This is a genomic window from Aliiroseovarius salicola (genome assembly GCF_027891095.1).
GTDB classification, from domain to species: domain Bacteria; phylum Pseudomonadota; class Alphaproteobacteria; order Rhodobacterales; family Rhodobacteraceae; genus Aliiroseovarius; species Aliiroseovarius salicola.
Genome location: NZ_JAQIIO010000003.1, coordinates 340499 through 398169 on the forward strand (window position 1 = coordinate 340499; position 57671 = coordinate 398169).

The 57671-nt window shown below is 56.5% G+C and carries 51 protein-coding genes (1 of these 51 cut by a window edge); 23 read left to right on the forward strand and 28 right to left on the reverse strand.

Annotated features, from left to right (window positions below; translation table 11 throughout):
* The first annotated feature begins 5 nt into the window (after positions 1–5).
* The 5 genes from pal to O2N63_RS07870 all read left to right on the forward strand — a co-directional run bounded on the left by pal (position 6) and on the right by O2N63_RS07870 (position 5717).
* On the forward strand, positions 6–512 hold the full coding sequence (gene pal, locus O2N63_RS07850) for a peptidoglycan-associated lipoprotein Pal (RefSeq protein WP_271053697.1): 507 nt from the start codon (positions 6–8) through the stop codon (positions 510–512).
* Between the two features lie 176 nt (positions 513–688).
* Positions 689–1516: a tol-pal system protein YbgF gene (gene ybgF / locus O2N63_RS07855; RefSeq protein ID WP_271053698.1), complete on the forward strand. Its 828-nt coding sequence runs from the start codon at positions 689–691 to the stop codon at positions 1514–1516.
* Positions 1516–2754, forward strand: a complete 1239-nt coding sequence (tilS, locus tag O2N63_RS07860) for a tRNA lysidine(34) synthetase TilS (RefSeq protein WP_271053699.1) — start codon at positions 1516–1518, stop codon at positions 2752–2754. The genes ybgF and tilS overlap by 1 nt, the downstream gene beginning before the upstream one ends.
* A gap of 76 nt (positions 2755–2830) precedes the next feature.
* Positions 2831–4747 (forward strand): ATP-dependent zinc metalloprotease FtsH, encoded by a 1917-nt coding sequence (gene ftsH, locus O2N63_RS07865; protein WP_271053700.1) that lies wholly within the window; start codon positions 2831–2833, stop codon positions 4745–4747.
* A gap of 157 nt (positions 4748–4904) precedes the next feature.
* A complete protein-coding gene (locus O2N63_RS07870; protein ID WP_271053701.1) occupies positions 4905–5717 on the forward strand; it encodes a class I SAM-dependent methyltransferase in 813 nt (270 codons plus the stop codon).
* Between the two features lie 151 nt (positions 5718–5868).
* Here O2N63_RS07870 and O2N63_RS07875 read toward each other — a convergent pair whose 3' ends face one another.
* Positions 5869–6903 carry a fatty acid desaturase gene (locus O2N63_RS07875; protein ID WP_271053702.1) on the reverse strand — a complete coding sequence of 345 codons (1035 nt, stop codon included), beginning with the start codon at positions 6901–6903 and terminating at the stop codon, positions 5869–5871.
* A gap of 424 nt (positions 6904–7327) precedes the next feature.
* Here O2N63_RS07875 and O2N63_RS07880 point away from each other — a divergent pair, with 424 nt between their 5' ends.
* From O2N63_RS07880 to O2N63_RS07895, 4 genes are all read left to right on the forward strand, one after another.
* Positions 7328–9004, forward strand: coding sequence for a formate--tetrahydrofolate ligase (locus O2N63_RS07880; RefSeq protein ID WP_271053703.1), 1677 nt, complete (start codon positions 7328–7330; stop codon positions 9002–9004).
* 91 nt (positions 9005–9095) lie between these two features.
* Complete coding sequence (locus O2N63_RS07885; RefSeq protein WP_271053704.1) at positions 9096–9977, forward strand: bifunctional 5,10-methylenetetrahydrofolate dehydrogenase/5,10-methenyltetrahydrofolate cyclohydrolase; 882 nt, start codon at positions 9096–9098, stop codon at positions 9975–9977.
* Between the two features lie 22 nt (positions 9978–9999).
* A complete protein-coding gene (folD, locus tag O2N63_RS07890) occupies positions 10000–10902 on the forward strand; it encodes a bifunctional methylenetetrahydrofolate dehydrogenase/methenyltetrahydrofolate cyclohydrolase FolD (RefSeq protein ID WP_271053705.1) in 903 nt (300 codons plus the stop codon).
* A 174-nt stretch (positions 10903–11076) separates the two neighbouring features.
* On the forward strand, positions 11077–11979 hold the full coding sequence (locus tag O2N63_RS07895; RefSeq protein ID WP_271053706.1) for a DUF1835 domain-containing protein: 903 nt from the start codon (positions 11077–11079) through the stop codon (positions 11977–11979).
* Positions 11980–12026: 47 nt separating this feature from the next.
* Here the strand turns inward: O2N63_RS07895 and O2N63_RS07900 are convergent, their stop codons facing one another.
* The 6 genes from O2N63_RS07900 to O2N63_RS07925 all read right to left on the reverse strand — a co-directional run bounded on the left by O2N63_RS07900 (position 12027) and on the right by O2N63_RS07925 (position 19199).
* Positions 12027–12830: a crotonase/enoyl-CoA hydratase family protein gene (locus tag O2N63_RS07900; RefSeq protein ID WP_271053707.1), complete on the reverse strand. Its 804-nt coding sequence runs from the start codon at positions 12828–12830 to the stop codon at positions 12027–12029.
* Between the two features lie 68 nt (positions 12831–12898).
* Positions 12899–13333 carry a PaaI family thioesterase gene (locus O2N63_RS07905; RefSeq protein ID WP_271053708.1) on the reverse strand — a complete coding sequence of 145 codons (435 nt, stop codon included), beginning with the start codon at positions 13331–13333 and terminating at the stop codon, positions 12899–12901.
* Positions 13334–13398: 65 nt separating this feature from the next.
* Complete coding sequence (gene pdeM, locus O2N63_RS07910) at positions 13399–14076, reverse strand: ligase-associated DNA damage response endonuclease PdeM (protein WP_408629797.1); 678 nt, start codon at positions 14074–14076, stop codon at positions 13399–13401.
* 23 nt (positions 14077–14099) lie between these two features.
* A complete protein-coding gene (locus O2N63_RS07915; protein WP_271053710.1) occupies positions 14100–16517 on the reverse strand; it encodes a ligase-associated DNA damage response DEXH box helicase in 2418 nt (805 codons plus the stop codon).
* Positions 16518–16784: 267 nt separating this feature from the next.
* On the reverse strand, positions 16785–17102 hold the full coding sequence (locus tag O2N63_RS07920) for a hypothetical protein (RefSeq protein WP_271053711.1): 318 nt from the start codon (positions 17100–17102) through the stop codon (positions 16785–16787).
* A 783-nt stretch (positions 17103–17885) separates the two neighbouring features.
* Positions 17886–19199 carry a P-loop NTPase family protein gene (locus O2N63_RS07925; RefSeq protein WP_271053712.1) on the reverse strand — a complete coding sequence of 438 codons (1314 nt, stop codon included), beginning with the start codon at positions 19197–19199 and terminating at the stop codon, positions 17886–17888.
* Positions 19200–19324: 125 nt separating this feature from the next.
* On the opposite strand from O2N63_RS07925, the gene O2N63_RS07930 reads away from it, so the two are divergent.
* Positions 19325–20968: a hypothetical protein gene (locus O2N63_RS07930; RefSeq protein WP_271053713.1), complete on the forward strand. Its 1644-nt coding sequence runs from the start codon at positions 19325–19327 to the stop codon at positions 20966–20968.
* A 58-nt stretch (positions 20969–21026) separates the two neighbouring features.
* Here the strand turns inward: O2N63_RS07930 and O2N63_RS07935 are convergent, their stop codons facing one another.
* From O2N63_RS07935 to O2N63_RS07995, 13 genes are all read right to left on the reverse strand, one after another.
* Complete coding sequence (locus O2N63_RS07935) at positions 21027–21536, reverse strand: A24 family peptidase (RefSeq protein WP_271053714.1); 510 nt, start codon at positions 21534–21536, stop codon at positions 21027–21029.
* Positions 21529–22392 carry a tetratricopeptide repeat protein gene (locus tag O2N63_RS07940; RefSeq protein ID WP_271053715.1) on the reverse strand — a complete coding sequence of 288 codons (864 nt, stop codon included), beginning with the start codon at positions 22390–22392 and terminating at the stop codon, positions 21529–21531. Before O2N63_RS07940 ends, O2N63_RS07935 begins: the two co-directional genes overlap by 8 nt.
* Positions 22393–22443: 51 nt before the next feature.
* Positions 22444–22998, reverse strand: a complete 555-nt coding sequence (locus O2N63_RS07945; RefSeq protein ID WP_271053716.1) for a tetratricopeptide repeat protein — start codon at positions 22996–22998, stop codon at positions 22444–22446.
* 79 nt (positions 22999–23077) lie between these two features.
* Complete coding sequence (locus O2N63_RS07950) at positions 23078–24058, reverse strand: type II secretion system F family protein (protein ID WP_271053717.1); 981 nt, start codon at positions 24056–24058, stop codon at positions 23078–23080.
* Between the two features lie 4 nt (positions 24059–24062).
* Positions 24063–25031: a type II secretion system F family protein gene (locus tag O2N63_RS07955; protein ID WP_271053718.1), complete on the reverse strand. Its 969-nt coding sequence runs from the start codon at positions 25029–25031 to the stop codon at positions 24063–24065.
* 11 nt (positions 25032–25042) lie between these two features.
* Positions 25043–26518, reverse strand: coding sequence for a CpaF family protein (locus O2N63_RS07960; protein WP_271053719.1), 1476 nt, complete (start codon positions 26516–26518; stop codon positions 25043–25045).
* 13 nt (positions 26519–26531) lie between these two features.
* Positions 26532–27773 carry an AAA family ATPase gene (locus tag O2N63_RS07965; RefSeq protein WP_271053720.1) on the reverse strand — a complete coding sequence of 414 codons (1242 nt, stop codon included), beginning with the start codon at positions 27771–27773 and terminating at the stop codon, positions 26532–26534.
* A gap of 368 nt (positions 27774–28141) precedes the next feature.
* Positions 28142–28804, reverse strand: coding sequence for an OmpA family protein (locus tag O2N63_RS07970; RefSeq protein ID WP_271053721.1), 663 nt, complete (start codon positions 28802–28804; stop codon positions 28142–28144).
* Positions 28805–28808: 4 nt separating this feature from the next.
* Positions 28809–30221 carry a type II and III secretion system protein family protein gene (locus tag O2N63_RS07975; protein ID WP_271053722.1) on the reverse strand — a complete coding sequence of 471 codons (1413 nt, stop codon included), beginning with the start codon at positions 30219–30221 and terminating at the stop codon, positions 28809–28811.
* Positions 30222–30473: 252 nt separating this feature from the next.
* Complete coding sequence (gene cpaB / locus O2N63_RS07980; RefSeq protein ID WP_271053723.1) at positions 30474–31322, reverse strand: Flp pilus assembly protein CpaB; 849 nt, start codon at positions 31320–31322, stop codon at positions 30474–30476.
* Positions 31323–31536: 214 nt separating this feature from the next.
* Positions 31537–31728, reverse strand: a complete 192-nt coding sequence (locus O2N63_RS07985; protein ID WP_271053724.1) for a hypothetical protein — start codon at positions 31726–31728, stop codon at positions 31537–31539.
* Positions 31729–31778: 50 nt separating this feature from the next.
* Positions 31779–31970, reverse strand: coding sequence for a hypothetical protein (locus tag O2N63_RS07990; RefSeq protein ID WP_271053724.1), 192 nt, complete (start codon positions 31968–31970; stop codon positions 31779–31781).
* Positions 31971–32020: 50 nt separating this feature from the next.
* Positions 32021–32212 carry a hypothetical protein gene (locus O2N63_RS07995; protein ID WP_271053724.1) on the reverse strand — a complete coding sequence of 64 codons (192 nt, stop codon included), beginning with the start codon at positions 32210–32212 and terminating at the stop codon, positions 32021–32023.
* Positions 32213–32626: 414 nt separating this feature from the next.
* On the opposite strand from O2N63_RS07995, the gene O2N63_RS08000 reads away from it, so the two are divergent.
* The gene (locus tag O2N63_RS08000; protein ID WP_271053725.1) at positions 32627–33475 is read left to right on the forward strand and encodes a lytic transglycosylase domain-containing protein; all 849 of its coding nucleotides are present in this window, start codon (positions 32627–32629) and stop codon (positions 33473–33475) included.
* Between the two features lies 1 nt (position 33476).
* Positions 33477–34910: a UbiA family prenyltransferase gene (locus O2N63_RS08005; protein ID WP_271053726.1), complete on the forward strand. Its 1434-nt coding sequence runs from the start codon at positions 33477–33479 to the stop codon at positions 34908–34910.
* 176 nt (positions 34911–35086) lie between these two features.
* On the opposite strand, the gene O2N63_RS08010 is transcribed toward O2N63_RS08005, so the two are convergent.
* Genes O2N63_RS08010 through O2N63_RS08020 form a run of 3 tightly spaced genes read right to left on the reverse strand, consistent with a single transcriptional unit; the run spans position 35087 to position 38162 of the window.
* A complete protein-coding gene (locus tag O2N63_RS08010) occupies positions 35087–35857 on the reverse strand; it encodes an SDR family NAD(P)-dependent oxidoreductase (RefSeq protein WP_271053727.1) in 771 nt (256 codons plus the stop codon).
* Positions 35854–37164 (reverse strand): FAD-binding protein, encoded by a 1311-nt coding sequence (locus tag O2N63_RS08015; protein ID WP_271053728.1) that lies wholly within the window; start codon positions 37162–37164, stop codon positions 35854–35856. Before O2N63_RS08015 ends, O2N63_RS08010 begins: the two co-directional genes overlap by 4 nt.
* Positions 37161–38162 (reverse strand): lysylphosphatidylglycerol synthase transmembrane domain-containing protein, encoded by a 1002-nt coding sequence (locus O2N63_RS08020; protein ID WP_271053729.1) that lies wholly within the window; start codon positions 38160–38162, stop codon positions 37161–37163. Before O2N63_RS08020 ends, O2N63_RS08015 begins: the two co-directional genes overlap by 4 nt.
* 125 nt (positions 38163–38287) lie before the next feature.
* On the opposite strand from O2N63_RS08020, the gene O2N63_RS08025 reads away from it, so the two are divergent.
* Positions 38288–39349 (forward strand): phospholipase D-like domain-containing protein, encoded by a 1062-nt coding sequence (locus O2N63_RS08025; RefSeq protein WP_271053730.1) that lies wholly within the window; start codon positions 38288–38290, stop codon positions 39347–39349.
* Positions 39350–39405: 56 nt separating this feature from the next.
* Here O2N63_RS08025 and O2N63_RS08030 read toward each other — a convergent pair whose 3' ends face one another.
* From O2N63_RS08030 to O2N63_RS08040, 3 genes are all read right to left on the reverse strand, one after another.
* Positions 39406–39702 carry an antibiotic biosynthesis monooxygenase family protein gene (locus O2N63_RS08030; protein ID WP_271053731.1) on the reverse strand — a complete coding sequence of 99 codons (297 nt, stop codon included), beginning with the start codon at positions 39700–39702 and terminating at the stop codon, positions 39406–39408.
* 153 nt (positions 39703–39855) lie between these two features.
* Positions 39856–40485 carry a 3-oxoacid CoA-transferase subunit B gene (locus O2N63_RS08035; RefSeq protein ID WP_271053732.1) on the reverse strand — a complete coding sequence of 210 codons (630 nt, stop codon included), beginning with the start codon at positions 40483–40485 and terminating at the stop codon, positions 39856–39858.
* 3 nt (positions 40486–40488) lie between these two features.
* Positions 40489–41202 (reverse strand): CoA transferase subunit A, encoded by a 714-nt coding sequence (locus O2N63_RS08040; RefSeq protein WP_271053733.1) that lies wholly within the window; start codon positions 41200–41202, stop codon positions 40489–40491.
* 186 nt (positions 41203–41388) lie between these two features.
* Between O2N63_RS08040 and O2N63_RS08045 the strand changes: the two genes are divergently transcribed.
* Positions 41389–43272 (forward strand): SLC13 family permease, encoded by a 1884-nt coding sequence (locus tag O2N63_RS08045; RefSeq protein ID WP_271053734.1) that lies wholly within the window; start codon positions 41389–41391, stop codon positions 43270–43272.
* Positions 43273–43331: 59 nt separating this feature from the next.
* On the opposite strand, the gene topA is transcribed toward O2N63_RS08045, so the two are convergent.
* Positions 43332–45896, reverse strand: coding sequence for a type I DNA topoisomerase (topA, locus tag O2N63_RS08050; RefSeq protein WP_271053735.1), 2565 nt, complete (start codon positions 45894–45896; stop codon positions 43332–43334).
* A gap of 221 nt (positions 45897–46117) precedes the next feature.
* Here topA and O2N63_RS08055 point away from each other — a divergent pair, with 221 nt between their 5' ends.
* Positions 46118–48520 (forward strand): ATP-dependent helicase, encoded by a 2403-nt coding sequence (locus O2N63_RS08055; RefSeq protein WP_271053736.1) that lies wholly within the window; start codon positions 46118–46120, stop codon positions 48518–48520.
* A 90-nt stretch (positions 48521–48610) separates the two neighbouring features.
* Positions 48611–49318 carry a DUF4386 domain-containing protein gene (locus tag O2N63_RS08060; protein ID WP_271053737.1) on the forward strand — a complete coding sequence of 236 codons (708 nt, stop codon included), beginning with the start codon at positions 48611–48613 and terminating at the stop codon, positions 49316–49318.
* 424 nt (positions 49319–49742) lie between these two features.
* Here O2N63_RS08060 and O2N63_RS08065 read toward each other — a convergent pair whose 3' ends face one another.
* Positions 49743–49958 (reverse strand): DUF1127 domain-containing protein, encoded by a 216-nt coding sequence (locus O2N63_RS08065; protein ID WP_271053738.1) that lies wholly within the window; start codon positions 49956–49958, stop codon positions 49743–49745.
* A gap of 333 nt (positions 49959–50291) precedes the next feature.
* On the opposite strand from O2N63_RS08065, the gene O2N63_RS08070 reads away from it, so the two are divergent.
* From O2N63_RS08070 to O2N63_RS08100, 7 genes are all read left to right on the forward strand, one after another.
* Positions 50292–51365 (forward strand): Mrp/NBP35 family ATP-binding protein, encoded by a 1074-nt coding sequence (locus O2N63_RS08070; protein WP_271053739.1) that lies wholly within the window; start codon positions 50292–50294, stop codon positions 51363–51365.
* Positions 51366–52073: 708 nt separating this feature from the next.
* Positions 52074–52589: a division/cell wall cluster transcriptional repressor MraZ gene (mraZ, locus tag O2N63_RS08075; protein ID WP_271053740.1), complete on the forward strand. Its 516-nt coding sequence runs from the start codon at positions 52074–52076 to the stop codon at positions 52587–52589.
* 1 nt (position 52590) lies between these two features.
* Entirely contained in the window at positions 52591–53595 is a 1005-nt protein-coding gene (gene rsmH / locus O2N63_RS08080) for a 16S rRNA (cytosine(1402)-N(4))-methyltransferase RsmH (RefSeq protein ID WP_271053741.1), read from the forward strand.
* Between the two features lie 2 nt (positions 53596–53597).
* Positions 53598–53951, forward strand: coding sequence for a cell division protein FtsL (gene ftsL / locus O2N63_RS08085; RefSeq protein WP_271053742.1), 354 nt, complete (start codon positions 53598–53600; stop codon positions 53949–53951).
* The gene (locus O2N63_RS08090; protein ID WP_271053743.1) at positions 53948–55744 is read left to right on the forward strand and encodes a peptidoglycan D,D-transpeptidase FtsI family protein; all 1797 of its coding nucleotides are present in this window, start codon (positions 53948–53950) and stop codon (positions 55742–55744) included. Before ftsL ends, O2N63_RS08090 begins: the two co-directional genes overlap by 4 nt.
* 51 nt (positions 55745–55795) lie before the next feature.
* The gene (locus tag O2N63_RS08095; RefSeq protein ID WP_271053744.1) at positions 55796–57286 is read left to right on the forward strand and encodes a UDP-N-acetylmuramoyl-L-alanyl-D-glutamate--2,6-diaminopimelate ligase; all 1491 of its coding nucleotides are present in this window, start codon (positions 55796–55798) and stop codon (positions 57284–57286) included.
* On the forward strand, positions 57283–57671 hold the 5' end (the start) of the coding sequence (locus O2N63_RS08100; RefSeq protein WP_271053745.1) for a UDP-N-acetylmuramoyl-tripeptide--D-alanyl-D-alanine ligase. It continues 1030 nt past the right edge of the window; the window shows 389 of its 1419 coding nt (coding positions 1–389); its start codon is at positions 57283–57285; its stop codon lies off the right edge, out of view. The genes O2N63_RS08095 and O2N63_RS08100 overlap by 4 nt, the downstream gene beginning before the upstream one ends.

The following is a 57671-nucleotide window of genomic DNA, read 5'->3' on the forward strand; positions in this document are numbered from 1 at the left end:
AATCCATGAAACCATTTGCACTTACAGCAGTTTTAGTTGGCGTATTGGCCGTGGCCGGCTGTTCGAAAAGCCCGGGCGCTCTGGATGCAGGTTTTGGCGCGGGGGCGGGCGGCATAGTTCCCGGCAGCGCCTCTGACCCGAGTTCACCGGCCTACTTCCAGCAGACGATCGGTGATCGCGTTCTGTTTGCCGTGGACCAATCCACGGTGAGCCCGGAAGGCGTTGACGTGTTGAACAAACAGGCGGTTTGGCTGATGGAAAACCCAGCCTTCACCGCAGTGGTCGAGGGCCATGCGGATGAGCAGGGCACACGGGAATACAACCTTGCGCTGGGTGCGCGTCGTGCATCGGCCGTGCAGAATTTTCTCATTGAACGTGGTGTTGCCCCGAACCGTTTGAAAACGGTGAGCTATGGCAAGGAACGGCCGCTGGAGATCTGTTCGGACGAGATCTGTTATGCCAAGAACCGCCGCGCGGTCACTGTTCTTGCGGCTGGTGGTTTGACGAGCTAAGGCGTGTAAATGAGCGCATGGGTCAGAGAATGACTTGATTTTCTCTGACCAGGGCGTTGTTTTCCTAGAAAACTAGAAAACTAGAAAACTAGAAAACTAGAAAACTAGAAAACTAGAAAACTAGAAAACTAGAAAACTAGAAAACTAGAAAACTAGTATTCTGAAAGGTGGTTCGGATGCGTGTTGGATTATTGGCGGCAGCCTTTTTGATGGGCACTTCTTTGGTGGCTCCAGCCCTGGCTCAGGATCGGGCGCAGTCGCTTGCGGATGTGCGCCAGGAACTTACGCTCCTTTATGTTGAGATCCAGTCCCTGAAAACCGAATTGTCGACCACAGGGGCGCCCATGGGAGGGACCGCTTCAGGCACGGCGTCGCAACGCATTGATGTGATCGAAGGCGAAATGGCGCGGCTCACCGATAAGATCGAGCAGCTGGAATTTCGCATCGATCAGATCGTGAAAGATGGCACCAACCGGATCGCTAATCTGGAATTCCGCTTGGTGGAACTGGAAGGTGGCGACATCTCGCAGCTTGGGGAAACCACAACATTGGGTGGGGATCTGCCGGACACTCCGATTACGGTTGCCCCGCAGCCGACGCCAGATGCCGGAGGGCAGTTGGCGGTGGGCGAGCAGTCCGATTTCGATGCGGCCTCTGCTGCGCTTGAAGCCGGGGACTTTGCCGAAGCGGCACAGATGTTTGCCACATTTCTTGAGACCTATCCCGCAGGTCCTCTGGCAGCTCAGGCACAGTTTCAACGCGGTGAGGCACTCACCGGGGCAGGGGACGTAAGGAATGCTGCCCGCGCCTATCTCAACGCCTTTTCCGGTGCCCCCGATGGGGTCAATGCACCGGATGCGCTGCTGCGTCTTGGCCAATCCCTTGGGGCGTTAGGTCAGACCTCCGAGGCATGCGTCACGCTTTCGGAAGTGGGCAAGCGGTTCCCGGGCAGCCCTGCCGTTGCGGACGCAGATGCGGAGTGGGCGACCCTCGGGTGCAACTGATGCCTGTTTCGATTGACAGTTTCATGAATACGCGAGGCGGGCCGGATGGCCCGTTTTTGCATATTGGCGTGGCGGTGTCGGGAGGAAGCGACAGCACCGCGCTTCTGATCCTGTGCCGCGATTGGGCTTTGGCAGAGAATATTCAACTTACTGCTTTCACCGTGGATCATGGATTGCGCCCAGAGGCGGCAGGTGAAGCCCGGCAGGTGGAGGCCCTGTGTCAGACACTCGGAGTTTCGCATCTGACCCTGCAATGGACCGGGTGGAACGGGCAGGGAAATGTGCAGGACGCAGCCCGTCAGGCGCGTTACCGGTTGCTGGCTGAGGCGGCCAAAACGGCCCGATGTGATGCGGTGGCATTAGGGCACACAAAGGATGATCAGGCCGAAACCTTTCTGATGCGACTTGCGCGGGGGTCCGGTGTGGATGGGTTATCTGCGATGCGCGATGACTGGCAGGCAGAGGGCATGCGCTGGCTCCGTCCCCTTTTGAACACCCGACGTGAAGAGCTGCGGTCGCTATTACGCGAACGGGGTGTGAGCTGGAGTGAGGACCCCTCAAATGCTGACCCGCGTTTCGAGCGGGTGAAGATGAGGCAGGCCATGCAGGATCTGGGCGCGCTGGGATTGGATGTGAACCGGTTGGCAGGTACCGCCGACGCCATGTCCACGGCGCGGGACGCGCTGGCGCATCTCGCCCATGAGGCCGCGCAAAAGATCTGCCGGGTTGAGGCCGGGGATGTCGTGATTGATCCGGCCCCTTTCTGGTCTTTGCCCATTGAGACACGCGATCGAATTGTGGCCGAGGCCATTCGTTTTGTCTCGTCCACCCCTTATCGACCGCGACTGTCCAGTTTGCGCGGAGCAATCGCTGGTGCCAGATCCGGTCAGAAATCCACCTTACAGGGCTGCCTGATCCACCCGCATCACACAGGCCTGCGCATCACGCGTGAACATGCAGCGGTGTCCGGTTTGACGTCCCAACCGGGAGAGGTCTGGGACCATCGGTGGGTGCTGGAAACCAATGATGCGGGAGAGATTCGCGCATTGGGAGAAGGGATTTCCCAGATCAAGGATTGGCGCAGTTGCAAAATTCCGCGCCCCACATTGATGTCCAGCCCCGCCTTATGGTCGATAACCCACGTGATTGCGGCTCCTTTGGTGCAGGAAAGCAAGAATTGTGGGATTGTAAGCGCTCCGAGCTTGACGGATTTCCTCTCATCATTTTTATCGCATTGAACATGGCGACTTCATCCCTATTTTAAGGTAAGACGCCACTCAGACCCTGCGTCAAAGCATTCAAAGGAGATCCCTCTTGGGCAACGCGCGAAATTTCGCTTTTTGGATTGTGCTGTTTCTGCTGATCCTGACCTTGTTCAATCTGTTCTCGAACGGGCAGAGCTCGATGGCTTCGTCCACAGTGAGCTATTCTGAATTTGTAGCCGCCCTTGAAGGCGATCAGGTACAGTCCGCCACGATGGATGGTGAAGAGCTGACCTATCAGGCCTCGGACGGCAAACTTTACACCACCGTGTTGCCCGCCGATGCGGAAGTGACAAACCAGCTTCTGGCCAAAGGCGTCGAGGTCAAGGCCGAGCCGCAACAACAGTCGGGCTTCATGAGCCTGATCTCATTGCTCCTGCCGGTGCTGCTGCTGATTGGCTTTTGGTTCTTCATGATGAACCGGATGCAGGGCGGCGGCAAAGGCGGTGCCATGGGCTTTGGTAAATCCAAAGCCAAGATGCTGACCGAGCGCGAAGGCCGTGTGACCTTTGACGATGTGGCTGGCATTGACGAAGCCAAGGAAGAGCTGGAAGAGATCGTGGAATTCCTGCGCAACCCGCAGAAGTTTTCGCGTCTTGGCGGCACCATTCCGAAAGGCGCGCTGCTGGTGGGCCCTCCGGGCACCGGTAAGACGCTTCTGGCCCGCGCCATTGCTGGCGAAGCCGGTGTGCCCTTCTTCACCATTTCCGGGTCTGACTTCGTGGAAATGTTCGTGGGTGTCGGTGCATCCCGTGTCCGCGACATGTTCGAACAGGCCAAGAAAAACGCGCCCTGCATCGTGTTCATCGACGAGATTGACGCCGTGGGCCGTTCGCGTGGCGCCGGTTATGGCGGTGGCAACGATGAACGTGAACAGACCCTCAACCAGCTCTTGGTCGAGATGGACGGGTTTGAAGCCAACGAAGGTGTGATCATTCTGGCGGCGACCAACCGTCGTGACGTTCTGGACCCTGCGCTGCTGCGTCCGGGCCGCTTCGACCGTCAGGTCACCGTGCCGAACCCGGACATCAAGGGCCGCGAGAAGATCCTTGGCGTACATGCCCGCAAAGTGCCGCTGGGCCCGGATGCTGACATGCGCATCATTGCACGCGGTACCCCCGGGTTCTCGGGGGCCGATCTGGCCAACTTGGTGAACGAGGCCGCCCTGATGGCCGCTCGCATAGGTCGCCGCTTCGTCACCATGGAAGATTTCGAGAATGCGAAAGACAAGGTGATGATGGGAGCCGAGCGCCGTTCGATGGTGCTGACGGATGACCAGAAGGAAAAGACCGCCTATCACGAAGCAGGACACGCCGTGGTGGGGCTCAAACTTCCCCAGTGCGATCCGGTCTACAAGGCAACAATTATCCCACGCGGTGGCGCGTTGGGTATGGTTGTGTCCCTGCCTGAGATCGATCGTCTGAACTGGCACAAATCGGAATGCGAAGAGAAGCTCGCCATGACCATGGCCGGGAAAGCGGCTGAGATCATCAAATATGGTGAAGAGAATGTCTCGAACGGCCCCGCTGGCGATATTCAGCAGGCGTCGGGCCTTGCGCGCGCCATGGTGATGCGCTGGGGCATGTCCGACAAAGTGGGCAACATCGACTATGCTGAAGCGGCCGAGGGATACTCGGGCAATACTGCTGGCTTTTCGGTGTCCGCAAACACCAAGGAGCTGATCGAGGATGAAGTGAAGCGCTTTATCCAGGACGGTTACGACACTGCGTTCAAGCTCTTGACCGAGCATAAGGACGAGTGGGAACGTCTGGCAGAAGGCCTGTTGGAATACGAGACCCTGACCGGTGCTGAAATCCAGCGCGTGATGGACGGCCAGCCGCCGCACAAAGGCGAGGATGAAGACGACACGCCGGAAGATGGCGCAGCTTCAGTCACGGCGATCCCGAAGACCAAGCCACGGGTGAAACCTACCGGGGATGAAGGTCTGGAGCCTGAACCTACAGCGTAAACCGCCGGAAATACAAACCGCCCCGAAGGAAACTTCGGGGCGGATTTCGTTTGACCCGAAGGGCTGCCGCTAAATTCGCAATCCCCCCTTGTTCGATTTCTCAGTTCAATTCTGCTAAAATATACAAGTTGGATATAACTAACTTGGGGGAAAGGATATGAGCGAGCAAGCTGCACAATTCGTGGGTGATATTCCTCATCACTACGAAAATGGCCTCGGCCCCAATATCTTTCATGATTACGCTGATCTGATTGCGGATTGTTGCAAGGGCAAAGACCTGTCCGATGTGGTGGAGCTGGCTGCGGGCACCGGTATTCTGAGCCGCCGTCTGCGCGATGTACTGCCGCCGGATGCGCGGCTTGTCGTGACAGATCTGAATACACCTATGCTTGATCTTGCGCAGCAGAAATTCGACCCGTCCGAAACTGTGGAATTTCTGGAAGCGGATGCGATGGATCTCCCTTTTTCCGACAGCGCATTTGATTTGGTGATGTGCCAGTTCGGAGTGATGTTCTTTCCGGACAAGGTTGCTTCTTATCGCGAAGCTGCCCGGGTGCTGCGGCCTGATGGCTGCTACATTTTCAATTCCTGGGGGGCGCTAGATGATAATCCTTTTGCCCGGATGGGGCATGAGGTGTTGGGTTCATTTTTTCCGGATGACCCGCCGGGCTTTTATATGGTGCCATTCCACTATCACGATCCACAAGAGGTGATAGCCGATCTCACGGCAGGGGGGTGGCAGGATGTCGAATATGAAACCATTGAACTGAACAAGACCATTGTTGACCCGCGGGCCTTTGCGACGGCGATGGTTTTCGGCAACCCTTCGGCGGACGCGATCCGGGAGCGGGGTGGCGTCAAACCTGAGGACGTTGCGGAAACCATGTTCGAGGCGCTGAACACACGGTTTGGTCCAGCCCCAATGACAATGCCGCTTTCCGCAACAACCTATTGCTGTCGTATGTCTTGAATGAAGTTTCAGAGGTTGTGCGTGTTAGGGCTTAGGGAGCGCGTGAACACTGCACCTATAATTTAAGGTTGGGAGGGGCAGAGCGCCATTCAGGAGCAGGTGATACTGCCGTGAGGCCCGGCTCTGCGAAGGACCGGGACTTGAGCAAGGCTTACAGCGCGCGGGCCTGAGCGAAGGACAGAAGACGTTTGCTGTCTTCGTCCCACAGATGCAGACGGGCGTTGGCAAAGCTTTCGCGGATCGTCATCGTGTGGGTCGCGTCCGTCAGCTCTGCGTGATCGCGCAGCACTTCGGTCAGACGGTAAAACGGGATCCGGCTGTATAGGTGGTGCACATGGTGGATGCCGATATTGGCGCTGAACCATTGCAGCACTTTCGGCAGGCGATAGTAGGAAGAGCCATGAAGCGCCGCTTCATGCAGGTTCCAGTCATCATGTGCGTCCCACTGGGTGGTTTCAAACTGATGCTGGACGTAAAACAGCCAGACTCCAGCGGTTGCAGCAACCAGAGTGCAGGGCAGGAAAATCAGCAAAAGCGGCATCAACCCACCAAACCAGTAGATCGCAAAGAGAGCGGCGATGATGGCCAGATTGGTCAGCATTGCACTGATCCAGTATCGGGTGCTGTTCATCAGTCCCAGGGGTATGCGGTTTTGCAGATAAAAGAGATAGCTCGGCCCGAAACCAAAAAGGGTAATCGGATGGCGGTACAGGCGGTAATGCAACTGGCCCCAACGCGACAGGGATTGGTACTCGGCCACCGTCAGCGTGTGAATGTCACCCATGCCCCGCTTGTCCAGATTGCCGGCGGTTGAATGGTGCACCGAATGGGTGCGGCGCCAGACGTCATAGGGGGTCAGGGTCAGAACGCCGAGCACCCGGCCCACCCAGTCGCTCACATGGCGGTTTTTGAAAAACGCCCCATGTCCGCAATCGTGCTGGATGGCAAAGAGGCGAAGCAGGAAGGCTGCATTGACCAGCGAAATCGCAAAAGCCAGAATATAGCTGATCGATATGACCCACCACGCCAGTGCCCAAAGGGCCAGAAAGGGCAGGGCGCTTACCGCCAGTTCGAAGCTGCTGCGCATACTGCTCGGATCGCGATATTTTGCCAGTGTCGAGACCCATTCACGGGCCGAACGTGTGCTGGAGTGATCTTGGGTCGGTGCGGATTCTGCTGCTGCCATAGGTCTGCCATATCTAGGGATCGTGCAAATCGGATAGACTATCCGCAGCACTAAGCAAGAAAATTGCGATGTAACGGGTGAAAAAAATATCAGCGACCCCTGAAACACAACCGGACGTGGTTGTTTCAAGAGCTGTTTTGACTGTCGTCGCACCATGACATTTGGGTTCGATCGGGTTCCGGGCGGATTGCTAAGGTTTCGACAGCGGGTGAATCACCTGATTGCCGTCCGAAACTTCGCTTGTGCAGCAAATGAATTGCTGCACAAGCGAAGGAAATAAACCGCCATTTCGGAATACAACCGCATCCCATTTCGACGAATTCGGCGGGGATTATGTCGGATTCCATCCTATATGAAAATCTCGTCCCAGATATTGAAGGTGCAGACAAAAAGGTCGCACCCCAGATATTCAAGGGAACCAGCCATGAGCTACAAAACCGACATCGAAATTGCCCGCGAGGCAAAAAAACGCCCGATCAGAGAAATCGGCGAGAAGATTGGCATCGCTTACGAGCACCTGATGCCTTACGGCCACGACAAGGCAAAGGTCAGCCAGGAATTCATCAACTCGGTGAAAGACCGCGAAGACGGCAAGCTGATCTTGGTGACTGCGATCAACCCGACCCCGGCGGGTGAAGGTAAGACCACCACCACTGTAGGTCTGGGCGACGGCCTGAACCGCATCGGCAAGAACGCGATGATCTGTATCCGCGAAGCCTCGCTCGGGCCGAACTTCGGCATGAAGGGTGGTGCTGCTGGTGGCGGTTACGCCCAGGTTGTTCCGATGGAAGAGATGAACCTGCACTTCACCGGTGACTTCCACGCCATCACTTCGGCTCACTCGCTTCTGTCTGCGATGATCGACAACCACATCTATTGGGGCAACTCGCTGGATATCGACGAACGTCGCGTGGCTTGGCGTCGTGTGGTCGACATGAACGACCGCGCCCTGCGTGACATCGTTGTGTCGCTGGGTGGCGTATCGAACGGCTTCCCGCGTCAGGGCGGCTTTGACATCACCGTGGCCTCGGAAGTCATGGCGATCCTGTGTCTGGCCAACGATCTGGAAGACCTGCAGAAGCGTCTGGGCGACATCATCGTGGCTTACACCCGCGAGCGCACCCCGATCTACTGCCGTGACATCGGTGCTGATGGTGCGATGACCGTTCTGCTCAAGGACGCGATGCAGCCGAACCTGGTGCAGACGCTGGAAAACAACCCGGCCTTCGTACATGGCGGCCCGTTCGCCAACATCGCCCACGGTTGTAACTCGGTGATCGCCACCAAGACCGCGCTGAAGTTGACCGACTATGTCGTGACCGAAGCCGGCTTTGGTGCTGACCTTGGTGCCGAAAAGTTCATGAACATCAAGTGCCGCAAGGCAGGCCTGGCCCCGTCGGTTGTGGTTCTGGTTGCCACCGTGCGTGCGATGAAGATGAACGGCGGCGTGGCCAAGGCTGATCTCGGTGCCGAAAACGTCGAAGCCGTTCAGAACGGGTGCGCCAACCTTGGCCGTCACATCGAGAACCTCAAGTCGTTCGGTGTTCCTGTTGTGGTTGCCATCAACCACTTCGTCACCGACACCGATGCCGAAGTTCAGGCCGTGAAGGATTACGTTGAGGGCCACGGTTCCGAAGCGATCCTGTCGCGTCACTGGGAACTGGGTTCGGAAGGTTCGGAAGAGCTGGCCAAACGCGTTGCAGAAATTGCCGATGCAGATGTTGCCGCTTTCGCTCCGATCTACCCGGATGACATGTCGCTCTTTGACAAGATCGACACCGTTGCCAAGCGCATCTACCGCGCGGACGAAGTTCTGGCTGACGCCAAGGTGCGCAAGCAGCTGAAAGATTGGGAAGATGCCGGTTATGGCAACCTGCCGGTCTGCATGGCGAAAACCCAGTACAGCTTCTCGACCGACCCGAACCTGCGTGGCGCGCCCACCGGCCACTCGGTTCCGATCCGCGAAGTGCGCCTGTCGGCAGGTGCTGGTTTCATCGTGGTTGTCTGCGGTGACATCATGACCATGCCGGGCTTGCCACGCAATCCTGCGGCGATGACCATCGGTCTGAACGCCGAAGGCGAAATCGAAGGTCTCTTCTAAGAGACTTGACCAAGGGGGGCGACAGCCCCCCTTACGCTTTCTAAAGACTGTCTGAGCGATTCGTACGCCTTCAGACAAAGGACCAAAATACATGAGCGCAACAATCATCGACGGCAAGGCAATTGCCGCAAACATCCGCGAAGACGTGGCCCAGCAGGCCGCCAAGCTGGCCGAGAAGGGCTGGCAACCGAAACTGGTGTCGCTCTCGGTGGGCGACGTGGCTGCCGCAGAACTTTATGTGCGCAACCAGCAGCGCACCGCCGAAAGCGCAGGCGTCGAGTTTGAGGCCCGCAACTACCCAGCTGAGACTTCGCTCGAACAGCTGACAGGGATCATTCAGGGCCTGAACGCTGACCCGCGTGTGAACGGCATCATCATCCAGCGCCCGCTGCCTGACCACATCCCGGTCAAGACCTTCCAGAAGCTGGTGCACCCGCTGAAAGACGTCGAGGGCATGCATCCGGCCTCAATCGGTAATATCGTTTATAACGATCTGGCACTTGGCCCCTGTACTGCCGTGGCCGCCGTGGAAATCCTGAAAACCCTGCCGATTGATATCGAAGGTTTGAATGTGACCGTGATCGGCCACTCGGAAATCGTCGGCAAGCCGATCGCCTTCCTTTTGATGGGGCTGGGCGCCACCGTGACCGTCTGCCACCACATGACCCGCTCGGTTGCCATGCACTCGCGCGCCGCAGATGCTGTGTTTGTGGCCGTAGGCAAGCCGGGTCTTGTGACCGGCGAGATGCTGAAGCCGGGTTGCGCGGTGATCGATATCGGTATCAACCGGGTCGATGGAAAAACCGTTGGCGATGCGGATTACGACAGCTGCAAGGATGTGGCTGGCTGGATCACCCCTGTGCCGGGTGGCGTTGGGCCAGTGACCGTTGCCATGCTCATGTCCAACGCGGTACATGCCACCGAAATGCAAATGAACCACTATCGGGACGCCTTCGCGCGCACCGATTTCTGAGACTGACTAAGGGAGAGCAGGAATGACCGCTCAGATCATCGACGGCAAGGCCTTTGCGGCTGGCGTTCGTGAAAAAGTCGCCGCCCATGTGGCGCGCCTGAAAGAAGAAAATGACATCACCCCAGGTCTGGCGGTGGTGCTGGTGGGCGAAGATCCCGCATCTCAGGTCTACGTGCGCTCGAAAGGCAAGCAGACCGTTGAATGCGGCATGAACTCCTATGAGCACAAGCTCGACGTGGACACCTCGGAAGAGGATCTGCTGGCGCTGATCGCCAAGTTGAACAACGACCCTGCCGTACATGGGATCCTGGTGCAGCTGCCGCTGCCGGGTCACCTGAACGAAGATCTGGTGATCAACTCGATCGACCCGGCCAAGGACGTGGACGGGTTCCACATCTCGAATGTGGGCCTTCTGGGCACTGGTCAGAAGTCGATGGTGCCCTGCACCCCGCTGGGCTGCCTGATGATGCTGCGCGACCACCACGGGTCGCTGTCCGGTCTGAACGCGGTTGTGATCGGCCGTTCGAACATCGTGGGCAAGCCGATGGCACAGCTTTTGCTGGGTGACAGCTGTACCGTGACCATCGCGCATTCGCGCACCAAGGACCTGCCCGAGGTTGTCCGGCGCGCAGACATCGTTGTTGCCGCCGTAGGCCGCCCGGAAATGGTGCCCGGTGACTGGATCCGCGAAGGCGCGACCGTAATCGATGTGGGCATCAACCGCATCCCGGCACCTGAAAAAGGCGAAGGCAAAATGAAGCTGGTTGGCGACGTGGATTTCGAAAGCGCCTCCAAAGTGGCCGGTGCCATCACGCCGGTTCCCGGTGGTGTTGGCCCAATGACCATCGCCTGCCTGCTGGCCAACACCCTGACCGCCTGCTGCCGCGCAAATGGACTGGCTGAGCCGGAAGGTCTGACAGCTTAAGCTCAGGGCATAAGAGAATTGAGGCGGCGTCAGGGGAGCTTGGCGCCGTTTAGTTTTGGGGAGAGGCTGGCCTTCCAGCCAATACAGATCGCAAGGTAAATGAATGCAATTTCAACAGATTGAGACTCCTGCTATGTTGCAGCAATAACCAACTAAAAAATCATCAGAGGAACCATGAAGAACGTTATCCTGACTAAATCCCCCAGCGCAGGAGGAGCAGTTCGTCAACTCTTTCGAAAAATTAGACCAGATTGGCAAACGCGTGTGTTCGCAACCACTGATGATTATTCACATGGACCTTTGCCAACACATGGGGCGAGCTGTGACTTTTTTTTGGAACGGCAAGCGTTCTGGAAATCACTTGAATCGTACAATATGGATGCCGTTTATCAGTTTGACCTAAGTGATGAGTACACCGCTTTAGTCAAAGAAATTCAAATTGCGGAACACGCTAAAATATGGTTCACGAACACTGTGCAAGAGGTATTCTATGTAGTGGTGCTTTTGCACTTGCTGAGACTTGGTGGAATTGAGACCTCTGATGTCTTGATAAGAGATCTGTCGGGGTCGCAGGTGAGATGGGGCCTTGGCTCCGTACGGGCCGAAGAGCTCGAGGCCATGTATAAATCTAGCGAAGCTGTGCCGATTGATACGAAGCTTTTCAGTGACGCATGGAATGCGATCTCGCATGGAACTGGGGAAGCCATCAGCAGGTTCATAGGAGAACTTGACGCTTCCACACCCATGGCCAAAGCGCTTTCCGCATACCTTCTTCGGTTCCCGGAATTCAATAGTGGGCTAGGATCAATCGAGCGTGCTTTGCTTGGGTCTGGCACCACTGAAATGAAAAAGTCTGCCTTTACCGTTGGGACCGCTATGACTTTGGGTGGGTCAGAGAGTGATGTGATTGGTGACTGGATTCTATTTAGTAGGCTGGTCGAGCTGTCTAACGTGACCGTAGATCCTTGGTTCGAGATCGAAGGCGATCCTCACCATATGAGAAGTTGTTCAGCGCAAATAACCGAAAGCGGCAAGGAAGCACGCGTCCGGTATTCCGTGCAGGTTCTTGGGTTGTGACGAGCATTGCTCATCGTGACTGGTGATTGTTTGGCAACAAACGTCCCTCAATCCCTAAACTTCGCTGCCCGTTTCTGCATCCCGGCCATCACCGCTTCCATTTGATTGGGTTGTCCGATCAGTCCTTCTTGTGCTTTGCTTTCGGCCAGAAGTGTGTCGAGCCAGCTTGTGGTTTCAGTGTCAGAAATCAATTTCTTGGCGGTGCGCACCGCGTCAGGTGATTGGGCGCCTATTGTGCCCGCCAGTTCCTGCGCGCGCGCCAGTGGGTCTTCACTGATCTCGGTCACAAACCCGTAGCGCTCGGCGGCGTCGGTTTCAAAAATCTCCGCTGTATAGGTCAGCTTGCGGATGACATCTCCACGGGCAAGGCGGCGCATCAGGACCAGACCGCCCATGTCTGGCACCAGCCCCCAGCGGCCTTCCATGATCGAAAACCGTGTGCTCGGTGCTGCAATGCGGAGGTCTGCGCCGAGCATCAGTTGGAATCCGCCACCAAGGGCATGGCCCTGCACGGCGGCAATAACCGGCTGTGGAAGCTCTGCCCAGACCATCGCTACCGCCTGAAAGAGGTTCGACACGCCGTGAGAGCGTTCCATGATCCCGCCGCCCTGCATGGCGACCTGCGCGATCTTGGGCATAGCCGCGAGATCCAGCCCCGCGCAGAAGGCATCGCCTTCCCCTGCCAGAACCACGGCGCGAATGTCTTTGCGCTCTGCCAGAGCCTCTCCGGCGGCCACAATGGCCTGTATCATCTCCAGATCCAGCGCATTGCGCTTGTCCGGGCGTGACAGGGTGACGGTGGCGACCTGATTGTCTTCGGTAATGGTGACGCGTTGGGTGGTCTGTGTCATGTGGGGTCCTGCCTGTTTTCGGAAAGGGCTGTGCGGAGTGTCCTGCAGTTTTGCATTCAGTGAAAGGATCACGTTGCGGTAGGCTTGGGCTTCACCGGAACCATCGTGCCCAATAAAACGGCGATCAGACGGTTTTCCCCAGCGTCTTTGGCGAATACCTTAGCCTCGACTGTGATCAATCGACGCCCTGCGCGCAGAACAGTTCCTTCGGCAATCAACCGATACCCTTTGGCGGGTGAGACGAGGCTGATCTTGATTTCGGCTGTCAAAACCTCATGGCCCGGTTCCATCACGCTCATGGCGGCATAGCCCGCAGCAGTATCGCCAAGGCCGAATGTCAGGGCGGCATGGCCAAAGCCATGCTGCTGCTGGTTTCCGTCCAGGATGGGGGCAGAGATACGGCAGGTGCCCGGGGTCAAATCGTCAAGTGAAGCACCAAATGTTGTCATCATGCTCTGATGATCGAAACTCTCTCGGATCTGGTTTTCCTGTTCCGGCGTCATGCGAATTGGCCTCCTGTTTTGCGAAGGCTAACACGAAGGGCAATTGCCCAAAGCGGGACGTGGCGTCATTCGCCAATCGCCCCACGCTGCATCGGTACAGGGTGGGGCGGGACACCCAGCAAAACAGCGAGGGCATTGGGCTGCATCAGATCCGACAAGACCGGGTCATCACTGCGCAGCCCGCCGGTATAGGTGCCATAAGCGGGCAGGATGATCCGGTGCCGATCCACCAGCATACAGGGGCGGGAAAACCCGCGCCCTTTCACGGAAAGTCGCGTTTTGGGATGGTAATGGCCTGAAACCTCGAAGGAACTCTGAGGGTCAGCAATGTGGCGAAACTGGATGGTGTCGATCAGACAGTCAGCTAGATGGGTCCCGCCAAACTCTACCGGACCCGGATCGTGATTGCCCTCAATCCAGATCCAGCGCCGCCCGGCCATAAGCCGCGACAGCCATTGCCGCATCTCGCCATCAAGCTGGTTTGCGGCGGTGAGATCGTCGAAACTGTCCCCCAGACACAGGACACTACGCGCCTTGGTCCGGGCGATGTCGGCCTCAAGGCGCATCAGCGTGTCACGCGTATCATAGGGTGGGAGCAGATGCCCACCGCGGCGGGCCTGACGTTCAGATTTGCCCAGATGAAGGTCAGAGACGCACAGCAGGTCCTGATCCGGCCACCATAACGCCCCGGAGGGCAACAGGGTGAGATCATGATCTGCAAAGCGAAACGCATAACAGTTCAGGGTAGGGGGGGGAGAAGAAACGCTCATTGGACCAGCCCTGCCTCTGCAAGAAGGCGTTGGGTTTCAGCGCGCAGCAATGCCTCTTGCCCGGCCCCCTCAACCGGCACGCGCCCCACTTCGAGAAACAAAGGGGCCGCAAAAGGGGTCACACGATCGGTGCTGCAATGGTCTATCTTGCCACGGCTTTGTGCCAGCATCTCTTCGATCCGCCCAAAATCAATCAATCCGCGCATCGCCTCTTCTTTGGTCAGGGTCAAAAGAAGGTGATCCGGGTCATATTTGCGCAGGGTGTCATAAAGAATGTCGGTGGAAAAGGTGGCCTGTCGCCCGGTTTTGCGCTGCCCGGGATGGTTGCGCGTGATCAACCCCGCGATGGTTGCCGCGTTCTTGAAACTCCGCTTCATCAAAGCGTTGTCTGCCAGCCAACTGTCCAGTCCCTCGCGCAGCAGTCCAAGGTCAAGCAGGCTTGCCGGATCGGATACCGGTTCAAGAGACCAGATCAGTGTGGCGTAGTCGGTGGCAACAAATCCCAGCGGACCTGCACCAAGATCCTCCATTTGCCGTGTCGCCAACAGCCCCAATGTCTGCTGAGCATTCTTTCCGGCAAACCCGTAAATACAGGTGTGTGCCCGACCGTCATGAGGGAAGCTTTCAATCAGAATTCGACCGGGGCGTGGCAATTGGCTCATCTCATTTTGCAAAGAGATCCAATCTCTTGTGTGGGCTGGAAGCGTGGAATGGTCGCCATTATGCAAGAGCGACAGAATGCGCTGGGATAGTTGCAGTGAGGTGGCAAATTTGGTGCCGGAAAATACCGCCAGACGGGGTTTGCGCCCGCGATCCCGGCTGACCTGAACAACCATTTCACGCAGGGTTTCAAACCGAACGATCTGCCCGCCCATCAGGAAAGTATCGCCGGGCACAAGAGAGGAGGCGAAGCTTTCCTCCACCTCTCCCAATGGTTTTCCTCCGCGTCCCCGCATCCGGACTTTTAATGTGTCGGTGTCGATGATCGTGCCCAGGTTCATGCGGATGAGCTGGGTCAGACGCGGATCACGCAGGTGCCAGCGCCCGTCTGAATTCTGCTTCAGCCTCTGCCAGCGATCATAGCCTTTCAGCGCATAGCCTCCGGTCGCCACAAAATCGAGGCATGCATCGAACTCTGCCCGGGTGAGCATTGCATAGGCACCCGCACTGGTCACTTCGGCAAACAGTCTGTCAGCATCAAACGGGGCAGAGCAGGCCGTGATCAGGATGTGCTGGCACAACACGTCGCGCGGGCCGGGGCCGCGCGGTTCACCATCCAGATCGTGATCCAATACGGCTTGGATGGCGGCCTGGCATTCAATGACTTCCCAGCGATTCGCGGGTAAAATCAAAGCCTTGGACGGGGTGTTATACTGATGCCCTGCGCGTCCGATCCGCTGCACGAGGCGTTTGACATTTTTTGGCGCCCCCACCTGAATGACCAGATCCACATCCCCCCAATCCAAACCAAGATCCAGCGATCCGGTGCAGACCACGGCACGCAAGTTCCCCGCCACCATTGCGGCCTCGACCTTTTCACGCTGGGCGCGGTCAAGGGAACCGTGGTGAATGCCAATGGGCAGCGCGTCAATGTTGGTAAGCCACAGATCATGGAAAAAGATCTCAGCCTGAGCGCGGGTGTTGTGGAAAATCAGCGTGGTTTTATGAGCTTTCACCGCCTCCAGAACCTCGGGGATCGCATAGCGCCCGCCGCCGCCCGACCAAGGGGGTGGTGTGTCAGTGGTAAGCATTTTGATCTGCGGGTCGGGTCCGGGATCTGCCGCCAAAATCTCACAGGTTGCAGGATGCGGGGCCAGATAGCGCGCGAGAGCTGGCGGATCATCTACCGTGGCGGACAGCCCAACACGGGTCATGTCTGGGCACATGGCCTGCAGTCGGGTGAGAAGCAGCATCAACTGGTCGCCACGTTTGCTTTCAGCAAGCGCATGCAGTTCGTCCACAACCACCCGTTTGAGACCAAGAAACACACGCGGCGCGTCTTCATAGGACAACAGCAGGGCAAGGCTCTCCGGCGTGGTCAGAAGGATATGCGGCGGGTCTGCCCGCTGCGCTTTCTTTCGAGTCTGTGACGTGTCACCGGATCGGTCATCCACGCGGATCGGCAGGCCCATCTCAGCAATCGGCCGGGTGAGGTTGCGGCGCATGTCAGCGGCAAGCGCCTTTAGGGGGGATATGTAGAGAGTGTGCAGGCCCTCGCGCGGTTTCAGTGTCAGACCAACCAGAGACGGTAGAAATCCTGCAAGTGTTTTACCCCCTCCCGTGGGTGCGATCAGAAGGCTTGCGGATCGATCCGCGCGGTCCAGCATTGCCATTTGATGCGGGTGGGGGGCCCAGCCGCGCGACGTAAACCAGTCGGCAAAGACAGGGGGCAATGAGAGAGGCGCACGGGTCATACCCGGAGGATAAGGAGAGGATGGAAAAAGCGCCAGTGGGATGACGGGGAGGTGCGTACTAGGATCTCTCGAACTCCGAACCAGAAAGATTGAATTTAATTCCCCACTCTATTGAACCGGTAACATCCTGTCTAAGTTGCTGGCCGTACTGTTTTTTTGCTTCACCAGCTGCACAAGCCGAATTGCATCACCGGTAAAATAAATCGGCAGGCGCGAGTGTCGCACCTGCCGGTTTTGTTTGATCCCGCCTCATTTAAAAAGGCTGCATTATCTCCGCAGCGTGTCACGGCGTTCCCGACGGTGACCACGCTCGGGGCGGTCGTCAGAGGCAACGCCAACCAAAGTCGCTGTTGGGGCTTCGGTAAAGATCGCTGCTCCTCCGGCACAATTGCTCTGCATCATCATAAGGATATCTCCAAAGTCATCGCGATCAGCGATCTGTTTCAGGACATGGGATGGGGCGTTGTGAAGATTACAAAGATTATACGTCGTGCCGGATGCGGCCGAAGCTGACGTTGAAAACCCTGCAACTGCTATCATCAGAGCGGTGGCAGGAAGGGTGAGTTTGATCGATTTGGTGAGCATTTGTTGCACTCCTAGGTGAAGTTGGCTAATTTCCAACTTGTCGGTTTTGATGTTGCTCCTGCGAAATTCCGCTTCGCCGAGCATCGAAACTGGCTGTTGGGGTGTTTCCTTGGATGTGGAGGCGCCCCTTTTCTTTGGCCATTTGGTCCTTGGCGTTTCGTCTACATTTGCCTGACCGTAGAACCAGTTTAGCCCCGTGTGGTTGCCGAAAAACAGATGGGCACGCCTGATGTCGCGGCTTGGTGAAAGGGGTGTGAGCGGACGGGTTTTTCACCCTTTTCGGGTGACAAATTTGGTGGAGTTGGTTTCGGAAATTCCCAATTCGGCTCACACAAAAGCGTGGAAACTGTGTGCTTGATGTTACCTTGCTTCGGAGAACTGGAGTTTCCAGACGAAGATCGGAGCAGTGTCGCGCGAAATAGCGTGTTCTCAAAGCTTTGCTATAAGGTATTTCGTTTCTTAATTTTTTGCATGTGTCCGGTCTGAAGGCAGGCAATATGAGTAGGGACCTATTGCACGCAGACCTGAGATGTCAGGTAAACCGGTGCAAATCACCAAGCTGATAGGATGCAGATAACGCTGTTCACCTGAAATGTGAGAAATCTTCTGTCGCCTGTTGTTGCCCGGCTGGAAAATGAAACAATTCAGGAAATCTAATGTATTTTTTGGCGCACTGCAGCCCGCAAACAGGTCAAAAGCAGGTGGAATCGCTCGGTTAGGAGTAGGGGGCGGTGCGGCGCAAATCCGCCCCGCCCAGTACTGTGTATTTTTCCGAACGTTCGCTTAGTGGACGATTTCTTTTTCGGTGACGAACATGTTTTCCCATGCCCGGTCGATCAGATCTGGTGTCATTTGATAGGGGATGCCCTCAAATTCACAAATCGAAATCATCTGGTCGATCAGGAAAATCGGCTGATAGTTGGCGTAGATATTATCGATCAGCGGGTATTTCTTTTTAAGAAGATAGACCAGGGCCTCTTCATTCAGCGGCATCTTCTTCTTACGCGCCACCATGGCAAAGATCTTCAGGAACCCTTCCTGATCGGGTCCGTCGATGATGATCTTGTAGAAAATCCGGCGCAGAGCCGCCTTATCGAAGATTTTGTTTGGGTGGAAGTTGGTCGAAAAGATGACCAGTGTGTCGAAAGGCACCTCGAATTTTTCACCCGATTGCAGGGCCAGAATGTCCTTGTTCTCTTCTAGCGGCACAATCCAGCGGTTGATCAATGCCTGGGGCGGTTCAGATTGGCGACCAAGGTCGTCGACGATAAATACGCCGCCCGAGGATTTGAGCTGAAGAGGTGCGGTATAGGTGCGCGCAGTTGGATTGTATTTCAGATCCAGCATGTCGAGGGTCAGTTCCCCCCCGGTGATCACTGTGGGGCGATCACACAATACATAACGGCGATCAAATTTGGCGGTCGACCGGCGCAGACTGGTAGAATCATCCAGGTGGTCCTCGGCCGCGGTGTGTACAATCGGGTCGTAGACAGTGATGATCTGACCCGAATAAACAATTGCGCGCGGCACATAGATCTTGTCGCCAAGCGCGTCGCGGATGCCATTTGAAATCGACGATTTACCGTTGCCGGGCGGTCCGTACATCAGGATCGAGCGACCAGATCCGACCGCAGGTCCCAATTGGTCGAGCAGGTTCGGTGGCAAGATCAGATGCCCCATGGCCCCGGTCAACTGCTCGCGCGACATCTGGATATTCCGGATCGACTGGCGTTTCACCTGTTTGGCGTAAACTTCCATCGGCACGGGCATTGCCCCGTAATATTCCGACTGGGCAAGGGCATCGAGCGCACGGGCTTTGCCCGCGTCCGAAAGGCGATAGCCCATTTCCGAACTTTTGGCGCCTGCGTGCATTGTACCCATGGCCTCGACCAGAGCCTGTTCACGGCACAGGTCAATCAGGTCCTGAACCACGCGACCGGGAACCGCCAAAGCAGCTTCCAGATCGGTCACGCGCTCCAAATTTGTGCGGAACATGGTCTTGAGCATGATGTCCCGCATCATCACCATTGTCAGCCCGGTGTCTTCCAGCGCCCTTAGTGCCGGTGGTGCAATCAGATCAGTTGTCTGGATGTTCATTCCTATGTCCTCACCCAAAACTTGCGATTCTCGCCAATTCCAGCCAGAACTATGGCCAAAATGACAACGAAACTGGCCCGAACACGGACCCATACCTAGTTTCGTAAACAATGAAGAGGGCAGGCATGAGCAAAGAAAATGGCATCATTTTGGCAGGGGTGCAGCTTGTGCTGTTTATTCTGCTTGCTGGCGCGCTCGTCGCCAAAGGCGGATTGTACATTAAACAGCATGAAGGTGACACGTTGCACCTGCTTCAAATCCTGATGAGGATGGGCGAAGGACAGCTGCCGCATCTCGATTTTGTCACCCCGATCGGTATTCTGGCGTTCTTGCCGATTGTTGCTTTCACAAATGTGGGGTTTGACGTGGGATTGGCATTTATTTCCGGCCAAATCCTTGTCGCGGCAATTTTCCTACCGGCGATCTGGTATGTTTCGATAACCCGCCTGACGGGCCCCTGGCGCTACTTTTTCATGGTAGCCATGATGATCATGTGTCTTGGCCTTATCCACGGTGAAACCAAAACGGCGCTCTCTGTGTCGATGCATTACAACCGATGGGCCTGGGCTGCGGCCTTCCTTGCGATTGTCACGGCCGTGTTGCCCAAACGAACCGGGCAGGGGGAATTGGCCGATGGGATGATCGTCGGGCTGGGCTTTGCGGCAATGGCGATGATCAAAGTCACGTATTTTGCAGCTTTCCTGCCCGCAGTTCTGGTGGCGCTGTTCACCCGTGGAGCAGGGAAAACAGTGCTTTGGGCGCTGATCGTGGGTCTCGTTGCCGTTGGGGCGATGACTGCCTATGTCGGCACCCCGAAATTCTGGCTCTTCTATCTGGCGGATCTTCTGAACGTCTCTGGCAGCTCGGTACGACCTCACCCGGGCCGGTCCTTCAGCGAAGTGGTGAGTTCGCCAATCTATCTGCCCAATACGATGCTGGGACTGGCCGGTGTGATCCTGTTGCGACAGGCGGGGCGGATGCGCGAGGGGTTGGTGTTGTTGCTGCTTCTGCCCGGTTTCTTCTATGTGACCTATCAGAATTTCGGCAATGATCCGCAATGGACCGGTCTTCTGGCGATCCTTCTGATCATGCTGGTGCCGGATCGGCCCGTCTATAACGGGGTCGGTTGGGATGTCAGCCGGGGTCTGGTGATCACCGCGTCATGTGCTTTTGTGCTGGCCGCCCCATCGTTTTTCAATATTGCGCAAAGCCCGTTTCGTCACCTCGTCACCAAACCCGAAGACTATGTTCCGCTGTTGCAGGGGGTTGAAGGATTTGAGGACCTTCAGGCCTTTGATGTGCGCGCGCACCGGTTGGATGCAAAGCGCGCGCTGGATGGGCCTGATACAGTGTTCGCTGCTTACCACGACCCGGAAGCGCGGGAAAATGGCGAGGTGACATTCCAAGGGGAAGCACTGCCTTGGTGTTCACTGGAGCTGGGAATGGTCGCCTGGTTCCGAACCGTATCGGATGATCTGGTGGCCACCGGGCTTGTCGAGGGCAAGTCGCTCTTCGTGGCGGACCTCCTGCCCAGTTACTGGATGTATGGCGCAGGGGAACCGGTACCCGGTGGGTCACCTTGGTATTATGGTGGTCTGAAGGGGATCAAAAATGCTGATCTTCTGCTGGTGCCGCTCTGCCCGCTGTCGTTGGATGTGCGCAAGACGATTTTGGATGAAGTCAGTGAAAAGAACTGGGTTTCGGGTGTGCGCGAGGTGCGACGGACCCCGGAATATATCCTCTACAGATTGCCCGCAGATGCCGAATAAAGGATCATGAAAAATAAAACCCCGCCTTCTGGCGGGGTTTTTCTTGTTCAGGTCGGGATTATTGCCCGTAAAACACACCCGTTAAAAGGTATAGGATCAGGCTGGTGCCCAGACATAGACCCATCGGGAAATCCCGGCGTTCCCAACTGGACCAGTTTGGGGTCGCATTGCGGATGGCGGGAATAGCGCGGGCGATGCGATGCAGGGCAAAGCCAATCAGCAAAGACGCGCTGAACAGCATGACATATGTAATGATATCCTGAAGCGCGATAAAGGGGGCCATGGCTGCGGCAAACTTGGCATCTCCAGCCCCCAAAGCGCCCGCCAGATTAAAGAGGAACCCCGCCGCGAGGATGACCACCAGATGCAGATAGCGCCACGGGTATTCAGCCAGCGGCAGGGCCACAAGCCCGACCACTGCGAAAACGAGAGTTAAGGCGACAACTGATTTGTTCGGGATTTTCATCCGGCTGAGGTCGCTCATCGCCGCCCAGATACAGATCGGGGTGACGAAGGGCAGAAACCAGAGTGCGGATGAGGCGGTTTGGACCGTGGCCAGATCAGCCATTGCTCAGCTTGCTCTCCAACGCTTCCAGTGCCCGCACAGCGGTTTCGAAATGCTGCGGGTGGGTTTCAATTGCTTCCTGCAGGAGGCTTTTGCCAATGGTAACGTCGCCTTGTTTGATCGCGGACAGGGCCATTGTGTGCAGTAGCTGCGCACGTTCCACTTGTGTGGTCTGCACAATCGGCAGCTCATATTTGCGCTGTGCGGCACGGGACAGAACCAGGTTGTTCTTGATGGTGAACATCGAAGGATCATAGTTCAGCGCTTCAGAGAACAGGCGTTCGGCCCCTTTGTAATCGGCGCGAGTCAGTTTCGAATAGCCCCAGTTGTTCAGCACGCTGGAGGGTTTGGTCGACAGGCCCATGGCGGTTTCATAAAAGCTGTCGGCTTTCTTCCATTCCTTCTTGCTGTCGGCCACCATCGCCTCAAGACGATAGCGTTTATAGGTTTCATGGGTCGGGGGCACCTTGTCGAGCTCGATCTCAGCTGATCCCCAGTCGCCGGCACGGATCAAGGCATCGGCATAGGCCACGCGGTCCTCATTGGTGGCACCCGGCATCGAGACAACTTTTTTCCATACCGAAACCGCCTGCGATGGTTTCTTGGCCCGGATCAGCGATTTGGCCAGACCGCGCTGCAGGTCAATCCGGTCCGGTTGCGATTTTGCGGTGCGGCTGAAATAGGAGACTGCTTCGTTCGGATCCCCAACCGTCAGCATGATATCGCTGAGATTGCTCTCATCAATCACGTTCACATCACCCAGGGCGCGTTCCACATCTTCGGACTGGCCGGGTTTTTGACAGGCGGAAAGGGCCAGGGCACCGCCCAGACACAATGTCACAAGGAAAGAATGGCGCATGGTCTGCGTCCTCTGCTGCTCGTTTGCCCGCGCGTGGCCCATTTTTGGGCTCTAGAGTGTCGACAGAAGAAGGAAATCTCCTTGTCCCCGCCGCATCAGCGCGAAGTTGTTTTCATTTACTGGATCATAATCAGGGTTTTCCAATCTGGCGAGAGCCAGGCGCAAATTCTCGCGAATATCGGCAGATTGGCCACTATCCAGCCCAAAGGCGAGCCGGAAGACGCGCGCGGCCTCGGCCACTTCGCCTTTTTCCATCAAAACCACACCAAGATTGTTCCAGGCCGGAACAAACGTTTCATCCTTGCCCACCGCCTGCCGCAGCTGACGTTCTGCTTGCCCAAGGCGGCCCAGCTTCAGGTTCGCCGATCCAAGAGCTGAAAGCACGTCGACCGTGATCCCATGATCCGCAGCCGAGCGCAGATAGGCCTTCAATGCCAGCTCGTATTCGCCCGCTGACATCAGCCGGTGCCCGACAATCAATCCATCCACGCTTTCAGCCCCCCGAATGCCACCGCTTGGCGCATAGGGGCTGTCAGGTTTCTGTGTAGGGCCAACGGTTTGGCCCTGGCATCCGGTGATCACCAATGCCAGGGCCAGAATTGTCATTTTTGGACGCAGATTGTGAGCCATCCGAAGAGGCAAAGAAGGCGGCACTCTGAATTCCTTTACGCGCGGCCCGCTCCGTTCAAAAACTGATCTTCGACAGAGTTTGGGCAATGTTGTAAACAGATGGCCCCAAGAGGATGATCAAAAGCGGGGGCACGGTGAGGCCCATAGTGGCAAGTGTCATCTTTGTGGGCAAGGTGTTTGCCTTTTCTTCCGCGCGCATCACGCGTTTGTCCCGCATTTCTGCCGAAAAAACACGCAGTGCTTCTGCAATCGAAGTACCGAATGTGGCGGATTGAATGAGCACGGTCACGAAGCTTGAGACATCTGTCACACCGCAGCGTTCGGACATGTCGCGCAATACCTGAACGCGTTCCTTACCGGCTTTCACCTCGTGGCTGACAATCTGAAATTCATCAGCCAGAGCAGGGTATCCGGCGCGAATTTCGTTCGCGACGCGAATGATCGCCTGATCCAGAGATTGACCGGCCTCAACACAAACCAACATCATGTCAAGTGCATCGGGAAACCCGTTTGTGATCTCTTCCTTGCGGCTTTCCACCCGACGGGTGATCCAGTATTTCGGCAACATATAGCCAGCGATGCCGGGGCCAAGGATCCACATGATTTTGGAGGTGGAGGTCATAACAACATTTGGGTTCTGGGACTTGAGAAATACGATCAGCACACCAAACAGAAGCAATCCGATGCCAAGCGCAAACTGGGCAAAGTGGTAGGTGCGCACCGCGTTCTTGCCCCCATATCCGGCCTGCAATAATGTCAGCTGCATGGCGGAATATTCTTCTGCGTCCTTTGGCTCCAGGAACGCCGAATATTTTTCAAGCTTGTCGCCTCCGCCTTTTACACGCAGGGCTTGACGCTCACTGCCCGCTGCGTGGGGGCGACGCTGATTTTCGCGCAGCTTGTCCAGCGGGTCGGCTTTTCTTTTGAAGAGGATCGGGACGGCGATCAGCATGAGCAGGAAGCCAAGACCGCCTACGGCCATCAACGGTCCCGCGGGGCCAAACATATCGGTCAGGATCAGGTTAAGAGCTTCCATGGGACTACACCTTGATGTTCACAAGTATCTTCATCACGAAGATATTGGCGATCAGGAACCCGGCCACGATAAAGCAGGCGGGGATGAAATATGCGGTTTCCTTAACGTCGTCATAATAGTTCGGCTGGATCACATTGATCATCACCAGAGCAACCAGAGGGAAGCCTGACAGGAACATGCCGGACCATTTGCTTTCAGCAGTGATGGCTTTGACCCGGCGAAAGAGTTTGAACCGCGAGCGGATCACCTTGGCCAACCCGTCAAGGATTTCGGCCAGATTACCACCGGATTGCTGCTGAATCGTCACGGCCACTGCAAGAAAGCGTAAATCCTGCATATCGAGGCGTTCCGCCATCGCCTTAAGGCTTTCGCCAATCTCGCGGCCATAGGACGCTTCATCGGCGATCATGCCAATTTCGGTGCCCAGCGGATCGGGCACTTCTTTGGCAACGATCTGGATGGCGGAGGTGAAGGGGTGACCGACACGCAGCGAACGCACCATCAGTTCAACAGCGTCAGGCAGTTGTTCCTCCAACATAGCCATGCGTTTCTTGGCTTTGTTGTCGACCCAGAGATAGACGCTGGACACACCCATGGCGATGGATACAGCGATCCGTATGGGTGTCTCTGCGGCTGTTCCGACGGTCAGCCCGATATATGCCACTGCTGACAATCCACCCATCAACATGAACAGTTGGGAGGGTGAGAATGCGATTGCCGCTTTCTGGGCTTTCAGGGCGAGGATCGAATAAAGCGGAAAGCCCTTGGCTTTCATGTGCTGGCCCATCTCCTTGCGGAGCTGTTCGAGCACCTCTTCGCGTCGCGCGCCTTTGTCCAAGAGATCCAGGCGGCGGTTCACGCGGCTGTTCAGGCTGATGGATTTGCCAAAGACAGCCAGATAGATGCTTTCGACCAGCAAGAGAACTGCGCCGAAAATCAGGCCATAGATCAGAAGTTCTGGTGATATGGACATGGGTGTTCCCCTCAGATGATCGGTTCGAAGATGGTTGCAGGCAGGTCGTAACCCCACTGACGGAAGCGATCCGAGAAGTGAGAACGTACGCCTGTGGCGTTGAAGCGACCGACGATGGTGCCGTCGGTTTCCAGCCCGAGGCGTTCATAACGGAACACCTCCTGCATCGAGATAACCTCGCCTTCCATCCCGGTAATTTCGGTGATCGACACCATGCGCCGCGATCCATCTTGAAGGCGGCTTGCCTGCACAATGAGATGCACAGCTGATGCGATCTGGGACCGCACGGCTTTCAGGGGCATTTCGATCCCGGCCATGGCCACCATGTTCTCAAGGCGGCTGACGCCATCGCGGGCCGAGTTTGCGTGGATGGTGGTCATCGACCCGTCGTGGCCGGTGTTCATGGCCTGAAGCATATCAATCACTTCCTCGCCACGCGTCTCACCTACGATGATCCGGTCCGGGCGCATCCGCAGGGCGTTTTTCAGACAGTCGCGCTGGCTGACCGCGCCTTTGCCTTCAACGTTGGCGGGGCGGCTTTCCATCCGTCCCACATGGGTCTGCTGAAGCTGAAGTTCCGCCGTATCCTCGATGGTCAGGATCCGTTCGCTGTTGTCAATGAAGCTGGACAGGGCGTTCAGGGTTGTCGTCTTACCCGAGCCGGTCCCGCCAGAGACGATGATGTTCAGGCGGCAGGCCACGGCGGCTTGCAAATATGCTGCCATCTCTTCCGAAAAAGCGCCGAAATTCACCAGTTCATCAATGCCCAGCTTGTCTTTTTTAAACTTCCGGATCGAAACCAGCGAACCATCCACTGCAATCGGCGGCACCATCGCGTTGAAACGCGAACCGTCTGCCAGACGGGCGTCAACATGCGGGTTTGATTCATCAACGCGGCGACCCACGGCAGACACGATCTTGTCGATGATCCGCATCAGGTGACGTTCGTCCTTGAAGGTGATGTCAGTGAGTTCCAGTTTACCAGCACGTTCCACAAAGATCTGCTGCGGCCCGTTCACCAGAATATCGTTGACCCCATCGTCTTTCAAAAGCGCCTCAAGAGGGCCAAGACCGGTGACTTCGTCATAGAGTTCCTGATTGAGCGCCACCCGCTCGTCGCGGTTCAGAACGACGCTCTTATCTTCAAGAAATTCCGATGCAATTTCAGTGATTTCCTGGCGCAGTTCCTTTTCTGACGCCTGCTCGAGTGCGGCCAGATTCAGGTTGTCCAAGATCTCCTTGTGGAGTTCTGCCTTAATTTCCGACAAACGTTCCTTGCGTTTGCGCTCTTTGTCGAGCGGTGCAGCGCGCGCCGTTACCTTTTCCGTCACTTCGCGACGTTTGACCCGAGGGGCGTCTGTCGCATCCGGTGCCGGGGGCGGTGTGATAGCTGCTGCGTCGGTTTTGCCTCCGACTACGGCTTGCAGGTTCGGCGAACCACCATTTTTGGGCGGGCGCGGGTTTTGTTTTTTATAACGTGAAAACATCCTGACCTCCGGTTCAGATCGCCGCTTCCGCGGATTGGTTCACTTCATGCACAGATTTGGCGAGCTTCTGGATCTCACGGCGCAGTGGATTTTTCGCCGCTGCTTCCGCCAGAGGTACGCCGTGATCGCCTGCTTGCAACACCGGCTTTAGTCCGTCGGGAAGATGAACTTCGATAGAAATATCAAGGCTTTCAGACAATCTCTTGACGCGAGATTTCCCCGAGAGGTCGGTGAATTTCGGCGCGCGGTTCAACACGTGGCGCAGCTTGCTGACCGGCAAATCTTCTGACTTCAACGCTTTGATCATACGCAGCGTATTCTGGGCCGAACGCATGTCCATCTCGAGCGTCGTGAAATAGACATGGGCCGACTGCAATACGCATTCGGTCCATTGAACCACGGTGCTTGGCATATCGATCACCACATAGTCGAAATTGGCACGCGCCATATCAATCAGACGCTCCACGTCTTCGCTTGAGATCAGGTCCAGCGGCAACATGTCGTTTGGAGCGGTCAGCACTTGCAGGGAATCATTGAAGGAGATCAATGACTGCATGAAGCTTTCACGATCCATCGATTCAGTGTCTGATAGAAGTTCATAAACCGCATCCCTGCGCGGCAGGTCGAGGAAGGTGGAGACTGAGCCGAATTGCAGATCAAGGTCCAGGATGCAGACCTTAGGTGGATTTTTCTTATCGACCATGGTCAATTCCCAGGCAAGGTTCACGGCAAGCGTTGTAGCGCCTGTGCCTCCAGCCAATCCGTGCACCGCCAGAACCACACCTTCGCAATCCGCCTGACCCTTTACCGCCGAGGTTGCGTCACCATGAGCAGGCAATGAGGGTGGGGGGGTGCGAAGACGTTCGATGACATCGTTCAGGGCACCCTCGGGCAGGGGGTAGGGAATAAATTCAGATGCTCCCATCTTGAGCAGCTGGTGCAGTGCAATCGGGCTGACCTCTTCGGCAATCACGATCACCTTGATGTTGTTTTCCACCGCGGTTTTTACAGTATGGATAACTTTGGACAGATCACCCTCGTCATCATCATCAATGGCAATGGCGACAAATTCCAGCATCTCCGCTTCGGGTTGACCAAAAAAAGCCACGGCGTCTTCGATGGAAATATCGCCCCAGGATTCGCCGAGTTCGGCTTCCATATCTTCGATCAAAAGGTCGAAATTCTGTACGTCCCGAGAGATCGTGCAAGCTACGATGGGGGCGGCGTCTGGCTGCAACGCAACACTGCTACTCATTGCCCTATTCCTTCCTAATTTCGACCCGGTACCGAGGATTCAGTCTGGACCACTCGGAGACCGGATCACGCGCGATTCGTAATCGGGCGCGCACTGCTCCATTTCCTGAATTTGTGCCAGCCAATCTGGGCAAGATTTGGGCCAAAAGATCGTAATTATTCGTCATTTTTGAACGATCAGGGTAAGGTTGGGTTAGCTGTTTCTAAATGGAAAACAAGTATATAAAGGTCTCGACCTTTAAAATATGACGTTAAATCAACGACTTGATTGATTTTTAGGCCCCGGGGCGTTGTTTTTCTCGCTATTTACCAAACAAAAAGGGCGCGGCCCGTGGCCACGCCCTTTTTGTGTCTAAATCGTAAACAGTTTTACTGTACGGAGCCATCAAGCCCGGCTTTGGTCAATTGCGGTTGTGGTTTTGCGCTTTCCACATATTCACGGAAGATGACCGCAGCGTATTTCCCGTTCATCACCGTTGGGTGGCGGGATACAAAGCCCGATACCTCTGTCACGGTGCGGCGGTTCCGCAGTTCGCGTCCTTCGGTCACGATCAGCGGCTGGGTTTCGCCAAAGCTGGCAACAGCCTCCAGTCGTGACCGGCTGATACCTTGGCTGACCAGATAGTTGACGACGGCATTGGCGCGGCGCAGGCCGAGACGTTTGTTATAGGTGTTCGAACCGACCAGATCGGTATGGCCATACACGCGGAAACGCACTTCCGGGAATTGGGCAATCCAACCCGCTTGTTGCGAAAGGATCGTCCGTGCGGAGGCGTCGAGCTGGGCACTATTGAATTCAAAATTCACCGTATCCGACACTTCGTCAGCGAAACGTCTGGCCAAAGCAATCGTGTGATTGATCTCGCCATTCTGCACACCGACATTATGCGCAGTGGGGGACGCAAAATATCCTTCGTCGAGGAAATCGCCGGCCGATCCGGTCAGGACACCGCGTTGCCCGTCGGCACAGGCGGCCAGAAGGGCAAGCAATGAGGTGGCGGCGAGGAGGGGTTTGATCGCAGTTGGTTTCATCAGATCAGTCCTCCATCACGTAACCGTAGGATCCCGAGAAATCCTGTTTTGCCACTTCACCCGCAGCGCCTTTGGTTGGGCGGTTGGGGGCCGCTGTTTTGCCAAACAGGAACAACTCCCGTTCTGACGGCGGTTTGATACGGTCCGTCGGCAGAGCCAGCGCATCACCACGGGTCGGAGTGACCAGATGTGCAGTGATGATGATCACAAGCTCGGATTGCTGACGTTCATATTCTGCAGAGCGGAACAGAGACCCAAGAACCGGGATATCTCCCAGCCAGGGCACTTGTCCGGACAGATCGCGGAAATCATCTTCGATCAGGCCTGCAACCGCAAAGCTCTCGCCATCGCGCAGTTCCACCACGGTAGATGTCTCACGGCGACGGAAGGCGTTGATGTTAAACCCGCCATTGTTATAGCTGACCGTCGGGTCAAGCCCCGAAACAGCGGCCTTGAGGTCGAGATTGATCACATCGTCCGACAACACGCGCGGTGTAAAGGTCATTTCGATGCCGAATGGTTTGTAATCGACTACCACGCGGTCTTCACCGGCCGAGACAGGGATTGGGTATTCACCACCGGCGAGGAAACTTGCCTCCTGTCCCGAAAGGGCGGTCAGGTTGGGTTCTGCCAGAGTGCGAACAACACCTTTGCTTTCAAGGGCTTCGAGTAGGATGCCGACTTCGAAGGATCCAGCGTTGAAGCCCAGGGCCAGACCACCTTCAACACCGCCTGACACTTGAATTGGATTACCGCCAAGTCCGTTGCTTCCGTCAAGCCATGTTCCGGTTTCAGCATCGATGCCAAGATTGGTGCCGCCAGAGATGGCCAGCGAACTGGACAGGGCCTTGCGGACCGAACGTTGCATTTCAGCGAAGCGCACTTTCAACATCACCTGCTGCGTACCGCCAACGGTCATCAGGTTAGAGACCCGTTCCGGTGCGTAACGTTCTGCCAGATCCAAAGCGCGATCCATACGTCCGATTGAGCTGACCGTGCCTGACAGCACAATGCCGTCATTTGCGGTGCGCACTTCGATGGCCTCGCCCGGTAGGATCTGCTGCAAGCGTTCCTTGAATTCAGCGACGTCCGCGGACACGCGAACCTCGACATTGGTGATCAACCGCCCATCACCGCCCAGAAGGGTCAGTGTCGTGCGGCCGGGTGCCTTGCCCAGCACATAGATGGTGCGATCCGACAAGGTCGAAATGTCAGCAATGCCGGGGTTGGCGATTGAGAGTTCCGCGAAGGGAACATCGCTTTCGACCACAACTGCTCGATTCATCGGAACACTCAGTGCCGATGAGGCAGAGCCGTTCATCACACGCAAGGTTTCTGACATTGCACCTGTCGGTACGGTTGTCATTGCAATAGCGACTCCGAACAGAGTCGCCTTGAGTACTTTATCTATTTTCATGTGATCCTGCCTTTTCGATCACGCCTCGGTTTTAGGCTGTTTTTATCCTGTCAGTCGGTCGGTTTTCCGTCCCGCCTAGCCCGGTTGTTCCGGAGCATTTTGCCCAATTACGGCGAGCATGCGACAGAATTTGCTTTTTTGCAAGAATCAATAACTTGGCATGATTCTCTCATGTGGTTCTTTGGCAACAAAACGGGGCCATTGAGGCCCCGTAAACTGGTTGGATTTACTGTCTGACATCTCGTCGAGACGTTATTGGGTCTTACAGGCGATCGGAACCTCTACGATTTCGGCGCCGCGGCGGGTTCGGATCGTGCAGACCTTCTGTGCCACTGCCTTTGGAGCATCCACCACACCCAAAAGTTCTCGTTGTCCGATCTCGACGGAGCCCGATACGCTGGCATCCTGAACCCCTACAAGCGCGAGGGAGAGTTTGCCTGTCGACTGTGCCTGGGCGAGGGCGGCCACTTGGCGTGGTGTTGCCTCGACCGTCACAGTGCGTGCGATGGTGGGGGAGACGCGGTCGCTATCAGCCATCTGGTCGATTGCGATCAGCTGGATCGAAGCTTCGATCAATTTTGTCACTTCGCGCTGGTTGCCTTCTCCTGCGGACATACGGCCAGACCAGTACACATCAACCCGGTCGCCGGGGCGCAGGAAGCCGGAAACACCAGATGAGACATCCACGCGGATTGCGAATGCACGCATCCCAGCGGACAGTCGCGAGCTTACACCAGCATCTTGCCCAGGTTCAGTCAGTTTGATTTTCATCAACGCTTCGTCTTTTTCCATCGCACGGGTCACAATGCGCGGGATTTCCGGGCCCCGTGGGAACAGGTCTTCCATGGACGTGAAGCTGCCTTCAGGAATGGCATCTTCTGGCCAGCGCACGGCACGTATGTCTTCCTGTGTCAGTGGTTGACCATAGGTAAGCGGTTTTGTCGAAACCAACACTTCAACTGTGGGAACAATGGCTTCGGCTGCCCGACGTTGAGCTTCAATCTGGGCCTGATAGACACCGATATAGTCGCGGGCAAGGTAAACCGCGAACCCGGCTAACGCCACGCCCAGGACCAATACCAATCCAAATACGGCTCGCATTCGATTTCCTTTCACATCATTGCGCCAACCCCATTGGTGACGCAGATTTTGATTACATTCCCAAGTTAGAAACAGATTGGGGCGAATTTATGGACATATGATGAAAAACCAGTTGATTGTTCATCAGTTTAGCTAGGAACCAAACAATGTCCCGTCATGTGAAAAGCCGCGCCATTTCGGGCGCGGCTTTCTGATTCTGTACTAAGTTTGAAACTTAGTGGGTCAGGATGGTCATCGAGCTCAGTTCGCTGGAGATTTTGTCGGCCAGCGAGGTGGTGCCACCCGAGACCGAAGTCAGCACGGCGATGCCCAGACCCACGATGGCTGCGGTCAGCACGACCCAGTCGACGGTCACGGCGCCATCTTCGTCAGATTTGAATTTGTTGATCAGGTTGAAGAGTTTCATGGTCATATTCCTTGAATGTCTAGTTGGTCAGGTCACTTAAGGTGAGAACCTTAGTGGGTCAGGATGGTCATCGAGCTCAGTTCGCTGGAGATCTTGTCGGCCAGCGAGGTGGTTCCGCCCGAGACCGAAGTCAGTACGGCGATGCCCAGACCCACGATGGCAGCGGTCAGTACGACCCAGTCGACGGTCACAGCGCCATCTTCGTCAGATTTGAACTTGTTGATCAGGTTGAAGAGTTTCATAGTCATATTCCTTGAATGTCTAGTTGGTCAGGTCACTTAAGGAGTGAACCTTAGTGGGTCAGGATGGTCATCGAGCTCAGTTCGCTGGAGATTTTGTCTGCCAGCGAAGTGGTCCCGCCAGAGACCGAAGTCAGTACGGCGATGCCCAGACCCACGATGGCTGCGGTCAGTACGACCCAGTCGACGGTCACGGCACCATCTTCATCACTCTTGAACTTGTTGATCAGGTTGAACAGTTTCATATTCGTCCCTCCGGTTAGGTGTTCAGTCACGTTGTCTTCCAAGCGCAACTCTGTGAACCACCTATGTTTCAGATCCTCAGTGCCGCTCGGCATGGATAAAAATTAGCCTGTTGATTGGGGCAAGAGTTGGGCAGGTTTCGTTCCTTTTTGGGAATCTTAACTTTTTTTGTGACTTTGAGGGTAAGCTCATGAAATATATGCGGAATAAAAATAGAAAAAATTAATTTCATAATGGGAGAAGTCGTGGCGGTGGCAATTTATGTCACGAGTTTGATAGGAATTTCTGGTGTTTTTGCCTGCGATTTGCAAAAAATCGAATAGAAAAGAAAGGGAATAATCCCAAAGCAGAGGTCCTTGTTTGCAGAGAGGGCCCAAATAACAGAGACAGGCAGCAAGAGAGCAGTGTTGAATGCCATGAAATATGTGGGGAAACTCACGGTTGTGTCTGTTGCTTTGACAGCATGGATCGGGCTCTGTTTGGTCGCGGGTCCGGCGCGTGCCGAGGAGGCGCCTCCTGCATTTCCAGAATTTACCTTCAAGAAAATTGGAGTTCCCAGCGGAGCGGGAAAACGGATCACTGTTCAGATCGACCCGGAAGAGCAGGCGCGTGTATTGGCCCCGCTACCTTCTGCGGCGCAAACGGATGATGACAGCAATACAAACGACGACCTGATCCCAAGCGGATATGAATGGTTCTGGAGCACCGTTTCACCAAAGACTGACGGTGGTGGCCCTGCCAATCTTCAAAAAGCTCTGTCGGCGCTGGAAATGAAAGAGGGGTTTGCGGCCCCTCGGTTGCAGCATCTTCAGGATATTGCGTCCCTGTATGGCATCGAAATTCTCAAAGCCACGGTTGGAACAAGTGTTTCCCCTGCATGGGTGCTGGCGCTGATCTCGGTGGAAAGCTCAGGACAGGCGGATGCTGAAAGCCATGCTGGCGCGCAGGGTGTCATGCAGCTTATCCCCGATACGGCTGCCCGGTTTGGCGTAGGCGACCCGCTGGATCCTGCGCAGAACATCAAAGGGGGCGTGGCCTATCTGTCGTGGCTCATGACACATTTCAACGGCGACCCCATTTTGGCGATGGCCGGATATAATGCTGGCGAAAACGCCGTGACCCAGAATGGTGGAGTGCCGCCATATGCCGAGACCCGCGCGTATATTCCAAAAGTCCTGGCAGCCTGGCAGGTGGCCAAGGGCCTGTGTTTAACCCCTCCTGAATTGTTGACCGACGGCTGTGTATTTGCCGTGAAAGGATCCTGATATGAGTGTGAAGCCCCTTGTGCTGGATGTGGATGGGACGTTTTTGCGCACAGATATGTTGTTTGAATGTTTCTGGGCGGGGCTGGGGCGCGATCCATGGGCGACACTCCGGGCGAGTTTTTCGCATTTCACCGATCCCGCTGCCTTAAAGACGGCTCTGGCCGAAATCACGCCTTTGCGAACCGATCTGCTTCCGGTTTCAGAACCGGTGCGGGATCTGGCAAACCGTGCGCTGGAGGAAGGGCGCGAGGTGGTGCTGGCATCCGCCTCACATATTTCTCAGGTCAAACCCTTGGCCGAGCATCACGAACTGTCAGAGCGCGTGTTGGCGACACAGGGGATGAGCAATCTAAGGGGCTATGCCAAGGCAGATGCATTGGTAGAACTCTACGGTGAAGGTGGGTTTGACTATGCGGGCAATGCGCCGGTGGACATGGCCATCTGGAAGCAGGCGGATGTGGCCTATGTGGTGGGGGATGAAAAATCAGCGGGCGAGCTGCGTGACATGGGCAAAGAGGTGCGCGAACTTCCCGGAGGGTGGACCGCCAAATCCCTGATCAAGAGCTTCCGCCCACATCAATGGGTCAAGAACATCCTTCTGTTCCTCCCCCTCATTGCAGCCCATGATTTTTCATTCGGGACGATTTTTCTGGCACTGTTGGGCATTGTCAGTTTCTCGGCAGCGGCTTCATCGATCTATCTGGTCAATGACCTCCTCGATCTCGAAGCGGATCGCTTGCACGTGAAGAAATGCAAGCGCCCCTTTGCTTCGGGGGCTGTGCCGATCCAGGTTGGGATGGCCGCTTTTGTTGGTCTGGCCGCCCTTGCGCTTGGACTCGCGGCGATACTTGCACCTGCATTCCTGGGCGTTGTTGCGTTTTACATGCTTCTGTCTCTGGCCTATTCGCTGAAATTAAAGCGGATGCGCTGGGTGGATATTGCGGTGCTGGCCAGTCTTTACACATTGCGCGTGGTCGCAGGGGCGGCCGCAACCGGCATTTATGTGTCGGGTTATCTGCTGGTGTTCATCTTCCCGGTCTTCCTGGCGCTGGGGTGTGTGAAACGGCTGACAGAATTGACACTTGCCACATCGGATGATCGCCTGCCCGGACGTGGGTATGGTCGCCCGGATCGCCCGGATCTCCTGAATGTGGCCGGGTTGGGTGTGGTCGCATCTCTGGTCGCATTCTTCCTTTATTCCTTCACCGATCAAGCCATCGAGCTTTACAAAACACAGTGGTTGATCTGGGTGGCGGAGCTTCCGATGGCGTGGTGGATGATCCGTATGGTGCGGCTGGGCTGGTATGGAAAACAGGATTACGACCCGATTGTTTTTGCGATGAAGGACAAACGCGGTATTGGCCTGATGCTGATGTCTATCTCGATCATGTTCTATGCCGCCGGTCTTTGGCACAATTTGATGGGGCTGGGCTGATCCGGTCGACCATATGAAACCCGTGCCTGCTCCGCGCCGCGGATGGGATCGGGATTGGCGCGGGTTAGCCATCATATTGCCAGAGCAAGTCGCTATCTCAAGTGAGGGAATGGGGTGAAAGAAAAAAGGGGCAGAACGCCCCTTTTTTTGTGTCGGATTTGTAGACTAGTAACGTGTCAGATCGACATTTTCTTGAAGATGAACTCCGGGATATGGCGAATGATCAACATGATGTATCGCCAGAAGAACGGCGTGTAGATCACGTTCTTCTTTTTCTTCACGGCATTCGATATGTCACCTGCCACCTTTTCTGGAGTGGCGACGAGGAACATGCCCTCGACATCCCATGTCATCGCCGTATCGACAAAACCGGGCTTTACGGTGACCACATGTCCACCTGCACGGGTCAGGCGATTGCGAAGGCCAGAAAGATAGGTGGCAAAACCCGCTTTGGCAGAGCCGTAGACATAATTGCCGATCCGGCCGCGATCACCGGCAACAGACCCAACGCCAACAACAGTGCCCGCCCCGCGCGCTTCGATGACAGGGGCCAGTTTCTGCAAGAACCGGGCAGGGCCGGCGTAGCTGTCCATTACAGTGCCGTCGATCAACGAAGGGTCCTCGTCGATGGCGTCTTGTGGTGGCATGGAGCCGACAAAAACGGCTGCGTTGATCACACCCACCACTTCGCTGACCCGGTCGATGATCGGGTCGAAGGTTTTCGGATTGCGGGCGTCAAACTTGATGGCTTCCGCGTGTTGCCCGCGTGCGCGCATATCGGTGGCGCTGCGCTCGAGATCTTCCATGTCACGCCCGGCCAAAAGCACAAAGGCACCCTCTGAGGCCACTTTCCGGGCAAAGGCGCGGGCCATAGAGGACGTGGCGCCAAGAATGATCCAGGTTTCGTCTGTCACGGTGTCGGGCAAGTTGGTCATGTTGTCCTTCATCCTGTATTCCTCAGGCCCAGACGGCGGGTCATATCAGTTTCAAGAGAGCGTTCCGGGTCGGATTTGTCAGCAATTGCAGCCCAATCACCATGTTCAGGATACATCGCTTTTATGGCGTCACCTGTGGCAAGTGCATCCTTGGCCAGATACAGACGACCATTCGCCTGGGCTGTCATCTTTTCTAGCTCTGCAATCAGATCTCGGGCAGCGTCGCGTGCCGGGAAATCTACGGCAAGCGTATATCCTTCCATCGGGAAAGACATATGACCGGCGCGCCCGTCACCCATCCGTTTCAAAACGGCGAGCGGCGAAGCCAGCCCGGCACCTGCGATCCGGTCCAGCATGCCTTTCAGCGCGCCCACTTCGGATAGGGGCACGACGTTCTGGAACTGGTAAAACCCTCGTTTGCCATAAAGGCGGTTCCAGTCATGGATCTTGTCGAGCGGGAAGAAAAAATCGTCAATCCGTTTGACCGAGCTTTTGCCAGATGTTGGCACGCGACGATAGTAGGTGGCGTTGAAGCCTCGCACCACCGGGCCGGAAAGTGCCCAATTTGGGGCATCCCGCGGCACGGATCTTGGGGATTTCGCCTTTGGGAGCAACCCCTTGGCCAGTTCCGCTTCTTCCACGATACCGCGTCCCAGTGCAGCCCCTTGGGCGGTGGCATCAATCCAGCCCACGCAATATTCGGCGGTGGAGGCGTCAAGCAGCGAGATATGACGCTCCCAGTTTTCAGCCCGCTGTTCCGTGACCATCATCACATCGCCGGGGCAGGGTTTCATCTGCAATGTCGCCTCAGCAATCACGCCGGTCTGTCCAATCCCCCCCATTGTCGCACGGAAGAGGGCGACGTTTTTCTTGGGTGTGGCCACCACACGTTTGCCGTTCTGTATGAGTGTGACCGACAGCACATGCTGGCCAAAGCTTCCGGTGTTGTGATGGTTCTTGCCGTGCACATCCTGTGCGATACAGCCGCCCACTGTGGCGAAACCCGTGCCGGGCAGAACTGCGGGGATCCAGCCCTGCGGCGCAAAGATATGCGCAAGCTCGCCAATGGTGATCCCTGCCTCAACCGTGACCTGCCCGGTTTCAGCATCAAATCCAATGATGCGGTTCATGCGTGTCATGTCGATGGCGCGACCGTCATTGTTCAGGGACGCGTCCCCATATGAGCGACGATTACCGACCGCCGGACCACCCTCTTTGGTCAGGTCCGCCAGTTTGCGGGCGCGCTCCGGTCGGGCCATTGCACCGCTGGCACGCAGCACACGGCCCCAGCCTGTATAATCAATTATTTTCCAGCTCATGCTTTTGTCTTTCTTGTCGTGAGCGAATGGCGTTCGGCCAATGGGAAGATCAAAAGACCGATCCCGATGGCAAACCAAAGCGTTGTGACGCGGATAATGGCGGTGGCGGGTACAGAGACCTCCAGCGGCACCCCTTCGAGGGCTAAAAGCGCGATCATTGCAGCCTCTGCACCACCGACCCCTCCGGGGGCTCCGGTCAGGCCGCCAGCGAGCGTGGAGAAGACAAAGATAGCAACCGCAGTGGCAAATCCAATGTCAGATCCCAGCCAGACCAGAAGCAGATGAAAGGCATAACCTTCGGCAATCCAACCGATTACGCCCAAAATCGCGGCGCTGGTCATCAGTGTCGGTGAGGTGAAGGCAGAAAGAGATTTTGCAGCGCGTCTGATTTTGACCCATAGCCGGGCAAAACGACCCGTGACGCGATGCCCCATCTTGGCAAAACCAGCGAGCAGAGCAGGGCGTGTGGCCACAAAACCCGCAATCAGCGCGAGGAGTGCAACCGGCACGCCCCCCGCAATGCCTTTCATGGAAAAGGATAAGGCCATGGCGAGGATTAGGGCCATTGCCGTCAGATCGGAGGCGCGGTCAACCAGCACCAAAGGCGCGGTGCGTTCAAAATTCCAACCTGTTTCGCGTTTCAGCCAACGCATGCGGACCAGCTCACCCACGCGGCCCGGTGTGACCGACATGGCAAAACCGCCGAGGAAATGGCGCAGATCCTGTGCAAGCCCCGTAGGCAAGCCAAGACGGCGGGCAAAGATATGCCAGCGCAAACCCCGAAAGAGGTAATTCACAAGGGACAAAACCAGAAGAAACAAAACCTGCCAGATCGAAAGCTTGGCGATCTGTGCGCGGGTTTCCTCCCATCCGGTGGCAGCGGCCAGACCGATGAGACCGACCATTACAAGCCCAAACAGCCCGGCCAGAACCAGTGTATCCCGCAACCGGCGGGATGGGGCAGGGGTGCCCGAGGAAACTGAATTTGTACTGCTCATTGTCATTGCCGAAGTTGTGGCGAAAGAATGCGGCGAGAATATGAAACAATCCCTCAAAATACGAGGTATTTGTGATAGGCTTGGCGTATTGAAACAGCCATTGATTTATTATCGGGGAGATTGTCATGCCCGTCATCGCCGGTGACCTTTCGTTTTTCATGGGGCCCCAGCAACTTGGTGCGCCCGATGACCTGTTGCAGCCGATCCTCGATTTCATCGATAGCGCCAGATCGCGCCAAAACCTGATGATTGCCATTCAGGAAGTGGACCACCCGGATATTGCAAATGCGATCATCAGGGCGCGGTTGCGCGGTGTGGTGGTGGATTTGGTGCTGGAGCAGAGCTATCTCCTGGCACAGCGACGGCCTGCAAGCCTGGACGATGCCCATGAGGCTAAGGGCAAGCATGAGGTGAACCGAAAGCTGTTCAACGCGATCCTTCGGTCAACGGCTGATGTGAAGGTCGATTTCAACCCCTCCATCTTTCACCAGAAATTCATGGTTCTGGGCAACCGCGTGCTGACGGGGTCTACAAATTTTACTGAAACCGGGGTTACACGTAACCTCAACCATCTGGTTGTGGTCGATGATGCCGAGGTGGCGAATGCGTTCAAGGCTGAGTTTCGTGAGATCCGAGTGGGCAATTTTGGCAAGGCCAGCGTCGCGCATGGTCCGGCCCCGAAAGAGGCCAGAGTGTCCGGCATGCGGATCAAGCCCCTGTTTGCCCCGGATCACGCGCCGGAAATGGAGATCATGAAACAGATCCTCAAGGCCAAGTCGCGCATTGATTTCGCGGTTTTCACCTTTTCGAAAAGCTCAGGCATTGATGATGCGCTGATCGCGGCGCATCGGTCGGGGATTTCGGTGAACGGGGTGTTGGACAAGCGGCAGGCGAACCAGAAATGGGCGGCGAAACACACGCTGTCCGATGCCGGTGTCAGCCTGTCGATGGCACAGGGTGGGGCCGGGTTTGGCAAGCTGCATCACAAGCTGATGGTGATCGATGATGATGTCACTGTTATTGGCAGTTTCAACTACACGGGCCCTGCCAACAAATCGAATGACGAAAACATCATGGTGATCGGTGACGGAGACGAGACTGACCCCGCAGCCATTGCCCTGCAGCGCTCGGTCAATGCGGCGGCTCGGGCAGAGATTGACCGGATTATCTCTACATTCGGCGAATAGCAGCCGTCGCTATCCGCTGCACCACCTTTGCGGTGGGTTCGCGATGGGTGCGAGACTTACATTTCAACAAGGTCGTAGTGCCGGATGTGGCGCGCCGCCACCAGCTCGGCCTCTTCCGGGGCAATATGCGGCGAGTTGTAGTCCTCTCCCACAAAGGCCTTGAGCGCATCAAGATCTTTCCAGACCATAACAAAGCTGAACTCGTTTGGTGTCTCCGGTCGCGCCGCACCGGGCAGGATTGAGACAATCCCATCCGTGCTGTTCATGAGCGGGATGGCGGTGTTGTGGAAAAACTCACTGAACTCTTTTTCTTTACCGGGATGCGTGGTGACTTGAAATATCCTGATGATCATCGTGACCTCCCAATATGGCCCGTGGGGTCTCCCATGGGCGGGGCTGCAAGGATGACATTATAGCATATCAGTGCTGGTGGATTGCCAGAGTAGCCCCAAAAGCGAAAAGGCCCCCCGAACGGGAGGCCCTTTCTGATCAGGTAGGGTCAAATCTTAGTTGACGATGGTCGCCTCGGTTGCGGCGCGCAGCTCGTCCTCAGACACGCCATCGGCGGTCTCGACGATCTTCAGGCCACCCTCAACAACATCCAGCACACCCAAGTTTGTGATGATGCGGTCAACAACCGATTGCCCGGTCAGGGGCAGTGTACAGGCCTTGAGGACCTTGCTGTCGCCATGCTTGTTGGTGTGATCCATCACAACCACCACACGGCCAACACCAGCCACCAGATCCATAGCGCCGCCCATGCCTTTGACCAGCTTGCCGGGGATCATCCAGTTGGCGAGGTCGCCGTTTTCCGCCACTTCCATCGCGCCCAGGATCGCCATGGCGATCTTGCCGCCACGGATCATGCCGAAGCTCATCGAGCTGTCGAAATAGGCGGTTTGCGGCAGTTCGGTGATGGTCTGCTTGCCGGCGTTGATGAGGTCGGCGTCGATCTCATCCTCGGTCGGGAAGGGGCCCATGCCCAGCATGCCGTTTTCCGATTGCAGGGTCACGGTCACACCCTCGGGGATGTAGTTGGACACCAGCGTCGGGATGCCGATGCCGAGGTTCACATACCAACCGTCCTGCAGTTCCTGTGCCGCGCGAGCGGCCATTTGATTGCGGTCCCAAGCCATGTCTTAAGCCTCCCGGATGGTGCGTTGTTCGATGCGCTTCTCGTGCTCGCCTTGGATGATGCGATGCACGTAGATGCCCGGCAGATGGATCGAGTCCGGATCCAGCGAGCCGGTCGGCACGATTTCTTCGACTTCGACCACGCAGGTTTTGCCGCACATGGCAGCCGGCGGGTTGAAGTTGCGGGCGGTCTTGCGGAAGACAAGGTTGCCGGTTTCGTCGGCTTTCCAGGCTTTCACGATGGACAGATCGGCAAAGATGCCTTCTTCCATGATATAGGTCTCGGCTTCGCCATTCGGGCCGGTGGGGAAGTCTTTGTGCTCTTTGCCCTCGGCAATCACGGTGCCCACGCCGGTCTTGGTGTAAAAGCCGGGGATGCCGTGACCGGCGGCGCGCATGCGCTCGGCCAGCGTGCCCTGCGGATTGAATTCCAGCTCCAGCTCACCCGAGAGATACTGGCGCATGAATTCCGCGTTCTCGCCCACGTAAGACGAGATCATTTTCTTCACCTGCTTGGTTTGCAGCAGGATGCCAATGCCGAAATCGTCAACGCCCGCATTGTTCGACGCAAAGGTCAGATCCTTCACGCCACTTTCCTTGATCGCGTTCAGCAGAAGTTCGGGGATGCCGCACAGTCCAAACCCGCCCGCGGCAATCAGCATGTCGTCGGACAGAAGGCCGTCCAGGGCCTCGGCCGCCGAGCCGTATACCTTTTTCATGAAAACTTTCCTCTCGTCAGTTCTGCGCAAGTTCTGGCGTGAGGAGGTTGTGGTGTCAACGAAACAGGGGTGAAAATGGCTGTTTCGGGTATTTCTACTATGTCGTTTTCCTGTTTGTGCGCGCAATTTTCTTGCTGGCTGCAAATTTCTGTTAAGAATGGGGAAAAGAAAAATATCGGAGGGGCAATGGAACAATTGGCATTCACATTCGAAATGGGCGTGGTCTGCGCGATGCTGGGCTTCACCGTGTTTTTATTTGTATCCGAGATTGTTCGAATAGATCTTGCCGCGATCCTTGTTCTGGTGATTTTGGGGATCCTCAGTTATCACCCCGCTCTGGCCAATCTTGCGGACGTCAATCAACTGTTTAACGGGTTTGCGTCAAACGCGGTGATTTCGATCATTGCGGTGATGATTGTCGGTGCGGGCCTTGATAAAACCGGGATCATGAACAAGGTTGCCGCCACGATCATGCAGCGTGGCGGTGCGTCCGAAAAACGGATCCAGCCCATTGTTGCAGGGACGGTAGGGGTCATTTCCAGTTTCATGCAAAACGTGGGGGCCGCCGCCCTGTTTTTGCCCGTAATCAGCCGGATTTCTACCCGTTCGGGCATACCAATGAACCGGCTCGCCATGCCGATGGGCTTTTGTGCAATCCTTGGTGGGACCATGACTATGGTTGGTTCTTCTCCATTGATTTTGTTGAATGATTTGCTTCAAACTGCCAACTCCAGCCTGCCAGAAAACCAACAGATGGAGCTTTTCGGGCTGTTCTCGGTCGCTCCGGTCGGGGTGGTTCTGGTTCTCAGCGGTATTCTCTATTTCCTGCTCTTGGGGCGCTGGGTTCTGCCCGAAAGCGGGACGGTTAGTGATACGTCGGTCGGGCAGGGCACATCGGATTATCTCAAGCGCGTTTACGGTCTTACGGCGTCTGTTTACGAGGTCGAAGTGCCGGGCGACAGCCCGTTGGTCGGGAAAATCCTGGCGGATGTGAACCTTGAAAACCACCTCTACATCATCTCGACATTTTATCGCGGCAAAACCTCGATGGTGCAGGTTTTGACGGCCGAGATCGCCGCCCCCTGTCGGCTTGCGATTATCGGGAAAAAGGATGAGGTCGATTGCTTTGCCGAGAAATACGGGTTGAAAGTGCGTCCGCAACTTGATGTCTTCACAGAAGAATTTGCCGCCACAAACGCCGGGATCGCCGAATTGGTGATCCCACCTGAATCGGACCTGATCGGCAAGTCCCCGCGTGAGCTCCTGTTGCGCAAGACATATGGTCTTTCTCTTCTGGCCATCCATCGCCGGGAAGAGACATTGAGCCACGTGGAGACAGATGACCACGAGCCAACCCAGATTGGCCTGGAGAAATTTGAGCTGGGCGATATGCTTGTGACCCATACGCGTTGGGACAATCTAACCCGCCTTCAGGGCAATCAGAATTTCGTCATCATGACATCCGATTTCCCACAGGAAGAACTGCGGCCGCATAAAGTGGGCTGGGCAATGCTGTTTTTTGCGCTGTCGCTGTCGCTGATCCTCTTTACCGACGTGCGCCTGTCGCTGTGTCTTCTAACCGGGGCTGTCGGGATGCTCTTGTCGCGTGTGTTGTCAATTGACGAGGCTTACAATGCGGTTGGCTGGAATACCGTATTCCTGCTCGCGTGCCTTATCCCACTGGGGCAGGCGGTGCAAAACACCGGTACCGCAGAGTGGATTGCCCAGCAAATTCTGACGGCCCTTGATGGTTGGCCTATCTGGTCACTTCAGGCAGGCATCGCGGTGCTCGCTACAGGATTTTCGCTGGTGATGTCCAATGTCGGGGCCACCGTCCTTCTGGTCCCGCTTGCTGTGTCGATTGCCGTGGCAGCCGGGGCGAGCCCGGCGCTCTTTGCGCTCACCGTAGCAATCTCAACTTCCAATTCGTTCATCATCCCAACCCATCAGGTGAACGCACTGATTATGGGACCGGCAAGCTACAAAGTGAAAGACTTCGTCAAGGCTGGCGGCATTATGACTGTGCTCTTCCTTGTGATCTCGCTGATCATGCTGAACATCGTGTTCTGACGACAAAAAAGCCCCGTCGATTACTCGGCGGGGCTTTTTGTTCATTCTGAACAGAGAGTTTACTTCTTTGCAGCGGCTTTTTTCTTTGGGGCAGCCTTTTTGCGGGCAGGCTTTTTCTTTGCTGCTTTTTCCGCGATCAGCGCCACGGCCATCTCCATGGTCACGTCTTCGGGCTTCACATCGTTGGGGATCGTGGCATTCACCTTTTCCCATTTCACGTAGGGGCCATAGCGTCCGTCCAGAACGTTCACCGCACCACCGCCTTCGGGGTGTTCCCCCAATTCCTTGAGAGCTTTGGCGGCGGTTCTCCCACGCCCGCGACCCGGATTTGCACGTTTTTCGGCTAGCATTTCCACCGCGCGGTTCATGCCAATTTCAAAGACGTCGAGCGTTTCCTTGAGATTCACATAGACCGGCTTTTCCTCGTCCGGGCGCTGGTGTGCAATGTAGGGGCCGAACCGGCCCAGGTTGGACTGTACCATCCCCCCATCCGGGTGCTGGCCGATGTCGCGCGGCAGGGTCAGAAGCGTTAGGGCCTGCTCGAAAGTAAGCTCATTCGGACCCCAACCGGGCAGGAATTCCTTGCCCTGTTTGGGCAGGGAAGAGCGTGGCGGTTTCTTATTTTCCGGTGTGGCTTCGCCGCGTTGCACATAGGGACCAAAACGGCCGGATTTCAGGTGAATTTCGTCACCATTATCCTCGCCCAGAACGCGTTCATACCCTTCTGCCCCTTCACCCGAAATCGGTCGGGTGTAGTTGCATTCCGGGTAATTGCCGCAGCCGACAAACCCACCAGTGCGCGAAGTCTTGAGGTGCAGCTTGCCTTCACCACATTTCGGGCAGATGCGCGGATCCGATCCATCCTCGCGCGGTGGGTAAAGCTGCGGAGCCAGAGCGGCGTCCAGTTTGTCGAGCACTTCTGAAATGCGCAGCTCGGATGTTTCGCCAATGGCGGCGGAAAAGTCGCGCCAGAAACGGGTCAGCACATCCTTGTAATTGGCGTCCCCGGCCGAGATTTCGTCCAGCTCTTCTTCGAGGTTCGCGGTGAACTCATAGCCCACATATTTGCGGAAGAAGTTGACCAAGAAGATGGTCACGATCCGGCCTTTGTCCTCGGGGAACAGGCGGTTCTTGTCCTTCCGGACATACTCGCGGTCCTGGATCGTGGTGATCACCGACGCATAGGTCGAAGGGCGACCGATGCCCAGCTCTTCCATGCGTTTTACCAGCGTGGCCTCGGTGTAACGGGGCGGGGGCTGGGTGAAGTGTTGTTCGGGCGTGATGTTGCGTTTGTCAGCGGCTTCGCCCTGCATGATCTGCGGCAGGCGCTTGTCGCCATCATCAACAACCGCATCATCGCGGCCTTCTTCGTAAACCTTCAGAAATCCTTCGAACACAACCACTTGTCCGGTGGCGCGCAGGCCAACCTGACCGTCATCCGATCCAATTTCAACGGTCGTGCGCTCAAACCGCGCGCTTTCCATCTGGCTGGCAAGCGTACGCTTCCAGATCAGGTCGTAAAGCTTGCGTTGATCGGGTTCGAGCTTGGCAAGGTCCTGGGCCGATACACTCATATCCGTTGGGCGGATACATTCGTGTGCTTCCTGCGCGTTCTTGGCCTTGTTCTTGTAAACACGCGGGTTGGGCGGGATGAACTCCTTGCCGTAGCGTGCGGTGATTGCTTCACGGGCTTCAGCCACGGCTTCCGGTGCCATGTCGATCCCGTCGGTCCGCATATAGGTGATGTACCCGGCTTCATAGAGCCGTTGTGCGGTGGACATGGTTTGCCGGGCACCAAAGCCGAATTTGCGGCTGGCTTCCTGCTGCAATGTCGAGGTCATAAAGGGTGCGGAGGGGTTGCGGTTGGCGGGTTTCGCCTCGACCGAGCGCACCATCAGATCACGTGAGGAAATCGCCTGCACCGCCATCTCGGCGGCAGTTTCATTCTCAAGGCTGTGCTTCTCGAGCTTGTCGCCGCCCAGCACGGTCAGCTTCGCTTCGAATTCCTGCCCTCGCGGGGTGGAAAGAAGAGCTTTGACCGACCAATATTCCTTGTTGTTGAAGGCTTCGATTTCCTGCTCGCGCTCCACGATCAGGCGCAGGCAGACCGATTGCACACGGCCAGCTGAGCGGGCACCGGGCAGTTTGCGCCACAGCACCGGCGACAGGTTGAAGCCCACAAGGTAATCCAGCGCGCGGCGGGCGAGGTAAGCCTCGACCAAATCGCTGTCCACCTGGCGCGGGTTGGCCATCGCATCCAGAACCGCATCCTTGGTGATCGCGTTAAAAGTCACGCGCGAAACCGGCGTGTCCTTCTTGATTGACCGGCGTTTGCGCAGCGCTTCTTCGAGGTGCCATGAAATTGCTTCCCCTTCGCGATCGGGGTCGGTTGCGAGGATCAGTGCGTTGTCTTCTTTCAGCGCATCGGCAATGGCACGGACGTGTTTTTTGGAATCATTGCCCACCTCCCATGTCATATCGAACCCGTGGTCAGGGTCGACCGACCCGTTCTTGGCTGGCAGGTCACGTACATGGCCGTAAGAGGCCAACACGGTGTAATCCTTGCCAAGATATTTATTGATGGTTTTGGCCTTGGCCGGGCTTTCGACAACAACGACGGGCATGCAATCCTCACGACTCAATGGGACCGCCGGGCGGCCTTGTATCTGGGGGCTGTAGATGTGGCCTCGATGGGGGGCTTGTCAATGGCGCTTCTCTCTATAATAGGGGCAACAGTGTCGCGCCCCCTTTAGGGGGCGGAAAAATGCTGGGTGAAATTGGGTGAGGCAGAACATTTGTGGAACGCCCTCTTCCCCTAAGATCGGCGGATTGATAAAGAGGCGATATGAGCGATATTGATGACGACGATCTGTTCGAAGCCTTTGACGCGGGTGAACCTGCGAAACTCTCGCTGTCGCAGCGGGCGATGGGAATGGCGGCTGAACGCCCCGCGCCCTATCTTGATGGATTGAACCCGGCACAGCGTGAGGCAGTTGAGGTGTTGGACGGTCCTGTTCTGATGCTTGCGGGCGCTGGAACCGGTAAAACCAAGGCGCTGACCACGCGGATTGCGCATCTCTTGAACACCGGTACAGCGCGACCGAATGAGATCCTCGCCGTAACCTTCACCAATAAAGCTGCGCGCGAAATGAAAGATCGTGTGGCGGGCTTGTTGGGGCAAACGGTTGAGGGGATGCCCTGGATGGGGACGTTTCACTCGATCGGGGTGAAGCTTTTGCGGCGCCATGCCGAGCTTGTGGGATTGAAATCCAACTTCACCATTCTGGATACGGATGACCAGATTCGGCTGATGAAACAGCTGATTGTCGCGGCGAATATCGACGAGAAACGCTGGCCCGCGCGGCTGCTGTCTGGTGTGATCGACAATTGGAAGAACCGCGCGTGGACACCTGCGCAAGTGCCGACCGGAGAGGCCTCTGCGTTTAACGGGCAGGGGGTGGATCTTTATCACCAGTACCAGGAACGGCTGAAAACGCTGAACGCTTGCGACTTCGGTGACCTGCTGCTCCACACTGTGACCATCTTCCAGAAGCATGAGGACATTCTGGGCCAATATCAGCGCTGGTTCCGCTACATCCTTGTCGACGAATACCAAGATACCAACGTCGCCCAGTATCTCTGGCTGCGCTTACTCGCGGCGGGGCACAAGAACATCTGCTGCGTAGGGGATGATGACCAGTCGATCTATGGATGGCGCGGCGCCGAGGTGGGTAATATCCTGCGGTTCGAGGCGGATTTCCCCGGTGCAAAAGTGGTCAAGCTGGAACAGAACTACCGCTCCACCGCGCATATTCTGGGCGCTGCTGCGGGTGTTATTCGCGGCAATGAAGGCCGGTTGGGCAAAGAGCTTTGGACCGACGCCGAGGGCGGTGAGAAGGTGCGCCTGATTGGCCATTGGGACGGCGATGAAGAGGCCCGCTGGGTCGGCGAAGAGATTGAGGCGATGCAGCGTGGCACACGTGGGCAGGATCCAAGGTCGCTTGACGATATGGCAATCCTTGTCCGTGCCTCGCACCAGATGCGCGCCTTTGAGGATCGGTTCCTGACCATTGGGCTACCTTACCGCGTGATTGGCGGCCCTCGGTTTTACGAGCGGATGGAAATCCGTGATGCGATGGCCTATTTCCGGTTGGCTGTGTCGCAGGACGATGATCTGGCGTTTGAGCGGATCGTGAATACCCCGCGCCGGGGGCTGGGCGACAAGGCGGTGCAGACCATTCAGGTCACGGCGCGCACGAACGGTGTGTCGCTGGTCGAAGGGGCAAAGCTTGCCGTGGAGCAAGGTGCAATTAAGGGCAAGGGTGGCAAGGGGCTGGCGGAGCTCGTGGCCGGGCTTGATCGTTGGCACAAGAAGCTTAACGACGAGGCGGATACCCATGTGGAATTGGCCGAAATGATCCTTGATGAGTCGGGCTATACCGGCCATTGGCAAAACGACAAGACGCCAGAAGCACCGGGACGGCTTGAAAACCTCAAGGAGCTTGTGAAGGCGCTGGAGGGATTTGAGAACCTGCAAGGCTTCCTCGAGCATGTCAGCCTGATCATGGACAATGAGAGCGAAGACGCTGAGGAGAAGGTGACCATCATGACCCTGCACGCGGCCAAGGGGCTGGAATACCCCGCCGTATTCCTGCCGGGCTGGGAAGACGGGCTTTTCCCGTCGCAGCGGTCGATGGATGAAAGCGGGTTGAAGGGCCTCGAAGAAGAACGCAGGCTCGCCTATGTGGGCATCACCCGCGCCGAAGAAGTCTGCACCATTTCATTTGCCGCGAATCGACGCGTTTATGGCCAGTGGCAATCGCAACTTCCCTCGCGATTTGTCGATGAACTGCCGGAAGAACATGTCGAGGTGCTGACCCCGCCCGGTCTTTACGGCGGCGGTTATGGGGCTGCGTCTGGGGGCGGCTATGGCAGCTCGCAGATCGAAGAGCGTGCGGTGCGGGCCGACGCCTATAACTCGCCCGGATGGAAGCGGATGCAGGCCAATACTGGCGGGCGCCTGCGGGCCAAACCCAGCCCGAACGAGGCCAAGGGGCTGGTGATTGATCTTGAGGCCACAAGTTCCTTCACGCAGGGAGACCGCGTGTTCCACAACAAGTTCGGCTATGGCACCGTGATGGGGATAGAGGGCGACAAGTTGGATATCGAGTTCGACAAAGCGGGCGCCAAGAAAGTAATCGCGAAGTTCATCGTGCCTGCGGCGGAGGCGGGTGATATCCCGTTCTGATCCGCATGGTTCACCACCATTGACGCGCATCAATGCTAATATCCGTTTAAAAACCTATCGTGATGGCACCTTTTTGAAAGGAGCCATTCGATGCCCGTTCAACCCACATTTCGAACCCATGCTATTTTCGCTGGTATTTTCTTCATTATCGCAACCGCGTTTCTGTTTGTTGGCGAAGCCTTTTACAAACCCGGTCTGACGCCGCCGGACGTGATGGCAAAGGCGGTTGCGGCCAAAGCACAAATCAGATTGGGGATCCTGATCGAGTTTTCCTGCGTGTTGGCGATCCCCTTGATTGCCATCACGCTTTACCCGGTTCTTCGGCTGGTCAGCCCGATGCTGGCCGTTGGCTATGTCGGATTTCGTGTTTTTGAGGCGGCCCTGTTTGCCAACATGGAAATCGACAGGATGTTTGTGCTGGCTCTGTCTGAGACACTGGCTGCGCACCCGTCGGTGTCGCCGGAAACATTGGAGGTTCTTGCGCAGAGCCTGATCGGAGGCGCAGCCTGGTCGGGGACCAGCGGCCCGATTTACAATCTGGTTTTTGTCATTGGGATGTTGATGCTCAACTGGATGTTATGGGACTCACGGCTGGTGCCGCGCTGGATTGCCGGATGGGGGCTGATATCGGCGATGGTCTTGGGGTCAATCGCGGTCACCGTGTTTTTCACATCGATCCCCGACACCCTTGCAATCGCGCTTATCGCACCCTTGGCCATTCAGGAAATGGTCCTTGCGCTGTGGTTCATCTTCAAAGGATTTGACCAGACGGCCCTTGCGCGTGCTTTGAACGCTTAACGGATCAGCATCTCAATAAGCGATGTCTGTGGGTTGACCGCGCGTCCCTGTCCGGGACCATCCAATTCGAAGGGTAAGACAAAAAAACGGCGTTGCCCGGGAGGAGGTGGGCAACGCCGTTCTTTGTCTGATGCGGTCCTCAGGGAGGAGGAGAAGACCGGCTCAGGGCGCGTTCAGGTCAGGGAGGAGGAGACCTGTCAGCGATGTGGATGACCCCGGGAGGAGGTGGGGCATCCGAAACTTTGGGGCGGCAGCCTCCTAGGGAGGAGGAATGGAGGCTGCCGCATCCCGAGGCCTGCATAAAGGGAGGAGGAGCAGGCCCGGAAAAAGTGATCGACTGGCGGGGGCAGGGAGGAGGAAGCCCCCGCCGTCAATCTCGGCACCGCAGGGAGGAGGAGCGATGCCAGGGAAAAACGTGCGAAACTTATGCGCCGTAGGCGGCTTTGCTGGCGATCGACTGGATCTCACCGCGGGCAATGCCCAGATCGTCCAGCTCGCGGAGCGACAGTTTGCTCAGCTCGCGAACTGTTTCGCGGTAGATGGCGCGTTTTGCCATGGCTTCTTTGAAGTCAGCCAGCAGGGCGATCAGACGGTCAGCGATTCCAGCGTGGGCGTTCAGGATTTCGGTGGCGTGTGCCATGGGTCTTACTCACTTTTCGTTTCGGTGCGGGGCTTGTGTCAGCCAGTCCGCGGAATTTCGTGTGGCGCCGTGTTGGCGTCGTTGAGCGTTATTTGGCGCCAATGCTGCATTTGCACAATCCCCGAAGCTGTCATTGCCGCTATGCAGAAAATGCATATGTGATGTTGATCTATTCTCCGGCTTGCGGTTTTTTCGTCCGCGGTGCAGGGGGCGGGTTCTGCTTTGGGCTTGCAACTGGCCTGAAAGCACACAAGTAATGTGGCACCCCGTTAATGTGGCACCCTGTGGCCATGCCGGTTTGGGGAAGTTCAATTGCAAGAAAGCGAAACGAAAATGCGCGATAAGATCATGTCCACTCTTTCAGCGGTTGCTATGCCGGATGGCGGTGATCTCGCCTCACGCGATATGATCCGCGCTCTGAATGTAGATGGGGGGCATGTCAGCTTCGTGATCGAAGCAGCGACACCCGAGGCAGCTGCCGGGATGGAACCGCAACGACGTGCGGCTGAGGCGGCTGTGGCCGCGCTGGACGGTGTTGAAAAGGTTTCGGCCATTCTCACGGCGCATGGTGTGGCACCGGCCAAGCCTGCCCAGGCAGCTCCGAATCTAAAAATTGGTGGACATCCGAAACCTCAGGCAGGGCCGATGGCAGTGCCGGGTGTAAAGAACATCATCGCGATTGCATCGGGCAAGGGCGGTGTGGGAAAATCCACGGTCAGCTCTAACCTCGCCGTGGCACTGGCCAAGGCGGGGCGCAAGGTGGGGCTGCTGGATGCGGATATTCTCGGCCCATCACAGCCACGCATGATGGGCACAAATGCACGCCCGTCCTCCCCGGATGGGGAAAAGCTGGTTCCGGTTGAGGCCCATGGGGTCAAGCTCATGTCGATTGGATTGATGCTGAAATCCGACCGCGAGTCGGTGGTCTGGCGCGGACCGATGCTGATGGGCGCGCTTCAGCAAATGTTGTTTCAGGTCGATTGGGCGCCGCTTGATGTGCTGATCATCGACCTGCCGCCCGGCACTGGTGACGTGCAGTTGACGCTGGCACAGAAATCGCAACTGACCGGTGCAGTTGTGGTGTCCACCCCGCAGGATGTTGCCTTGTTGGATGCCCGCAAGGCAATTGATATGTTCGGTAAGGTCAATGTGCCAATCCTTGGGCTGATCGAAAACATGTCGAACTATATCTGCCCGAGCTGCGGTCACGAAGCGCATTTGTTTGGCCATGGTGGCGTGAAGGCGGAAGCCAAAGAACTGGGTGCGCCATTCCTGGGGGAATTGCCCCTGTCGCTGGATGTGCGCCTGGCTGGTGATGCTGGATCGCCTGCGGTTCTTGATGGGGGTGCGATTGCAGAGGCCTATGGTCAAGTGGCGCAAAGCCTGATGGAGCGTGGCCTGGCTTAAACGCGACATCAATTACACAACATCTACGCTCGCCTCTTTGGCGGGCGTTTTCTGTTTAAGGGGCAGATGAGTGGAATGGGAATAGGTGGGACGCGCTTTGCTCTGTGAATTGGGAAATCATGGGTGCGATGGGAAATTATGGTCATTTGGCTGTAAATCCCATGGAAATGCATAGGGAATTGGTAAAATTACTCTAGATTTTAACGTCAAACTCGTGCATTTCATGCGGAAGTCAAAAAAATTGGGAAATATTGGGAATTTTTCTACTCCCAGTTCTGGCACAACATTTAGTGGTTATTGGTTAAAGAAAACACTATGGGTTCCAATTTGTTAATAGATTCAATGCTGTTCCCATCGACTGCATCGTGATTCTGAGGTGCTGAATATATAAAAATCCCATTTAGGGGTATTGCATCCCATGAATTCCCGCGCTATTACTGGTATCCATGATGAGGACGGGATTTAAGAGGCAAAAAGACCTCAAGTGACACTCCCAAGTCAGGTTTCATACAGGCACCCGCTTCATCAGGTTAGAAGATCCGGCGCGTACGCGAGCAGACATCCCCCCAGGTGGCGCGCGCGACTGGACACCCGGCAACGGGCATGACGGCGGATTGATCAGTGGCAGCAGATCAATTCGCCGTTTTTAATTTAAGGGATCCGCAATGATCACGCGGTCCCGCGAGAGGACAGGAAAGGAACCGGAGCGTGGCACGCAGGTTCAGAGGTGAAAGCCACCATAAGGTGGATGCAAAGGGTAGGGTCTCGATCCCCGCCCTGTTTCGCCGTGTTCTTGAGGCGGGCGACCCGGATCACCGTGAGGGCGACAATCCAAACCTGGTGATTGTTTATGGCGATCATCGCCGCAACTATCTTGAATGCTATACGATCGAAGCGATTGACGAGGTCGATGACCAGATCGCGAAATTGCCGCGCGGCTCGATCGAGCGGCGTATGCTGGAGCGTCTGTTCAACGGGCAATCCTTCCCGACATCTGTAGATGAAACCGGTCGATTGGTGCTGCCGGCCAAGCTGCGCCAGAAGATCGGGTTGGAGAAAGAAGCGTTTTTCATTGCAACCGGAGACACCTTTCAGATCTGGAAACCCGTGACGTTCGACGAAATTGAAACGGCCAAGACCGAGGCCTGGCTGGAAGACCAGCCCGATGACTTTGACCCGTTGACGTTGCTTGGCGGTGTTGGGATATCAGGATCAGGAGAGTAAAATGTCACCTTCTGCCAAACCTGAACGCCCCCATATTCCTGTATTGCTGAGGCCGCTCCTTGAGGCGGTCTCTTCTGACTCTGGGGCCATCTCTGGCGACTGGGCTGATGGCACTTTTGGGGCCGGTGGCTATACCCGTGGTCTTTTGGATGCCGGGGCTGATTGGGTGGCCGGGATTGACCGCGATCCGATGGTGTTCGAGATGGCCAAGACATGGGCCGATGACTATGGTGACCGCCTGGCGCTGTGCGAAGGCACGTTTTCCGAGCTGGACACGCTTGCCGGACGCCCGCTGGACGGGGTTGTGCTGGATCTGGGTGTGAGCTCGATGCAGCTGGATCTGGCAGAGCGTGGGTTTTCCTTCATGCGGGACGGGCCATTGGATATGCGGATGAGCCAATCCGGTCCCTCCGCTGCGGATTTTGTGAGTACGGCTGATGAGGCCGACATCGCCGATGTGATTTTCCAATATGGCGAAGAGCGTGCGTCGCGTCGGATCGCTAAGGCCATCGTCAAGGCGCGGGCAGAGCAGCCTTTTGAAACCACATTGCAACTTGTTGATGTGGTCGAGAAATGCCTGCCGCGTCCAAAGCCGGGGCAAAGCCACCCCGCGACACGTACATTTCAGGCCATCCGTATTGCGGTAAATGATGAATTTGGCCAGCTGATTGAAGGGCTTGAGGCCGCAGAGCGTGCGCTTAAACCTGGTGGCAAACTGGCTGTTGTGACGTTTCATTCGATGGAAGACCGCGTGGTGAAGCGGTATTTGCAAGCGCGGGCCTCGATCGGCGGGGGAGGGTCGCGTTACGCACCCGAACGTGCTGAAGAGGTGCCCACTTTCACGCTCACGCCGAAAAAGGCCATTGGCCCGGACGAAGAAGAGCTGCGTGAAAATCCGCGGGCCCGTTCTGCCCGTCTTCGGGTGGCCACACGCACCGATGCGCCTGCGGGTCAAGTTGACCGTAACAAGCTTGGCCTTCCGAAAATTGTTCTTAAGGGGGGCTGATCATGCGGTCGCTTCTTTATATCTGTTCCGCCCTCGCTGTGATGGGATTGGCTTATTGGGCCTATTCGGAAAACTACAAAACAAAGGCAGCGCTGGATACTGTGGAAGACCTGCAGCGTGATATTGGACTAATGCAGGAAGAGCTTTCGGTATTGCGAGCGGAATGGGCTTATCTCAATCGCCCGGACCGGTTGCGTGATCTTGCCGAAATGAATTTCAACCGCCTTGGTCTGCTTCCACTGGCACCGGAACAATTTGGGCGGGTCGACCAGATCTCTTATCCGAGTGACGACCCACTGGTGGTGACGGAAACCATCGAAGTGAGTGGTGAAATTGGTGGGGAGACTGCGGAATGAACCGGATCCCGCTACGCCCGCTTGCCCGTATCCTTGACGCTCGCGCCAAGGGAGAAAACCCGGATCAGATTGAGCGTGAGAACCTGCATGACCGTCATGAGGTGATCCGCGACAAGGTGCGCCTGCAGACTGAAGGGCGGCTTTTGGTTCTGGCTGGTGTTTTCCTGTGCGCATTTGTGACCGTCGGAGCCAAAATGGCGATTTTGGCGGCATCTGAGGCGCAAGAGCCTCGGGCGCAGGCACCGGGAGCGGCAATTGCCACAGCGCGCGCCGATATTGTTGATCGCAATGGGCGCATTCTGGCCACCAACCTTGTCACCCATGCGTTGTATGCGCAGCCACCGCAAATGGTGAACCCGGAGCGCGCTGCGGCGGAACTGGTCAAGATTTTCCCGGACCTGAAGGAAGATCGACTTCTCAAGGATTTCACGGGCAAGCGTAAGTTCCTGTGGATCAAGAAAAAACTCAGCCCCGAGCAAAAGCAGGCGGTGTTTGAGATCGGTGAGCCGGGGCTTTTGTTTGGACCGCGAGAGATGCGTCTGTTCCCCAATGGCAGACTTGCTGCCCATGTGATGGGAGGGGCAAGTTTTGGCAAGGAAGGCGTCTCGGCGGCCGAAGTGGTCGGTGTTGCAGGTGTCGAGAAACAGTTTGATGACTATCTGCGCGACCCGGCCAATGGCGGCGCTCCGCTTCAGTTGTCGCTTGATCTGACCATCCAATCTGCAATCGAGCAGGTTCTTTATGGCGGGATGAAGCTTTTGAACGCCAAAGGGGCGGCATCCGTGCTGATGGATGTGCATACCGGTGAGGTGATCTCGGTGGTGTCCCTGCCTGATTTTGATCCGAACAATCGCCCGCGCCCTCTGACGGTGGCAGATGCAGGCAAAGATCAATCCGACAGCCCGCTTTTCAACCGCGCGGTTCAAGGGGTGTATGAGCTTGGTTCGACCTTCAAGATCTTTACTGCCATTCAGGCGATGGATCTGGGGCTGGTTGGTCCCGAAACGGTGATCGACACCGGGGCAACGATGAAAATCGGCAAATTCCGCATCAAGGAATATAAAAACAAGAACTACGGGAAATTGTCCGTGGCCGACGTTATTGTGAAATCTTCCAACCGGGGCACCGGGCGCATGGCGCTGGAGATCGGGGCAGAGCGCCAGCAGGAGTTCCTGAAAGATCTGGGCTTCTTCGAACGCACCCCGTTTGAACTGGTAGAGGCGAGTGGGTCTACCCCGCTGTTGCCGCCCCGTTGGGGCAAATTGTCGACCATCACGGTTTCATATGGGCATGGCTTATCTTCAAGCCCAATGCACCTGGCTGCTGGATATGCAGCAATTGCCAATGGCGGTTACAAGGTGACGCCGACCGTTCTGAAGCAATCCCATGTCGCGCGTGGGCCGCGTGTGATGACCGAAGCCTCGGCCATTGCGGCCCGGCAGATGCTTCGCAAAGTTGTCACCGAAGGCACCGCCTCATTCGGTGAGGTTGAAGGGTATCAGGTGGCGGGCAAAACCGGAACTGCCGACAAACCCAAACCGCAGGGCGGATATTACGACGATAAGGTGATCAACACATTTGCCAGCATGTTCCCGGCCAATAATCCGAAATACGTGCTGATCGTGACGCTGGACGAACCGATGGATACTTCTGGATCCGAACCCCGTCGCACGGCTGGCTGGACATCCGTTCCGGTTGCTGCTGAAATCATTCGCCGGGCGGCTCCCCTCCTAGGACTCAAGCCAGAGATTGAACCTCTGGACGCTTCTGCGCTAACACTCACCTCGAACTGATGACGCATCCGCGCCCTGTATGCGCGCGCGTGCTAAACTGAGGGGGCCGGTATGGCCGATGACATCATGACAAAGACGCTCGCGGACCTTGGCCTGACCGCTCAGCGCGCACGCGAGGCGCAGATTACCGGTCTTTCGGTGGACAGCCGACTGGTGAAGCCGGGGCATCTTTTTGCCGCCCTTCCCGGGGCGCAGATGCATGGTGGTGAGTTCATCCAATACGCTTTGCGAATGAAAGCCGCAGCAATCCTGACCGATCCGGAAGGTTCGCGAATTGCACGGGAAGAACTGGACAACTCGGATGCCGCCCTCATTGTCGTCGAAGATCCGCGTATGGCACTGGCCTATGCCGCAGCTCTTTGGTCGGGTGCACAGCCCGAGAATATGGTTGCGGTCACCGGAACCAATGGCAAGACGTCTGTGGCCAGCTTCACCCGCCAGATCTGGGAGCATCTGGGGCTTCAGGCCGCCAATCTGGGCACGGCTGGCGTCGAGGGTGCCTATACTGCCCCAATGACACACACGACCCCTGAGCCGATCACGCTGCATAAGCTGCTGGCTGACATGGCCTCAGCCGGGATCACCCATGCCTCGATGGAAGCGTCTTCCCATGGGCTGGCACAGCGGCGTCTAGATGGCGTGTGCCTGACGGCGGCCGGGTTTACCAACTTCACGCAGGATCACCTCGATTATCACGCCACGTTTGAAGAGTATTTCCACGCCAAATCCGGCCTCTTCCGTCGCGTTTTGCCGGATGACGGCACGGCTGTGATCAACATGGATGACCCGAAAGGACAGGAATTGTTCGATCTGGTGCTGGCACGTGGTCAGCATGTTATCCGTGTGGGCAGTCGCGCGGAATGTGACCTGCGCTTGCTCGCGCGCCGATTTGACGGCACAGGACAGGAATTGCGTTTTGACTGGTTGGGTGAAGCCTATACCGCACGGCTGGATCTCATCGGGGGTTTTCAGGCTGAAAATGTGCTGCTCGCCGCCGGGTTGGCGATTGCCTGCGGGGCAGAGCCTTCTGATGTCTTTGAAACGTTCAGAGAACTCGAAACTGTGCGGGGCCGGATGCAATTGGCTGCAACCCGCAATAATGGCGCTTCGGTATATGTCGATTATGCCCATACACCTGATGCGCTCATGACCGCGCTCAGGGCCATACGTCCGCATGTGCTAGGCCGTCTTGTGGTGGTGTTTGGCGCGGGCGGGGATCGCGACACCTCAAAGCGCAAGCTGATGGGCGAGGCTGCCGCAGCCCATGCCGATGTTGTGTTCGTCACGGATGACAACCCGCGTACCGAAGATCCGGATGCCATTCGTGCGATGGTGATGCAGGGTTGTCCGAAGGCGAATAATGTTGGAGATCGGGCCGAGGCGATTTTGCGCGGTGTCGATGCTCTTGGACCGGGAGATACGTTGCTGATCGCGGGCAAAGGTCATGAGACAGGTCAGACCGTGGGCAATGATGTGTTGCCGTTTGATGACGTGGAACAGGCATCGGTGGCTGTGGCCGCCCTGGACGGGAAACTCGCATGAGCTTGTGGACGGCAAAAGAGGCCGCAACGGCCACGGACGGAGAGATCCGAGGTGGGGACTGGGTGGTTGATGGTGTTTCAATCGACACCCGAACGATCCAGCCCGGAGATCTGTTTGTTGCCCTGAAAGCCGCGCGTGATGGGCATGATTTTGTGGCACAGGCGATTGCCGCCGGGGCCGGGGCCGCTTTGGTCAGCCGTATTCCCGATGGTGTCGGTGATGATGCGCCCTTGCTTCTGGTCGATGACGTGTTACCTGCGCTCGAAGATCTGGGCCGCGCAGCCCGCGCCCGCACCAAAGCCCGCGTCGTGGCGGTGACGGGATCTGTTGGCAAGACATCCACCAAGGAAATGCTGCGCGCCGTTCTGACACCGCAGGGTAAGAC

Coding starts and splice junctions, on each gene's coding strand:
- O2N63_RS07915 (WP_271053710.1), bottom strand. CDS start 16,517: ATGACCCGTGCGCCTCTCTCATTGCCCCCTGTCTTTGCCGACTGGTTT.
- O2N63_RS08045 (WP_271053734.1), top strand. CDS start 41,389: ATGGAACAATTGGCATTCACATTCGAAATGGGCGTGGTCTGCGCGATG.
- pal (WP_271053697.1), top strand. CDS start 6: ATGAAACCATTTGCACTTACAGCAGTTTTAGTTGGCGTATTGGCCGTG.
- O2N63_RS07885 (WP_271053704.1), top strand. CDS start 9,096: ATGAGCGCAACAATCATCGACGGCAAGGCAATTGCCGCAAACATCCGC.
- O2N63_RS07945 (WP_271053716.1), bottom strand. CDS start 22,998: ATGACAATTCTGGCCCTGGCATTGGTGATCACCGGATGCCAGGGCCAA.
- O2N63_RS08035 (WP_271053732.1), bottom strand. CDS start 40,485: ATGGCTTGGGACCGCAATCAAATGGCCGCTCGCGCGGCACAGGAACTG.
- ftsL (WP_271053742.1), top strand. CDS start 53,598: ATGCGGTCGCTTCTTTATATCTGTTCCGCCCTCGCTGTGATGGGATTG.
- O2N63_RS07870 (WP_271053701.1), top strand. CDS start 4,905: ATGAGCGAGCAAGCTGCACAATTCGTGGGTGATATTCCTCATCACTAC.
- O2N63_RS08000 (WP_271053725.1), top strand. CDS start 32,627: ATGAAATATGTGGGGAAACTCACGGTTGTGTCTGTTGCTTTGACAGCA.
- O2N63_RS08030 (WP_271053731.1), bottom strand. CDS start 39,702: ATGATCATCAGGATATTTCAAGTCACCACGCATCCCGGTAAAGAAAAA.
- O2N63_RS07950 (WP_271053717.1), bottom strand. CDS start 24,058: ATGGAAGCTCTTAACCTGATCCTGACCGATATGTTTGGCCCCGCGGGA.
- O2N63_RS08090 (WP_271053743.1), top strand. CDS start 53,948: ATGAACCGGATCCCGCTACGCCCGCTTGCCCGTATCCTTGACGCTCGC.
- O2N63_RS07875 (WP_271053702.1), bottom strand. CDS start 6,903: ATGGCAGCAGCAGAATCCGCACCGACCCAAGATCACTCCAGCACACGT.
- O2N63_RS07985 (WP_271053724.1), bottom strand. CDS start 31,728: ATGAAACTCTTCAACCTGATCAACAAATTCAAATCTGACGAAGATGGC.
- O2N63_RS08040 (WP_271053733.1), bottom strand. CDS start 41,202: ATGAAAAAGGTATACGGCTCGGCGGCCGAGGCCCTGGACGGCCTTCTG.
- O2N63_RS07920 (WP_271053711.1), bottom strand. CDS start 17,102: ATGCTCACCAAATCGATCAAACTCACCCTTCCTGCCACCGCTCTGATG.
- O2N63_RS08065 (WP_271053738.1), bottom strand. CDS start 49,958: ATGGCACACGCCACCGAAATCCTGAACGCCCACGCTGGAATCGCTGAC.
- O2N63_RS07930 (WP_271053713.1), top strand. CDS start 19,325: ATGAGCAAAGAAAATGGCATCATTTTGGCAGGGGTGCAGCTTGTGCTG.
- O2N63_RS08005 (WP_271053726.1), top strand. CDS start 33,477: ATGAGTGTGAAGCCCCTTGTGCTGGATGTGGATGGGACGTTTTTGCGC.
- folD (WP_271053705.1), top strand. CDS start 10,000: ATGACCGCTCAGATCATCGACGGCAAGGCCTTTGCGGCTGGCGTTCGT.
- O2N63_RS08010 (WP_271053727.1), bottom strand. CDS start 35,857: ATGAAGGACAACATGACCAACTTGCCCGACACCGTGACAGACGAAACC.
- O2N63_RS07880 (WP_271053703.1), top strand. CDS start 7,328: ATGAGCTACAAAACCGACATCGAAATTGCCCGCGAGGCAAAAAAACGC.
- O2N63_RS08025 (WP_271053730.1), top strand. CDS start 38,288: ATGCCCGTCATCGCCGGTGACCTTTCGTTTTTCATGGGGCCCCAGCAA.
- O2N63_RS08015 (WP_271053728.1), bottom strand. CDS start 37,164: ATGAGCTGGAAAATAATTGATTATACAGGCTGGGGCCGTGTGCTGCGT.
- O2N63_RS07895 (WP_271053706.1), top strand. CDS start 11,077: ATGAAGAACGTTATCCTGACTAAATCCCCCAGCGCAGGAGGAGCAGTT.
- O2N63_RS07955 (WP_271053718.1), bottom strand. CDS start 25,031: ATGTCCATATCACCAGAACTTCTGATCTATGGCCTGATTTTCGGCGCA.
- O2N63_RS07965 (WP_271053720.1), bottom strand. CDS start 27,773: ATGAGTAGCAGTGTTGCGTTGCAGCCAGACGCCGCCCCCATCGTAGCT.
- O2N63_RS07975 (WP_271053722.1), bottom strand. CDS start 30,221: ATGAAAATAGATAAAGTACTCAAGGCGACTCTGTTCGGAGTCGCTATT.
- O2N63_RS08060 (WP_271053737.1), top strand. CDS start 48,611: ATGCCCGTTCAACCCACATTTCGAACCCATGCTATTTTCGCTGGTATT.
- topA (WP_271053735.1), bottom strand. CDS start 45,896: ATGCCCGTCGTTGTTGTCGAAAGCCCGGCCAAGGCCAAAACCATCAAT.
- O2N63_RS07905 (WP_271053708.1), bottom strand. CDS start 13,333: ATGACGCCGGAACAGGAAAACCAGATCCGAGAGAGTTTCGATCATCAG.
- O2N63_RS07970 (WP_271053721.1), bottom strand. CDS start 28,804: ATGAAACCAACTGCGATCAAACCCCTCCTCGCCGCCACCTCATTGCTT.
- O2N63_RS08070 (WP_271053739.1), top strand. CDS start 50,292: ATGCGCGATAAGATCATGTCCACTCTTTCAGCGGTTGCTATGCCGGAT.
- rsmH (WP_271053741.1), top strand. CDS start 52,591: ATGTCACCTTCTGCCAAACCTGAACGCCCCCATATTCCTGTATTGCTG.
- ybgF (WP_271053698.1), top strand. CDS start 689: ATGCGTGTTGGATTATTGGCGGCAGCCTTTTTGATGGGCACTTCTTTG.
- O2N63_RS08055 (WP_271053736.1), top strand. CDS start 46,118: ATGAGCGATATTGATGACGACGATCTGTTCGAAGCCTTTGACGCGGGT.
- O2N63_RS07900 (WP_271053707.1), bottom strand. CDS start 12,830: ATGACACAGACCACCCAACGCGTCACCATTACCGAAGACAATCAGGTC.
- O2N63_RS07940 (WP_271053715.1), bottom strand. CDS start 22,392: ATGCGCCATTCTTTCCTTGTGACATTGTGTCTGGGCGGTGCCCTGGCC.
- O2N63_RS07925 (WP_271053712.1), bottom strand. CDS start 19,199: ATGAACATCCAGACAACTGATCTGATTGCACCACCGGCACTAAGGGCG.
- O2N63_RS07990 (WP_271053724.1), bottom strand. CDS start 31,970: ATGAAACTCTTCAACCTGATCAACAAGTTCAAATCTGACGAAGATGGC.
- O2N63_RS08095 (WP_271053744.1), top strand. CDS start 55,796: ATGGCCGATGACATCATGACAAAGACGCTCGCGGACCTTGGCCTGACC.
- tilS (WP_271053699.1), top strand. CDS start 1,516: ATGCCTGTTTCGATTGACAGTTTCATGAATACGCGAGGCGGGCCGGAT.
- cpaB (WP_271053723.1), bottom strand. CDS start 31,322: ATGCGAGCCGTATTTGGATTGGTATTGGTCCTGGGCGTGGCGTTAGCC.
- O2N63_RS07960 (WP_271053719.1), bottom strand. CDS start 26,518: ATGTTTTCACGTTATAAAAAACAAAACCCGCGCCCGCCCAAAAATGGT.
- O2N63_RS08020 (WP_271053729.1), bottom strand. CDS start 38,162: ATGAGCAGTACAAATTCAGTTTCCTCGGGCACCCCTGCCCCATCCCGC.
- O2N63_RS07935 (WP_271053714.1), bottom strand. CDS start 21,536: ATGGCTGATCTGGCCACGGTCCAAACCGCCTCATCCGCACTCTGGTTT.
- O2N63_RS07995 (WP_271053724.1), bottom strand. CDS start 32,212: ATGAAACTGTTCAACCTGATCAACAAGTTCAAGAGTGATGAAGATGGT.